The sequence below is a fragment of the Xanthomonas sp. 3793 genome (assembly GCF_024806835.1).
Classification (GTDB): Bacteria; Pseudomonadota; Gammaproteobacteria; order Xanthomonadales; family Xanthomonadaceae; genus Xanthomonas; species Xanthomonas arboricola_F.
This window is the reverse complement of record NZ_JANTYU010000002.1, coordinates 656,233-713,903: the sequence shown is the minus strand read 5'-3', so window position 1 is coordinate 713,903 and position 57,671 is coordinate 656,233. Positions and strand designations below refer to the sequence as shown.

The window sequence follows — 57,671 nt, the reverse complement described above, 5'->3', positions numbered from 1 at the left end:
GCTGCATCGCACTGGCGGCAGCGCTGGAGTGCGGCCGGCCTCAGCGCAGCCCGGTTTCGCCGCGTGCAATCACCAGGCGCTGGATTTCCGAGGTGCCTTCATAGATCTCGGTGATTTTGGCAGCGCTGGAGTGCGGCAGGCCTCAGCGCAGCCCGGTTTCGCCGCGTGCGATCACCAAGCGTTGAATCTCGGAGGTACCTTCGTAGATCTCGGTGATCTTGGCATCGCGGAGAGCGCTCCAGCGTTGCCGCACTCGCGGCAGCGCTGGAGTGCGGCCGGCCTCAGCGCAGCCCGGTTTCGCCGCGTGCAATCACCAGGCGTTGAATCTCGGAGGTACCTTCGTAGATCTCGGTGATCTTGGCATCGCGGAGAGCGCTCCAGCGTTGCCGCACTGGCGGCAGCGCTGGAGTGCGGCCGGCCTCAGCGCAGCCCGGTTTCGCCGCGCGCGATCACCAGGCGTTGAATCTCCGAGGTACCTTCGTAGATCTCGGTGATCTTGGCATCGCGGAGAGCGCTCCAGCGTTGCCGCACTGGCGGCAGCGCTGGAGTGCGGCCGGCCTCAGCGCAGCCCGGTTTCGCCGCGCGCGATCACCAGGCGTTGAATCTCCGAGGTACCTTCGTAGATCTCGGTGATCTTGGCATCGCGAAAGTAGCGCTCCAGCGGCATTTCCTTCGAATAGCCCATGCCGCCGTGGATCTGTACCGCCTGGTGGGTGATCCACATCGCCGCTTCCGATGCGGTGAGCTTGGCGACCGCCGCTTCAGTACCGAACTTCTTGCCCTGCCCCTTGAGCCAGGCCGCACGCAGCGTTAACAACAACGCCGCATCCAGCTTGCATTTCATGTCGGCGATCTTGGCCTGGGTCATCTGGAACGTGCCGATGGCAGCGCCGAAGGCCTTGCGCTCCTTGACGTAGGCAAGCGTCGCTTCATACGCGGCGCGCGCAATACCCACTGCCTGCGAGGCAATGCCGATCCGCCCAGCATCGAGCACGCTCATCGCGGTCTTGAAGCCCTCGCCTTCCACGCCCAACACCTCGTCGGCCTGTGCAACGTAATCGGCGAACTCGATCTCGCAGGTGGCCGAGGCGCGGATGCCCAGCTTGGGCTCGGTCTTGCCGCGATGAAAACCCGGCTTGTCGGTGTCGACCATGAAGGCGGTGATGCCGCGCGAGCCCTTGTCCGGCTCGGTCACCGCAAACAGCACGATGTACTTGGCCACCGGGCCGGAGGTGATCCAGCTCTTCTTGCCGTTGATGACGAAGCTGCCGTCGGCCTGCTTGACCGCGCGGCAGCGCATCGCCGATGCATCCGAGCCGGACTGCGGCTCGGTCAGCGCGAACGCGCCGATGTGCGTGCCTTCGGCGATTGCGCGCACGTACAGCTGCTTCTGCGCCTCGGTGCCGTTCTTCAGGATGCCGGTGCAGAACAGCGAGTTGTTGACCGACATGATGGTGGAGTGCGCGCCGTCGCCGGCCGCAATCTCGATCATCGCCAGCGCGTAGCTGATCGGATCCATGCCGGCACCGCCATACTCGGACGGCACCTCGATGCCCATCAGGCCGTTTTCGCCCAGCAGCTGGATATTTTCCAACGGGAACTCGCCGCTGCGGTCGAACTGCTCGGCGCTGGGGGCGATCTTTTCCTGGGCGATCCGGCGGGCCACGTCCTGGATCATCAGTTGTTCTTCGGTAAAGCTGAAATCCACGTTCGACCCCTCCCGGGTATTGGCTGAGCGGCCATTGTAGCCCCAACCATTCGCATGCGTATGTAGTTGACCCGGTACCCCGCCCGGCCGAAAATATCTCCATATCGCGATATAGAGATATTCATGGATCTGGAAGACTGGTCGGCGCGACTGAAAGTGTTTGCCGATGCCACCCGGGTACGCCTGCTGGCGCTGCTGGAACAGGAAGAGCTCACCGTGGCCGAGCTGTCGGCCATCACCCGCCTGGCCCAGCCGCGCGTGTCCACCCACCTGGCCAAGCTCAAGGAAGCCGGGCTGGTGCGCGACCGCCGCGCCGGCGTGTCGGCGTATTACCGTTTCGACGAAGTATCGCTGGATCCCGCACAGCGTGCCCTGTGGCTGGCGCTGAGCACCGGCAGCGACGACCCGCTGTTGCGCCAGGATGCCGAGCGCGTGGCCGCCGTGCTGGCCAACCGCGCCGCCGACCAGAACTGGGCCGATTCGGTGGCCGGCGACATGGAACGGCATTACTCCCCGGGGCGCACCTGGGAAGCACTGGCACGCACCGCCCTGCCCCTGCTGGAAACCGGCGACGTGCTCGACATCGCCTCCGGCGACGGCGTGCTGGCGGAACTGGTCGCCCCGCACGCCACCCGCTACATCTGCATCGACACCAGCGCACGCGTGGTTGCCGCTGCCAGCGAGCGTCTGCGCAAGCTGCGTAACGTGGAAGTACGCGAAGGCGATATGCATGCACTGCCCTTCCCCGATGCCAGCTTCGACCTGGTGGTGCTGATGCACGCGCTCACCTATGCCGCAAGACCGGCGCAAGCGGTGGCCGAATCTGCACGCGTGTTGCGCCCGGGCGGCCGCCTGCTGCTGTGCAGCCTGGCCAAGCACGAACACCGCGCGGCCGTGCATGCCTATGGCCACGTCAATCTGGGATTTGCCGCCAAGGAATTGCGCAAGTTCGTCGAGAAAGCCGGGCTGGATGTCTCCAGCCTGGAGACGGTGACGCGTGAGAAACGCCCACCGCATTTCGAGGTGATTTCGCTGATTGCGATGAAGCCGGGAATGGGGACTCTGGATTCGGGATCGATTGACGGCAAGAGCACTGCACCAAGGAGAACCGCACCATGACGCCTGCACAGCCCCTCACCCCACGTTCCTTCTCGCTGCCCTGGCTGCACCCGGAGCGCGCCGACAAACTCGACACTGCACTGCGCGAACGCATCCTCATCATCGATGGTGCGATGGGCACCATGATTCAGCGCCACGATCTGCAGGAAACCGATTACCGCGGCACGCGGTTCGCCGAAGGCTACGACAGCGCGCATGTGCACGGCCCGGGCTGCGATCACGCACACACGCCAGAAGGCCACGACCTGAAGGGCAATAACGATCTGCTGTTGCTGACCCGCCCGGAGATCATTGCCGGTATCCATCGCGCCTACCTGGATGCCGGTGCCGACCTGCTGGAAACCAACACGTTCAACGCCACCTCGGTGAGCCAGGCCGACTATCACCTCGAGCACGTGGTGTATGAATTGAACAAGGCCGGCGCGCAGGTCGCGCGCGAATGCTGCGATGCCGTCGAAGCGCTGACGCCGCACAAACCTCGCTTTGTGATCGGCGTGCTCGGCCCCACCAGCCGCACCGCCTCGATCAGTCCGGACGTCAACGACCCCGGCTACCGCAACACCAGTTTCGACGCGCTGCGCGAGACCTACCGCGAGGCCGTCGAAGGCTTGATCGATGGCGGTGCCGACACGCTGATGGTTGAGACCATCTTCGACACGCTCAATGCCAAGGCAGCGCTGTACGCGATCGAAGAGGTCTTCGAAGCGCGCGGCGGGCGCTTGCCGGTGATGGTCTCCGGCACCATTACCGATGCGTCCGGTCGCACGCTGTCTGGGCAGACAGCCGAAGCCTTCTACGCCTCGGTCGCACATGGCCGCCCACTGTCGGTGGGTTTGAACTGCGCACTGGGCGCCAAGGATCTACGCCCGCATGTGGAAACGCTGGCTCAGATTGCCGACGCCTATGTCAGCGCGCATCCGAATGCCGGCCTGCCCAATGCCTTCGGCGAGTACGACGAGACGCCGGAGGAAATGGCCGAGACCTTGCGCGAATTTGCCCAGTCCGGCTTGCTGAATCTGGTTGGCGGTTGCTGCGGCACATCGCCCGCGCATATCCGTGCGATCGCCGACGCCGTGGCCGACCTGCCGCCACGGCAAATACCCGGCGCGCAGGAGTTGGCGGCGTGATGCGTCAGGCTCACCCTCATCCGCCCTTCGGGCACCTTCTCCCGCAGGCGGGAGAAGGACAGCGCGGCGCTTGGGCTGCCACAAGGACGCGTCGTGCGCAGTCCACCGCCCATCCTCCGCTGGGGGAAGAGGGAACCCGCATTGCTCGGCTTTCCACAAAGACGCTCCGTGCGCAACGCACTGCCCTTCTCCCGCCTGCGGGAGAAGGTGGCGCGCAGCGCCGGATGAGGGCTGCATTTCATTGCGCCCCATCGTCCAGCCGTGAACAGCAACCCACCAAGACCGATCGCGCCGTCACCGTCCAGCAGAGCATCGCATGAGCACTCCCCGCTACACCCGCCTGTCCGGCCTGGAGCCGTTGGTCATCACGCCGGACCTGCTGTTCGTCAACGTCGGCGAGCGCACCAACGTCACCGGCAGCGCGCAGTTCCGCAAGCTGATCAAGGAAGAGCGCTACGAAGAGGCGGTAGAGGTGGCGCGCCAGCAGGTCGCCAACGGCGCGCAGATCCTCGACGTCAATATGGACGAGGGCCTGATCGATTCCGAAAAGGCGATGACGCGCTTTCTCAACCTGATCATGTCCGAGCCGGATATCGCACGCATCCCGGTGATGGTGGATTCGTCCAAATGGACGGTGATCGAGGCCGGCCTGAAGTGCCTGCAAGGCAAGAGCGTGGTCAACTCGATCTCGCTCAAAGAGGGCGAGGCAATTTTCATCGAACAGGCGCGCAAGGTGCTGCGTTACGGCGCCGCCGCCGTGGTGATGGCCTTCGATGAAGTGGGCCAGGCCGATACCTGCGCGCGCAAGGTGGAAATCTGCACGCGCGCCTACAAGGTGTTGACCGAGCAGGTGGGTTTTCCACCGGAAGACATCATCTTCGACCCGAATATCTTTGCCGTGGCCACCGGCATCGAGGAGCACGACAACTACGCGGTGGACTTCATCGAGGCGACGCGCCAGATCAAACGCACGCTGCCGCACTGCCATGTCTCCGGTGGCGTGTCGAATGTGTCGTTCTCGTTCCGCGGCAACGAGATGGTGCGCCAGGCGATCCATTCGGTGTTTCTGTTCCATGCGATCGAGGCTGGTATGGACATGGGCATCGTCAATGCCGGTGGCATGCCGATCTATGACGAACTGGACCCGGATCTGCGCGAGCGTGTGGAAGACGTCATCCTCAACCGGCGCAAGGACGGCACCGAGCGGCTGCTGGAAATCGCCGAACGCTACAAGGGCAGCAAGGGTGCGGCCAAGGTCGAAGACCTGGCATGGCGCGACAAGCCGGTACGCGCACGCTTGGCGCATGCGCTGGTGCATGGCATCGACGCCTACGTGGAAACCGATACCGAAGAGGCGCGCCAACAGTCCACGCGTCCGCTGGATGTGATTGAAGGCCCGCTGATGGACGGCATGAACGTGGTCGGCGACCTGTTCGGCGCCGGCAAGATGTTCCTGCCGCAGGTGGTCAAGTCCGCGCGCGTGATGAAAAAGGCCGTGGCCTATCTGCTCCCCTTTATCGAAGCGGAAAAACTGCGCACCGGCGATGTCGGCAAATCCAACGGCAAGATCATCATGGCCACCGTCAAGGGCGATGTGCACGACATCGGCAAGAACATCGTCGGCGTGGTGTTGGCATGCAACAACTTCGATGTGGTGGACCTAGGCGTGATGGTGTCTGCGCAGGTGATCCTTGACCGTGCGCGCGAAGAGAATGCAGACCTGATCGGCTTGTCCGGCCTGATCACGCCCTCGCTGGAAGAGATGTCGCATGTGGCGCGCGAAATGCAGCGGCAGGGTTTCGAGATCCCGTTGTTGATCGGCGGCGCCACCACCTCGCGCGCGCACACTGCGCTGAAGATCGACCCGCATTACACCGCGCCCACGGTCTGGGTGAAGGATGCCTCGCGTGCAGTGGGCGTTGCGCAATCGCTGATCTCGCGCGACCTGCGTCAGGCATTCGTCGCTGCCAACGATGCGGACTACGCCGAGATCCGCGCACGCCATCGCAACCGTGGCGATGCCAAACGGCTGGTATCGCTGGAAAAGGCGCGCGCACAGCGTTTCGATGGCGATTGGGTGAACTACACACCGCCCATTCCGCGGCAGCCGGGCCTGCATGTTTTCAACGATTACCCGCTGCAGGAGTTGACCCAGCTGATCGACTGGACGCCGTTCTTCCAGGCCTGGGAGCTGGCCGGAAAATTTCCCGCCATCCTCAGCGACGAGATCGTCGGCACCCAGGCCAGCGAACTGTATCGCGACGCCCGACGCATGCTGAAGCAGATCGTCGACGAAAAATGGCTCACGGCCAAGGCGGTATTTGGGCTGTGGCCAGCCAATAGCGTGGGCGATGATGTCGAGGTGATCCTCACAGATCACCGGGATTCGGCAATAGGGACTGGGGATTCGCAGCACCCCAGCCAATCCCGTATCCCGAATACCCAATCCCGGCAGCTCCTGCATTTCTTGCGCCAGCAAGTCGACAAACCCGTCGACCGCCCCGACTTCTGCCTGGCCGATTTCATCGCGCCCAAGAGCAGCGGCAAGCAGGACTGGATCGGCGCGTTTGCGGTCACTGCCGGCATCGGGATCGACCCGCATGTGGCGCGCTTCGAGGCGGCGCACGACGACTACAACGCGATCCTGCTCAAAGCGTTGGCCGATCGCCTGGCCGAAGCCCTGGCCGAGCGCCTGCACCAGCGTGTGCGCACCGAGTTCTGGGGCTACATCGACAATGAAGACCTCGACAACGAAGCATTGATTGCCGAACGCTATCGCGGCATTCGCCCGGCACCGGGCTACCCGGCATGCCCGGAACACAGCGAAAAACGCAGGCTATTCGATCTGCTCGATGCCGAACGCAATGCAGACATGTCGCTTACCGAAAGCTTTGCGATGCTGCCCACCGCGGCGGTATCCGGCTACTACTTCAGCCATCCCAAGAGCCAGTACTTCGTGGTGGGACGGCTAGGCAAGGAACAGGTCGCCGACTACGCAAAGCGCAAGGGCATCACGCTGGCACTGGCCGAGCGCTGGCTGGCATCGAACCTGGATTACGACCCGGAATAACATCGGGCCAGCATCCCCGGACGCGCCCTCCACCAACGTAGGAGCGCGGGCGCGACGGGGCTTTACCGATAACGCCCCGTCGCGCCCAGGTGCGCTCCTACGTCACGACGCGGCCGCACATCTATGGCCGCGCCATGTCACCTCCAGCATCAAGCCACTGTCCGCAATACATTCGAACGTCGTAGTCCTCCCACACGGGGCGGCACCCAAATAACACCGGGCCCCAGCATCCCCGAACGCGCCCTCCAACCAACGTAGGAGCGCACCCGGGCGCGACGGGGCTTTACCGATAACGCCCCGTCGCGCCCGGGTGCGCTCCTACGTCACGGCGCGGCCGCACATAGGCGGCTGTGCTCTGTTACCCCCCATCAAGCTGCTGGCCGCAACACGTTCAACACTTCGTAACACGCGCCCATGGTGTGGTAATCGGTCTTGCCGGCCGGGCTCTTCTCATCGCTGTACTTGCGGTTGTCCGCATCCAGAATGCGGTACCACGCACCATAGCGGTGGTCGACCATGTGCTTCCAGGAGTAATCCCACAGCTTGTCGTACCACTGCCAGTAGCGCGCATCGCCACTGCGCTGTGCCAACAAGGCCGCTGCAGCCAACGACTCGGCCTGCACCCAGAAATACTTGTCGTCGTCGCACACCTGACCATCGGGCGCGAAACCGTAATACAGCCCGCCGCGCTGCGCATCCCAGGAGCGCTCCACCGCGACATCGAACAGATGCTGCGCAGTCGGCAACAACCAGTCCGTGGGTGCATAACGATCCAGCAGCATGAGCAACTTGGCCCATTCGGTCTGGTGGCCCGGCTGGAAGCCCCAGGGCCGGAACAGATGCTTGGGGTTGTCGCGGTTAAAGTCCCAATCGATGTTCCACTGCGGGTCGTAATGCTCCCACACCAGACCATCGGCCTTGGCCGCCTGGCGCCGGGTCATGTGATCGGCCAGCTGCAGCGCGCGATCCAGGTAGCGCTGCTCGCCGCTGGCTTCGTACGCGGCGATCATCGCCTCGCACATATGCATGTTGGCGTTCTGGCCGCGATACGTGGTGAAGTTGAACTGCGCATCGGCTTCGTCGCGGTACAAACCGAATTCCGGCTCCCAGAAGTGTTTTTCCAGCAGCTGCCAGGTTTCGTCCATCCACGCACGCGCCTCGCCGATGCCGGCCTTCAGCCCACACGAATACGCCAGCAGCACGAACGCCACGCCGTAGCAGTGGTTCATGTCGTCTTCCACCACGCCATCGCGCAAGGTCCAGGCATAACCGCCGGTGGCGGCGTTGCGATGCACGTTGCGCAGATAATCCAGGCCGTGGCGCACTGCCTCCAGGTACTGCGCGTTGCCGAACTCGCGGTAGGCCATTGCGTAGTTGAAGACGAAGCGCGTGCTGCTCACCAGATGCCGGTGACCGGCATCGTAGATGCTGCCGTCATCCTTGAAATACTGGAAGAAGCCACCGGCTGGATCGATCGCGCGCGGGTGATAGAACGCCATGGTGTCGGCAATATGCTGGCGCAACACATCGGCCGAGCGGAAATCGGGGGCGGGAGATGCGGGCAACGGGCTCATGCTTGTTCCTGGATCAGAGAATGGACTTCATCGAGGCTGGGCATCGCGGCAAACGCGCCCTTGCGTGTCACTGCCAGCGCACCGACTGCGGCGGCGAAACGAATCACCTGCGTCATCGCCGCAGCATCGCCGCACAGGTGTTCAAGCGTCGTCGCACGTGCGGCCAGCTGATACAGCAGACCACCAACGAAGGCATCGCCAGCAGCGGTGCTGTCGCGCACCTGCACGGTGAACGCCGACACCTGGCCGGAATCCACCCGTGTCTGCCAATGCACCGGGCCGCCGCCATCGGTAACCAACAGCCAGCGCGCATTGCCCTGCCACAGCTTCTGCGTCACCGCGCTGGCGTCGGCGTTCAAGGTGCCGGCCAGATAGTCGAGTTCCTCGCGCGAGAGCTTGACCACATCGGCCAGCGCCAGCGCTTCCCACAGCAACGCAGCCGGGTCCACCTCCTGCGGCCACAGCATCGGACGAAGATTCAGATCCAGGCTGACGATGGCGCCGTCGGCACGTGCACGGCGCATGCCGTCGAGCGTGCACTGCGCGATCGCAGGCTCGGTCATGCTGTTGGAACACACATGCAGCACCGCGGCTTGCGTGAATCCGTCTGCGGCGAAGTGTTCTGGGCGGAACAACAGGTCCGCTGCAGGCGGGCGGTAGAAGCTGAAACTGCGCTCGCCCGCCTCGTCCAATGCGACGAAGGCAAGCGCGGTCTTGGCCTGATCGGTGCGCACGATGCCATCGGTGATCACCCCAGCCTGCTGCAGGCTCTGCAGCAGGAAGTCGCCGAACATGTCGCGGCCGAGCATGCCAACAAAATGCGCGGCGCCGCCGAGTTTTGCCACCGCCACCGCAACATTGGCCGGCGCACCACCGGCATATTGCGCAAAGGTGCGCGCGTCGTCGGTGCTGGCCTGCGGCAAGGCCAGCATGTCGATCAGGGCTTCGCCGAAACAGACCACCTGGTTCTTGGCAGCATTCATGCGCGCGCCTCCGCCAGTGCGCCACGCAGGCGCGAACCCCAGATGCCGTAGAACACGATGTACAGGTAGCACACCAGCGGCAGCACGAAGGACTCATGCAGGCCCATGTGATCTGCCAGCAAGCCCTGCAGATACGGCACGATCGCGCCGCCCACAATCGCCATGATCAAAAGGCTGGACGCACGCCCGGTCAACGGGCCAAGACGCTCGATGCCCAGGGTAAAAATGGTGGGGAACATGATCGAGTTGAACAGGCCGATCGCCACCAGCGCATACACCGCCAGCATGCCGCCACTGGCCATGGTCAGGCCCAGCAGCAAGGCATTGATACCCGCAAATACCGACAACAGCACGCGTGGCGACAGCTTGGCCAGCAAGGCCGACCCGATGAAGCGGCCGATCATGGCAAGCGTCCAGTACGCCGACACGTACTTGGTCGCCTCGCGCTCGGTGAACCCGCCGATCTCCGGCAAGGAGAAGTAATTGACCATCAGGCTGCCGATCGCGACTTCTGCGCCGACATAGAAAAAAATCGCCAGCACACCGAAGCGCACATGCGGGTGGCGCAGCGCATCCAGCAGCGAATGCTTGCTCTCTTCCTTCTGCGCGCCGCCATCGGTCAATGCCGGCAAACGGAACAGGAACACGAAGATCGCCAGCAGGAACAGCACCACACCCAGCCCGATGTAGGGGCCTTGCACGGCCTGGGCTTCCTGCACGCGATAGGCCAGTTGCTCGGCTTCCGGCAAGGCCTTGAGCTGGTCGCCGCTCATCACCGTGTTGGACAGGATCAACCAGCCACCCAGCAACGGCGCGATCGCGGTACCCAGCGAGTTGAGCGCCTGCGCCAGGGTCAGGCGGCTGGAGGCACTACGCTCCGGACCCAGCAACGCAACATATGGATTTGCCGCCACCTGCAGGATGGTGATGCCGGTGGCGAGCACGAACAGCGCGCCCAGGAATGCGCCGTACACGCGCAGTTCCGCCGCCGGCCAGAAGCCCAGCGCACCGACTGCCGCCACCGCGAGCCCGGCCACGATGCCCTGCTTGTAACCCAGGCGATTGACCAGCCAACCTGCCGGCAGCGACATCAGGAAGTACGCACCGAAGAAGGTGAACTGCACCAGCATCGCCTGCGCGAAGTTGAGCTCGAACACCGCCTTCAGATGCGGAATCAGGATGTCGTTGAGGCAGGTGAGAAAGCCCCACATGAAAAAGATCGTGGTCACCACCGACAACGCGACGCCGTTGTTGACGGGCGCCTTGTTGCCGCTTGGCACAGTGGATTGCGTGGAAAGGGAAACCATAGGAGTTGCCTGGTCAGCGGCCTGAGGCCTTGGTGGGGGAATGGACGGGGGAATCGCTTGCGGGATGGTGCGAAGAAGACAGGTGAGAGGGTGCGCACGCACTGCTCGCGCGGACTTGTAGCGCAACTGCAGCGGTCAGCCGTTGCGAGGCCAGGTCCGGGCTGCCGATGCGCTGCAGCACCAGCTGCGCAGCTTGCTGGCCGCGCGCGCGCGGATCGGCAGCCAGCGTGGTCAGTGCCGGAGTGAACAATGCCGCTTCGGCAATGTCGTCGAAGCCGGTCACCGCGAAATCGCGGCCCGGCACGCTGCCGTGCATCGCCAGTGCGGCCATCAGGCCGAGCGCAACGCTGTCGTTGTAGCAAACCGCCGCAGTCGCAGCGTGGTCGGCGTTGTCGAGCATACGCGCGCCGCACAGTGCCGCATCCTGCCGATTGGGTGCCGACTCGACGTACCGCACCGCCAGGCCCGCAGCGGACATGGCGCGCGTATAGCCGGCACGACGCTGCCGGCACGAGCTGGATTCGGCATGCCCGCCGAAAAACACGATCTGCCGATGGCCTTGTGCAATCAGATGCGTGCAGGCCAGATACGCGCCCTGCTCGTTGTCCAGCGCCAGCAGGTCCCAACCGGCGCCCTCCACCTCACGGTTGAACAACACCACGTTGCGCTGGCGGCCGAGCACCTGCGCCAGGGCCTGCGCCTGGCTGCCCTCGGCGGGCGACAGGATGATCCCGGCCGGTGTGTGTTCCATCAACGAGGTCAGCACCGCCTGCTGACGCTGCGTGGACTCGCCGGTACTGCCCAGCAGGGTGACATAGCCGGCCGCGCCCAACGCTTCGTCAACGCCAGCCGCAAACTCTGCGAAGAACGGGTTGGACAGATCGTTGATGACCAGCGCAATGCTGGATGAGGTCCGCTGGCGCAAATTGGCGGCAGCGCGGTTGTAGACGTAATGTTGCCGGTCCAGTTCGGCCTCCACGCGCGCGCGCGTGCTGGCATGCACCAGGGGGCTGCCGCGCAGCACCAGCGACACGGTCGCGCGCGAGACACCGATTGCGCCTGCGATGTCGCGCAGCGTCACCGCCCCGCGCCGCGCCAGGCGCGCGTCGCCGGCCTCCGCGGCGGCCGAGGCTTGCTTGGGACGCGTCAAGCGCCGGACTCCGCTGAATGAAACACGTGCATGCAATGGACTGGAATTGGATCGATCCAATTAAGCCTTTTCCCGCCATTCAATGCATGCGGCAGTGCAGCATGGGCATGGTGCTCTCGGTGCAGCCTGGACTACCGCCCTTGCCGGCCGGCGCCAGAGGCTTCCCCAATGTCGGCACCTCATCGAGTCGCTGCATCCGTCGGCAACAACAGGTTGCTCCAGCTTCCAGCAGACGCGGCGTGAGTTGCCGATACGCTGTCCTTGGCGCCGCACGCGAACCCCACACTCGCTTCGCCCACCTGTCTACCGACACCCAATGACGTTTCCAGCTCGATGAATCGTGGTCACGCAAGCACCGTTGGCCAGAGGCGGCACTGTTACCGGGGCATGCCCCCAATAATCAAGCAGCACCCGATGTCGCGCCTCTGCGTCGCATGCGTTCGTGCGCTGCCATTGCTCGATTACTGAAACGCGATCGACAACCCGATCCCACCCTGCCAATCAGGGCTTTCCGACGTCAGCCCACGCAGCACCGAGACATCGAGCTGCATCGCATGCGGCAGCTGCCAGGCGCCGCCAGCACCCGCCACCCGCGAATGCTCGCTGCCGGTATCCAGACCCGCTTCCACGTAACTGCTGAAATGCTCGCCCGAGAAAAACGTGTAGTTGGGCGAGAACGTCCAGGTGTGCCCGTCGTTGTCGCGTGCGTAGTTGACGTACAAGGCCAGCGCGCGCTGCTGCGACAGATCCCAGGATGCAGTCACCCCGAGCTCGCGTGAATACCCATCGCTGAAAGCGGGGCTGCCGGTCGGCACGCTATAGGTGCCAAGTGCCGCCCAATGAAAACTCTCCGATCGCGACGGCAAGGCGACCTTCAAACCGACATGGCTGTCGCCGCCACCCCGGACACGCGCGCCACCGCCGTGCTGCCAGTTGTAACTGTCGCTGCCCAGTTGCAGCTCCACCTGCTGTGACAGCCCCAGACGCAGTACAGTGTCAGCGGTATACAGCGTCGTGCGCTGACCATCTGCACGGTCGGTACTGGCATCGGGCAATCCCTGCTCCCAGGCGAACGCACCGGGCTGCAGCACCTCGGCAGCGAACGGGATGCCGGGACGATCAAAGGCTGGCGCATCTTCCGACTGCGCAGATGCGTGCGGACTCGCACCACACGCCGCAAACACTACGCCGAACGACGCGAGCAGGCGACCGGCATGCGAACGCAGTGCGTTACCCGTGGCCGATGAAGTCGATTCGCCAGCGCAGGGCTTCATGCATTTCGAGGATGTGGACATATGCAGCACCAATCGGGAAGTGAGCCACGACGCAACAGACTCGAAGACTGCGAGCGCCAATCTGTAATGGCGCGCATAGTGCGGCCCTGGCCGTGACCAGCCTGTATAGCGACTGTACTCCCGTCGCTGAACCGCAACCGGCGGCCTGCAAAGAACATCCAGACAGATGCACGGCAGCGCTCGGAATCGATAAGCAATTGCCAGTGTTCGCGCCAGTTGTCGCCCTACAAGAGGGCATCGATTGCCGACTTGATCGGCGACAGATTGTTAGGCCGACCCAGACGCAGCGTGCAGCGGGCAACTGCATTACACGAGACGATATGAAACGGGCTGCACCAGCACGATGCAAGCGCATCCAACGTTGCATGGCATGGAAAACATCGCAAACAACAAGGGCACCCAACAGGTGCCCAGGTGTCACATCATCAGTGGATCAAGGTGTTACCAGACCAGATCGTCGGGCACCTGGTATTTGGGATCGGCGTACGGGTCGTCGCCTGCCGGTGCATTCGGGTCCACCTTCAGGGCGACCGACGGCGCGAATACGGATTCGGCCTCGGCGAGCACCTCGGCGGTCACCAGCAGGTAGCGGCCGTTGAGTTGCAGCACGCCCAGCTCGCCGGCGTTGAGCGCCTTGAGCTGATCGGCGGTGACGTAGATGCGCTTGATCTTGCCGCCATACGGGAAATGCCGCGCGATGTCGGCATCGGCATGGTTCAGGCCCTTGTCCTTGAGCAGTTCTTCGAGCTTGGCCTTGGCTTCGCGACGCAGGCGTGCTTCTTCCTGCTTCAGCCGCTCGGCTTCGATGCGCTCGTCCTTTTCGCGCTGCGCACGGATCGCATAGGCCTTGGCCAGGTCGATGTCCTCGCGCGTGCGCGCCGGCCGGGGGCCGCGTCGGTCTGCATTGGGTTGTTGCGGGCGCGGCGACGCTGCCGGCTTGCCATCGTGGCGCCGGTCGGGCCGGCCATCGCTTTTACGTGCGCCGGCTGCATCGGTCGCCGCAGCGGCGTGCGGCCGCTGCGGTCCCCTGCCCTGGCCACCCGGCCTGTTGCCGCCGGGCGCGGGCTTGCCACCATTGCCATGCTGACGCGCGGCAGGCCGTGCGTCGGGTTTGCGTTCGGGCTTGGGCGCGGACTTGAAGCCCAGGCCAAGCAACTGGTCACGTAAGGTATCGCTCATGGCGGTGGCAATCTGCAATCAATAGTGCGGAGGCGGCGGTTCGTCCGCTGCATCGGCAAACAACGTGGAGCGCACCTTGCCCAGGTCCTCGAGCAGGTGGCGGATCAGTTCGGCATTGCGGGCGCCCGTCAAACGGGCGTCCGCAAGTGCTTCACTCAGTTCATTGAGCGCCTGCTCCTGAAAGGAGAGGCGCGTTTCCAGTTCCACCAACCGCGCGTCCAGTTCCTGGTCGCGCGGCGAGAGTTGCTCATGCATGCAACGAACGGCCTCGTCCGATGGCGTAGTAAGCCAGGCCTGCAGCCTCGATCTCCTGCGGGTCGTAGAGGTTGCGACCGTCGAACACGACGTCGTCCTTCAAGGCCTGCTTGATCTTGCTGAAATCCGGGCTGCGGAATTGCTTCCACTCGGTGACCACGACCAGTGCATCGGCGCCTTCCAGCGCAGCAAAGGCTTCGTCGCAGAAGGTCAGGTCGTCGCGCTCGCCGAAGATGCGCTTGGCCTCATGGGTGGCTTCCGGGTCGTAGGCGCGCACGGTGGCACCGGCCTCCCACAACTGCGCCATCAGACGACGGCTGGATGCCGCACGCATGTCGTCGGTATTGGGCTTGAACGCCAGGCCCCACACCGCGAAGGTCTTGCCGGCGATGCTGCCGCCTTCGCCACCGTAATGACGCTGCACCAGCTCGAACAGGTGACCCTTCTGCGCGTTGTTGACGCTTTCCACTGCGTTGAGCAGGGTCGGCTCCATGCCGTACTGCTCGGCAGTCTTGGCAAGCGCCTGCACGTCCTTCGGGAAGCACGAGCCGCCGTAACCGGCACCCGGGTAGATGAAGTGCCAGCCGATACGCGGGTCCGAGCCGATACCGTTACGCACGTGCTCGACGTCCGCACCGACACGCTCGGCAATATTGGCGATCTCGTTCATGAAACTGATCTTGGTCGCCAGCATCGCGTTGGCCGCGTACTTGGTGAGCTCGGCCGAGCGCACGTCCATTTCCACGATGCGATCGCGGTTGCGATTGAACGGGGCATACAGACGGCGCATGCGTGCGATCGCCGCCGGCTTCTTGGCGCCGATCACGATCCGGTCCGGACGCATGCAGTCGGCCACCGCATCGCCTTCCTTCAGGAACTCGGGGTTGGAGACGACATCGAATTCGTGGTCCACGCCACGTGCGTCCAGCTCTTCCTGGATCGCCGCGCGCACCTTGTCGGCGGTACCGACCGGCACGGTGGACTTGTTGACCACGACCGATGGGCCATCGATATGGCGACCGACAGTACGCGCAACCGCAAGCACGTACTGCAGGTCGGCACTGCCATCCTCGTCCGGCGGCGTGCCCACGGCGATGAAGGTAATTTCGCCGTGCGCAATCGCCTCGGCGGCGTCGGTGGTGAAGCGCAACCGGCCAGAGGCGTGGTTGGCTTTCACCATCGGCTCCAGGCCGGGTTCATAGATGGGAATCACCCCACGATTGAGACCATCAACTTTCGCCTGGTCGATATCCACGCAGATAACGTGATGACCTACTTCCGCCAGACAGGTACCGGTGACAAGACCAACATAGCCGGTACCAAAGATCGCAACTCGCATGGGTGGGGGTACTCCTGTGGGGGATCAGGGAAGGATACCCATCAGTTCGACATCGAACGTCAACGTTGCGTCTGGTCCGATCGGCCCCCCCTGCGTGCCGTTCGGGCCATAGGCCAAGTTGGATGGAATCCAGAAACGATATTTCGAACCGACCGGCATCAAGGCGACGCCCTCGGTCCAGCCGGGAATGACTTGATCCAGACCGAACTCGGCCGGCTGGCCGCGCTGGTACGAACTGTCGAAGACCTGCCCGCTGAGCAGCTTGCCTTCGTAGTTCACACGCACCTTGTTGGTCCGCATCGGGCGCTCGCCGCTGCCCTGGCGCAGCACCATGTACTGCAGGCCGGACGCGGTGGTGATCACGCCTTTCTCGGTCTTGTTCTTGGCAAGGAAGGCGTTGCCTTCTTCGCGATTCTTGGCACCGGCAGCGCCCTGTTTGGCAGCGGCGAACGCCTGCATGGTGGCAGCGGCTTCCTGCTGGGTCAGACGGGTGGTGCCCTTGGCGAACACGGTCCGCACCGCTTCCATCAGGATCGACAGATCGATCTCGTCCTTGATGCCGGCCAGCGACGGGCCGACCGCGCGGTCGCCGAGCATCAAGCCGACGTTTTCCTTGGACGGCGCGGCCGGCGTGGAGCCCGGCGCCATGCCCGGCACCTGCTGGCCGTTACGGGCGGCCAGCGCGGTGCGCAATGCGGTATCGGTCGCCTGAGTCTGCTCGTCGGACAACAGCGGCTTGCCACCCTTGAAGGCATTTTCGATGGCGCGTTGCATCGCGCTCAGATCGATGTCCTGGGCAATCGGCTCGAACGAGCGCGCCACGTCCATACCGATGGCGTAGCTGACGTTGTCGCGCGTGCTCTTCTCAGACGATGCATTCAAAACTGGCTTCTCCTTGGTGGCCGCTGCGGCCGGTTGCTGCGACATCGCCGGCATCGAAGCCGTCATTGCCACCATCAGTAGCGACGCCGCCGCGCCGCGCTTTCCCATCTTCATTCGATGCACTTCCCGAAAGTGAAAAGACACGCCACCGACGGCGCTGAACACGCATTGTCGCATGCGCACGCGGCGTTGCGAGAGCCGCGCTCAGCGCGACTGCGCATTGAGCTCGCGTTCGATCGCCGCCACAACGCTCGGATCGTCCGGTTTGATCTTGCTGGGGAACTGCGCCACCACGCGTCCATCGCGCCCAATCAAATACTTGTGGAAGTTCCAGCCCGGCGCCACGCCGGTGGCCTGCGTCAGGCGCTGATACAGCGGCGTCGCCTGCTTGCCCAGCACATGCACCTTCTCAAACATCGGGAACTTGACGCCATAGGTCAGCGTGCAGAATTCCTGGATCTGCTTCTCAGATCCCGGTTCCTGTCCCTGGAAATCGTTGGACGGAAAGCCCAGCACCGCAAACCCCCGGCTGGCGAAGCGCTGGTTGAGCGCTTCCAGGCCTTCGTACTGCGGGGTGAAGCCGCATTTGCTGGCGGTATTGACCACCATCACCACCTTGCCGCCGTAACTATGGTTCAGGTTGATTGGCGCCTTGCCGGCCAGCGGGCGGTACTCCAGATCCAGCAACGGCGCTCCGGCGGCCAGCGCCGAGCTGGCAAAAAAACCAGCAAATACAACGACCAATAGACGGTTGAGCAACATTGGCAGGCCCTCGAAGATAGTGCGGCACCCAGTTTTGCGCGGGGTGCCATCAGTTGGGTATGACAGGCAGTTGACTGCCTGCGTGTCGGTGTTATAGTTGAATACAACACCAGTCATCCAACGCAGGGGGAAAGCATGAACAGCACACGTGTCAGGCGACCAGTTCCGCTGTTGCTGCTCGGCAGCACCCTGTTTGCCATTGGTTGGCTGGGAGCCGCTTCCAGTCAGGTCACGGAGTCCGGCGCCGATTATGGCGTGTCGGAGGCGGTTACGGAAAACGCGACAACTCCCCCCGAGGGACGCACCCGGCCCAGCCGGCACCTGCGTGCCTCGCTGTCGATGCCCTATTTCTCCTTCGCGCAGGTTCTGCGCCCACGGAGCTGATCATGAACGACATCCAGTGGAGCGACGGCGCTCCCATCTATCGCCAACTCAAGGAACGGGTCATTGCCATGATGCTCGATGGAATCCTCAAACCTGGCGACGCCCTGCCTTCGGTGCGCCAGGTGGCGGCGGACTACCAACTCAACCCCATCACCGTCTCGCGCGCCTACCAGGAGTTGGCCGACGAGAACCTGGTGGAAAAACGCCGCGGCCTGGGCATGTTCATGACCCCGGAAGCCGCACAGAAGCTGCGCGGAAGCGAACGCGACCGCTTCTTGAATGAAGAATGGCCGGCGGTACTGGAACGCATCCAGCGCCTGGGCCTGTCCATCGACGATCTGTTGCCACAGGGGAAAACACCATGACCGCCGTCTCCACCGACCATGTCGTCGACGCGCGTGGCCTGCGTAAGGCTTACAAACATCGGCTGGCGCTGGACAACACCAGCTTCACCATCGCCCCGGGCCGCATCGTCGGATTGATCGGCCCCAACGGCGCCGGCAAGACCACCGCGCTCAAGGCCGTGCTGGGGCTGACCGACTTCGATGGCGAGTTGAAGGTGCTGGGCATGGACCCGCGCACCCAGCGCAACGCGCTGATGAACGAGGTCTGCTTCATCGCCGACGTGGCGGTGCTGCCGCGCTGGCTGCGGGTGGGCGAAGCGATCGATTTCGTTGCCGGCGTGCATCCGCGCTTCGATCGCGCCAAGTGCGAACGCTTTCTGGCCAACACCCAGCTCAACCGCAAATCGCGGGTGCGCGAATTGTCCAAGGGCATGATCGTGCAGTTGCATCTGGCGCTGGTGATGGCCATCGACGCGCGCATCCTGGTGCTGGACGAACCCACCCTGGGCCTGGACATCCTGTATCGCAAGCAGTTCTACCAGCGCCTGCTGGAGGATTACTTCGACGAGCAGAAGACCATCATCGTCACCACCCACCAGGTCGAAGAGATCGAACACATCCTCACCGATGTGATGTTCATCCGCGACGGCCGCATCGTGCTGACCGCCGACATGGAAAACGTCGCCGAGCGCTACACCGAGGTGCTGGTCAGTGCCGAGCACCTGGACGCTGCCAGAGCCATGAAACCGATCGACGAGCGCAGCCTGCCGTTCGGCAAGACCGTCATGCTGTTCGATGGCGAGCCGAAAGCGCAGCTCGCCCGTTTTGGCGAAACCCGCAATCCCGGCCTTGCCGACCTGTTCGTCGCGGTCATGAAGGGGACCTACGCATGAATGCACTCACCCACCAAGCTTCTCCCGCCCGCACGTTCGGCTGGTTGCTCAAACGCGAGTACTGGGAACACCGTGGCGGCTTCGTCTGGGCACAGGTCATCACCGGCGGCATCGCGGTGTTCTTCGCGCTGCTGGGCGCGGTGATCGGGGCGATCAGCGCACGCCGCAACATGGTCGGCGACAGCATGACGATGAACGATCTGGCCGAATACACCCGCACGCTGGGCCAGGTCGGCGATGGCCTGCTGCTCGGCGGCGTCGGTATCGCCTCGGTGGTCCTGGCGTTCGTGGTGTTCTTCTATTCGCTGGGCAGCCTGTACGACGACCGCCGCGACCGCAGCGTGCTGTTCTGGAAATCGCTGCCGGTGTCCGATGTGCAGACGGTGCTGTCCAAGGCCGCCTGGGCATTGTTGCTGGCGCCGCTGGTCGCAATCGCCATCGGCGTGCTGGTCGGCCTGGCGTTATGGCTGATCGCCATCGGCGGCGCGTTGATCGCCGGGGTGCCCAATCCATGGGGGCTGGCCACGCACTCGCATCCGTTCTCGTTGTTGTGGCTGATGCTGCGGACCGTGCCGATGGGCCTGCTGTGGTCGCTGCCGACCGTGGGCTGGCTGATGTTCTGTTCGGCCTGGGCCAGCAGCAAGCCGTTCCTGTGGGCGGTGCTGTTTCCGCTGCTGGCCTGCGTGATGTTGAGCATCCTGTCGGCGATGCCCGGCGTGTCGCTGCCGATCGGCGACATCTGGTACATCGTCGGCTATCGCGGCCTGCTCAGCGCCCTGCCCGGCACCTGGTCGCCGCTTGCCGTCAGCGGCAATCTGGACAGCAGTGCGATGAGCAACCCCAGCGACCTGGTGCAGTGGGCGTTGCAGCACACCGACAGTTCGCGGGTTTATGCCGATCCCGACATCTGGATCGGCGCCGCCATCGGCATCGCGCTGATCGCCGCTTCCATCTACCTGCGCCGCCGGCGCTCCGAAGCCTGAGGACCTCCCATGCGCCTGCCTTTGACCCTGGCCATCCTGTTCGCACTGCCTGGCGCTGCGTCTGCCGAGGAGCAATGCAAATTTTCCGAACCGCGCAGCCTGGAGCTGAAGCTGAGCGGAGTGAAGTCGGTGCTGTTCGAGGTCGCCTCCAACGATCTGCATCTGGACGCTGCGCCGGGCAACAGCGGGCGTCTTGGCGGCCGCGCCTGTGCTGCCAGGGCCGATCTGCTCAAGGGCCTGACCGTCACCCAGAAGCGCGACGGCGACAAGCTGGTGGTGACGCTGGCCGATGATCGCCCGCTGCGCATCTCCATCGGCGACAGCTACTCCTACCTGGACCTGCGCGGCAGCGTGCCGGACTCGCTCCTGGTGCAATTCGACGTCGGCTCCGGTGACGCCGAGATCAGTGGCGCTGCTGCGGTGAGTGCCGATGTCGGTTCCGGCGACATGGCCATCCGCCGCACCAAGGGCCGGGTCACCGCCAAGGTCGGTTCCGGCGATATCGAGCTGGAAGACATGGGGTCGCTGCGCGTGCTGGCGGTCGGCTCGGGCGATCTCAAGGCCACGCAGATACGTGGCGCGGCCGAGATCGGCAAGGTCGGTTCGGGTGACGTCAAGCTGCGCGGCGTTGCAGGCAACGTCAAGCTCGGCACGATCGGCTCCGGCGATGTGGACATCGACGATGTGCAAGGCGATGTCGGCGTGGAAGCGGTCAACTCCGGCGCACTGAGTGTGCACAAGGTGCACGGCGACGTCAGCGTTGCGCGCAAGGGCAGCGGCGATATCGACGTCAGCGATGTTGCCGGCAACACCCGCGTGCCGACCCAACAGTAATTGCGTCATTGACCATTTGAGGGGGAACTCCTGATGAAACTGTTGATTTCCGCGGTGTTGGCAAGCGTTCTGCTGGTCGGTTGCGGCAAGTCCGAGCCTACCGTCGACGTATCGGCCCAGGCCAACGGCGGTGGCGTGACCTTCAATGGCAAGAGCGTGACGCTCAAGCGTGACGGCCTGCCTGCAGCCACCGTCGGCGCGGACGGCGCGCTCAGCATCGATGGCAAGCCGGTCGCCTTGAACGCTGCGCAGCAGCTGGCGATGCGCAGCGTCTACACGCAGATCCAGGGCGTTGCCGCGAAGGGCATCGATATCGGCACCCAAGGCGCTGCATTCGGCGCTCATGCGGCCGGTGAAGCGCTCAAGGGCGTGCTCAGTGGCAACCCCGACCAGATCGGCGACAAGATCGAGGCCGAGGCGGAGACCTTCAAACAAAAAGCCATGCTGATCTGCGACCAGCTAGACAAGCTGCGCACTGCGCAGGACGCCGCCACTCGCGTGGTGCCGGAGTTCGGGCCATACGCCAACCTGACGCAGAAAGATATCGACGACTGCCGTAACTGATTGCGGCTGCGGCTTACACGTCACGCGTTGCGCCACTGCCGCGGACCTTGGTCGGGTGTGCACCAGGCGGGTGCACACCCAGCGGCGAGATCGGTGCCGTCGCGTTTGCCCCCCCTGCCGTATCCACCCATGATGATCGCGTCGGATCCATGCCTGTCGGCGGTGAGGCATGGGCCTTGCGTCAATTGCCAATGGCAGCGATCGACTGGTAAAGACGGAGGGATGCCTCCTGCGCAGCGTTACCTGCGCCTGCCTCGATTGACCTTCGCCAGGCATGACGGCGTGCGATGGCGTCGGAAACAAGCACCCGCATCGCGGCAGGACCTGGCCCGCTCGCCAGCATATCTCACGCATCACCCTGCGACATTTTGTCAGCCCCCAGGCATCGCGTCTGCGACGATTCGCAGACCCGCGCGGGATTACACTAACGCGCTCTCCCCGATCATCGACCCCATGAACAAGTTCGTGATGCTCTGCATGGCGTTGCTGCTGTGCACCCTTGCCGCCTGTGGCGACCAGTCGTCCCGCCGCGCCGAACGCGGCAAACCGCGCGTCGCCATCACCACGCAATCGGTGATGATCCGCCGCCCGCCGGCTGCCAATGCGGAAATCACGCCCGACGGTACGCTCAAGATCGACGACATCGCGTTGCCGCAGAAGGAACCGACCCGCGCCAAGCTGCAGTTGCTGTTCGGGCATCTGCAGATGCTGCGCCAGCAGGCAGTCAACGACGCTGGCCCGGACCCGGAGTACAAGTCGATCAAGCTGACCGCCACGCCCGAGATCCAAAAGCTCAGCGGCGAATTGCTGGACGAGATCCCGTCGCTGCAACCGTATCGCGAGAGCTTCGGCAACGTGCAGGCCGAGCGGCACTGAGTCGCCGTCCAAGGCCGCACAAAACCGTAAACTGGCGCGAGACCGTGTAGGAGCGCACTTGTGCGCGATGGGGCCTTATCGGGAAGGCTTCATCGCGCACAAGTGCGCTCCTACATGCACATGCTGTCAGTGATCAGCCACCGCCGCCGGTGCTGCCGGCCTGGATGCCACCACGCGTCAGTGCAGCAGGATCCAGCAAACGGCGCAGGTCCGCTTCGCTGAGCCCGCTGTCTTCCAGCGCCACCTCCAGCACCGGCCGCTGTTCCTTGTAGGCACGTTTGGCGATCGCGGCGGCTTTCTCGTAGCCGATGATCGGGTTGAGTGCAGTGACCAGGATCGGGTTGCGGTCCAATGCCTCGCGCACGCGGTCCTGGCGCACCTTCAAGCCGGCGATGGCGGTATCGGCCAGCAGGCGCGATACGTTGCCCAGCAAGGTGACCGAATCCAGCAGGTTGTAGGCGATCAATGGCAGCGTCACGTTCAACTGGAAGTTACCGGTCTGCCCCGCCACGGTGATCGCGGTGTGGTGGCCGATGACCTGCGCGCACGCCATCACGGTGGCTTCCGGAATTACCGGGTTGACCTTGCCCGGCATGATCGAGCTGCCCGGCTGCAGCGCCGGCAATTCGATCTCGCCCAGGCCTGCCAATGGGCCGGCGTTCATCCAGCGCAGGTCGTTGGCGATCTTGATCAACGCCACGGCCAGCGCATTGAGCTGACCGGACAACTCCACCGCATCGTCCTGTGCGGCCAGGCCTTCAAACTTGTTGTCCGCACTTTCGAACTTGACCTTGCTCAGGCCCGACAATGCCTTGGCCACCTTACCGCCGAAGCGTGGGTCGGCATTGATGCCGGTACCGATGGCGGTACCACCCAGCGGCAGACGGCGCAGCCGCTTGAGCGAATCGTCCAGCCGGTCCTGCGCCGAACTCAATTGCGCAGACCAGGCGCCGAATTCCTGCCCGAACGTCAGCGGCATCGCATCCATCAGATGCGTGCGGCCGGTCTTGACGATCTTGTCCAGCGACTTGGCGCGCTTGTCGATGGTCTTGCGCAGGTGCTTGAGCGCCGGCTGCAGGTGTTCCTGCACCGCGAGCAGTGCCGACACGCGAATCGCGGTGGGCACCACATCGTTGGAACTCTGCCCCAGATTGACGTGATCGTTGGGATGCACCGCGTCCTTGCCGGCGCGCGTGGCCAGGGTGGCGATCACCTCGTTGGCATTCATGTTGGACGAGGTGCCCGAACCGGTCTGGTACACATCGATCGGAAATTGCGCATCGTGCGTGCCGTCGGCCACCTGCAATGCCGCCTCCTGCACGGTCTTGCCGATCGACTTGGGCAGTAGCCCGAGCTCGGCATTGACACCGGCAGCGGCGGCCTTGATCAAGCCCAGCGCGCGAATGAAACCGCGCGGCATCGGCTGGCCGGACACCGGAAAATTCTGCACGGCGCGCTGGGTCTGCGCGCCCCACAAGGCGTCGGCAGGCACCTGCAATTGGCCCATGCTGTCGTGTTCGGTCCTGAAACGTTCGCTCATCTGCATTCTCCGCACATTGTTGGATTGTGGTGACGCAATGGCTGGCAGCGGGCGCACCCACGCTGGCGAGGGCCATTACGATACTCGCTGGCAGCGTTGCAACGATGTCATCGCGGCGCGTGGACTAGACTCAGCGCTGATCCATACGAGGTACCACGCCGCCATGGGCGACGACCCTGACTGTAGAAACGCACTGCCTGCGTTCTGTTTCGCTGCACACCACGCCACCACGCATATCCCTGCGTTGATGGGCTCACCCGCCGCCGCTGCACCGCGTGGAGGCGACGATGCTCGGTAATGTGCTGCTGTTGATCGTCGCGCTGCTGCTGGTGCTGTTGAACGGATTCTTCGTTGCGGCCGAATTCGCTCTGGTCAAGCTGCGGCACACGCAGGCGGTGGGGCTGGCACAGACCCATGGCTGGCGCGGGCGCTTGCTGCTGGGGGTACACGCGCATCTGGATGCGTATCTGTCGGCCTGCCAGCTTGGCATCACCCTGGCATCGCTCGGGTTGGGTTGGGTCGGCGAGCCGGCCTTCGCGCATCTGCTGCAGCCGTTGTTCGATGTGCTGGGCATGTCCGAGGACGCGGCGCAGTTCACCGCCCTGGCGATCGCCTTCAGCCTGATCTCGTTCTTGCACATCGTGCTGGGCGAGCTGGCGCCCAAGACCATGGCGATCCGTCGCCCGGAGCGCATGTCGTTGTGGACTGCCGCGCCGTTGTATGTCTTCTACTGGCTGATGTATCCGGCAATCTGGGTGCTCAATACCAGCGCCAACCGGCTGCTGCGCATGCTGGGATGGGGCGATGTGGAGCACCAGTCGCACCGTTATTCGCGCGAGGAACTCAAGCTGATCGTCGGCCGCCAGGACCCGAACGCAGCTACCGCCGATCATGGGCTGGCGCTGATGAGCCATGCGCTGGAACTGCCGGATCTGGTTGCCGGCGACCTGATGCGGCCCCGCGAGCACCTGCGCAGCCTGCGCGAAGGCATGAACCTGGAGGCGGTGCTGGCCGAGTTCAGCGAATCGCGCTACAGCCGCTACCCCTGGTTCGAGGCCGATGGCGAACAGGTGCTGGGTATCCTGCACACCAAGGATCTGCTGGTGGCGATGGCACGCGGCCAGGACCTGGACGATCTGCGCCCGCTGCTGCGCCCGGCCACCCTGCTGACCCTGGAAACCCCGATCCCCAGCGCGCTGGAGCAGTTCCGCACCGGCACCACCCATCTGGCGCTGTGCGTGGAGGACCAGGGCCGCATCCTGGGCTTCTTCACCCTGGAAGACCTGCTGGAAGTGGTGGTTGGCGAGATCGAGGACGAACATCGCCATGTGGTGCGCGACGCCCCGGTGCGCGGCCAGGACGGCTCGTTGCTGGTGGCCGGAAGCACCTCGATCTTTCGCCTGGAACGCTTGCTGGGCCAGGACCTGAGCGCCCCGGACCATGTCAATTCGGTCGGCGGGCTGATCGTGCACCGGCTGCAGCGGCTGCCCGAAGAAGGCGAGACCCTGGAGCTGGACGGCCATGCACTGACGGTGCGGCGCATGGCCGGGCACCGGATCCAGGCGATCACGGTACGGCCGATCGGCGAAGCCGGCGCCGGGGCGGCGTAGAATACGCACCCCCGCCAGCCTCCCAGTGCCCTGCCCATGTCGGATTCCGCCCTGCTCGCCCTGTCCCCGCTCGACGGCCGCTACGCTTCCAAAGTGGATGCGCTGCGCCCGATCTTCTCCGAATACGGCCTGATCAAGGCGCGGGTCAAGGTCGAGATCGAATGGCTGCTGGCCCTGGCCGCCGAGCCGGGCATCGCCGAGCTAGCGCCGTTTTCGCCCGCCGCCAGCCAGCGCCTGCGCGCACTGGCCGACGACTTCAGCGTGACCCACGCCGCACGCGTCAAGCAGATCGAGCGCACCACCAATCATGACGTCAAGGCGGTGGAGTACTTCATCAAGGAACAGCTCAAGGACGATGCCGAGCTTGGCCCGGCGCTGGAATTTGTGCACTTTGCGTGCACCAGCGAGGACATCAACAACCTCAGCTACGGCCTGATGCTGGAACAGGCGCGCCGCGAGGTACTGCTGCCCACGCTGGACGGCATCACCGCCACGCTGCGCACCCTCGCCCACACCCAGGCCGGCCAGCCGATGCTCTCGCGCACGCATGGCCAGACCGCCTCGCCCACCACGCTGGGCAAGGAAATCGCCAACGTGGTCGCGCGCCTGGAGCGCCAGCGCAAGCAGATCGCCGCGGTCGAGCTGACCGGCAAGATCAACGGCGCGGTGGGCAACTACAACGCGCACCTGGTGTCGTACCCACAGCTGGACTGGGCCGCATTCGCGCAGCGTTTCGTGGAGAGCCTGGGCCTGGTGTTCAACCCGTACACCACCCAGATCGAGCCGCACGACAACGTGGCCGAAATCGGCGACGCCAGCCGCCGCGCCAATACCATCCTGATCGACCTGTCGCGCGACATCTGGGGCTACATCTCGCTCGGCTACTTCAAGCAGAAGCTCAAGGAAGGCGAAGTCGGCTCATCGACCATGCCGCACAAGGTCAACCCGATCGACTTCGAAAATGCCGAAGGCAATTTCGGCATCGCCAACGCGCTGTTCGAACATTTTTCCGCCAAGCTGCCGATCAGCCGCTGGCAGCGCGATCTCACCGACTCCACCGTGCTGCGCGCGCTCGGTACCGCGTTCGGCCACACCCAGGTGGCGCTGGATTCGCTGGCCAAGGGCCTGGGCAAGCTGACCGTCAATCCGCAGCGCCTGGATGCCGACCTGGACGCCGCCTGGGAAGTGCTGGCCGAAGCCGTGCAGACGGTGATGCGCCGCCACGGCCTGCCCAACCCCTACGAACAATTGAAGGCATTGACGCGCGGCCACGGCATCACCGCCGCCTCGATGCAGGCCTTCGTGGAAAGCCTGCAGCTGCCCGAAGAGGACAAGCAGCGCCTGCGTACGCTCACCCCAGGCGGCTACACCGGTCTGGCAGAGCAGCTGGCGCGCGCGATCTAGGCACGGCCAACCGAACTGCTGCACAACCACCGTCCGCATGCGGGCGGTGCACGGAGTCGGCATGCGCCACTGGTCGCTTCCGGTTTTCGTGCGCGCCCTGACAGCGGCCGACAAAGCTCAAGTGCAGACGCAAGGCGGGCGGGACCGCGGCTCGGTGCGGCAGGTACCACTCGCACACTCCGGTTGCTCCACGCCATCCATCCCCCCGGCGCCTGCTCGTTACGTTTGTTTGCTGATCCAAGGCCGCTCGCTACGGCATGTCGGTCGCTCCCCGCGGATAAAACCACCGGCGCCACCGCGCCAGGCAGGCGCGGCCGTTGCTGATGTGCCATGGATCCCCGCGCCTGCGCCCCTGTTCTGAACGGGATGCGCGGCCGGATGTGCCGGCAATCCCCAGGCGTCGAGCCGGCGTCAACGACGCTTCCCGGCGTGACTGCTATGGTGCCGGCCTCATCCAAGCGAGTGTCCATCCATGCGTGCAGTTCGGAGTATCGCGTCGCTGTTTGCCCTGTCCAGCATCGTCGCACTGGGCGGCTGCGGTGCCGACGGCCCGGCGGCCCAGGCGGTATCGGCCGTCTCGTCCACAGTGACCGACCCGGCCAGCGGCGCCGATTGCGACGGAAAGGATGTGCGCCTGACCCGCGACGACAGCGAGTGGATCCTGCACGGCAACTGCGGCACGGTGACCATCACCGCCTCGCGCGGTGCGATGAATCTGGACAACGCACGCAGCATCCGCGTGGAAGGCAGCAACTTCACCGTCCTCAACAAGCAGCTTGGCGAGCTCAGCATCATCGGCCATGACAACACGCTCAATCTGACCAAGGTCGACAGCGTGGACATCCAGGGCAACAAGAACCTGGTGCTGGCGCGTGAGATCAAGCAGGTCCGTTTTTCCGGCAACGACAACACGGTCAACCCGTCCAGCAAACCCACGCTGGATGACCGCGGCAGCGGCAACAAGGTGATGTGAGGCCGCGACGGTGCGCTAGCGCAGCCTTCGCACGGCAAGGCAAGGCAAGGCAGCAAGATTGCGAATGACGCACGCATGGAGCGCCGTGCGTGCCGGGTGCTCGTCATCTTTGTCAGCCGGCACGGGCCATGAACGCGCCACCCGGGACGCCATCACGGCCCGAGCCGCAGCACTTACGGTCGCCGCGCCGCCAAAAGCGCTACGGCGCGCTTGACGGTGCCGCGTACGATCACACAAGGCAGTGTCTCGTCCGCTCAACCTTGATGCGGGCTGCATTGCGGCGTACACGTCGATGACAGCATCGCCAACTGCAGCCTGTCGGGCGGCGTCAGCGGCAACCCCGAAAGTGACGCGCCTCGCAGCGCGTGACCTGCTACCCCATGGTCCGGCCCGCCCCGCTTCCGTAGGAGCGGCCTTGGCCGCGAAGCAGCCCACGCACCTCGTCACCAGCTCCCAAGGCAGGCACACTGTTGCCGCCCGCACAGCACTATGGAACTGGGTGAGGTGACCGCCATCCGGAGCATTCTCCCGCGCCGCGCAGGCCGAACCACCACGTCCCTGAAGCATGGCCTGTCGCCAGCCCCACGTGCACGTGCAGATCCGGCGCAGGCATCGGACAATGGAGCATCTGCGCCGGCACTGCCGCGCCCCAGCATCCCATCGACATCTGCAAGGACTCCCCATGGCTGCACGCAAGGCAAACCCTCCCGTCATCGAAGTCCAGGCCCGCCCCGGGCAGCCGCTGGGCATGCCGGTGGAGCGCTTTCTGCGCACCTACTGGCACAAGCACCCGCTGCTGATCCGCAACGCCTTTGCGGATTTCGCCTCGCCGCTGCAGCCGGAAGATCTGGCTGGCCTGGCCTGCGAGGACGGCGTGCTGGCGCGCCTGATCAGCCACGACCGCGCCACCGACGACTGGAGCGTGCGTACCGGCCCGTTCCAGGAGACCGACTTCCCCGGCCTGCCCGATCGCGATTGGACGCTGTTGGTGCAGGACGTGGACAAGTGGGACGCCGACGTGCGCGCATTGCTGGACCAGTTCCGCTTCCTGCCGCGCTGGCGCATCGACGACATCATGATCAGCTTCGCCGCCACCGGTGGCTCGGTCGGCGCACATGTCGATCACTACGACGTGTTCCTGCTGCAGGGCCAGGGCCATCGCCGCTGGCAGATCGACGCCCGCACCTCGCAAGGCCGCAAGCCCACGCCGCAGGCGTTCCGCGACGACGTCGACATCAAGCTGCTGCGCGAGTTCAAGCCGACCCACGACTGGGTGCTGGGTCCGGGCGACATGCTGTACCTGCCGCCGCTGCTACCGCATCACGGCGTGGCAGAAGACGCCTGCCTGACCTTCTCGATCGGCACCCGCGCGCCCTCCTCGGCCGAGCTGATCGGCGATTACCTGGACACCCTGATCGCCGATGCCGACGAGGCCGTGCGCTACCACGACGAAGACCTCAAGGTGCCGGCCGATCCATACGAGATCGACGTCACCGCGATGAACCGCGTGGTCGAAGCGCTCAATGCGCTGCGCATGAACGACCCCGATCGGCTGGGCGACTGGTTCGGCCGCTTCATGACCACCTACCGCGCCTCCGGCGACGTGGTGCCGGCGCCCGAGCCGATCCCGCGCGAAGCGGTCGAACAGGCGCTGGAAGAAGGCGTGGTGCTGTACCGCCACCCCTGGTCGCGGCTGGCCTGGCGGCGCGCCAAGCGCGGTGCCACGCTGTTCTGCAGCGGCCTGGAATTCGCATTGTCGGCCAAGGACGCGGCGCGCCTGGCGGCGGCCGAAGAGATCGATGGAGGGCTTTACGCGCAGCTGACCGCGCGCGGCCGCGAAGTGGTCTTGGAGCTGCTGGCGCAAGGCCACTACCAGCGCGCCCATGACGACGCGCACGAAGACATCGACGACGAGCAGGCGCACGCGCTCACGGTGTCGGCCGACCACCACGACGATCAGGACGACGACGATCGCGCGGACGCAGACGAGGCCATCGATACCGAGGCCGATGTCGAAGCGGTGGCGGACGAGGCAGACACCCCGGCCGAACTCGTCGACATCAGCCAGGACTCGGATGACGACTCCGAGGCCTCGGATATTGCCGAAGACGGCAACGACGCAGAGACCCCGGAGCGCGCATGAGTCCGCACGGCCGGCCGCAGATCGTCTCGCTGGACCCGGCATCCGATGCCGCGGCCCTGCGTGCGCTGCGGCAGGCCTGCACGACCGACATCGCGGACATCGTCCACGAGACCGATTGGGATGCACTTGACCCGCTCAGCCTGCACTTGGCCGCGCGCACCGATGACGGCCACCTGGTCGCCTCGGTGCGGGTGACGCCGGATCGCCGCATCGATCGGCTCGGCCTGGTGCCGGACTGGCGGCGTCGCGGGCTGTCCGACCACCTGCTTGCCGCAGCGGTGGATGCCGCCACCCAGCGGGGCTGGCCCAGCCTGCACGCCCGCGTCACCGCAAGCGCCGAGGCGGTGTTCGCACGCCTGGGCTTCCTACCCGGGTTACTTCCGCATCCTTCGCATGGGCGCACTGCCGATGCCGGCGCTGCGCCAGGCAAGCCCGTGCATCGCCGGCTCGATGGCCCGATGGCGGTGGACGATCTCGCCGCGGCCCTGGCCGCCACCACCGGCCTGCTCAGCAGCGCACGCCGGCAGGTGCTGATCTACACCCGCGCACTGGACCCGCCGTTGTTCGACAACCCCGCCGTGCTCGATGCGCTGCGCCGCTTTGCCACCGCACGCCACGACAAGCGCGTGCAGGTGCTGGTGCAGGACACCGCCAGCGCCACTGCCAGCAGCAGCGCAATGCTGCGCCTGGCCCAGCGCCTGCCCAGCGTGTTCCGGTTCCGCGCGGTCAGCGATCCGGTCGATACCAGCTATGCGGCGGCTTACCTGGTCGGCGACGACGCCTACTACTTTCGTCCAACAGGTCATCGCTACGACGATGGCGAAACCTGGTTGTCCGGTGCGGCCCGCAGCCGCCAGCTGGAGCGCGAATTCGCGCAGATATGGGAGCGCAGCACGCTCTGGAACGAACCGCGCGCGCTCGGCATCTGACGCCGCAGCGCCCCTTGCGCGTAGGCGCCCGGCCAATTGGTCTACCTCGCCGGTCAGCTCGCAGACGCCCCCTCACAAGCGCAAGGGGGTATAATTTTTCGAGATTTGAGACCGACCGATAGGGCAACTCGCCCTGCCGCTTCCGCACAATCATCCCCACAGCAGACCCGACTTACCATCGTGGATAATCTCCTAAAGCAGTTCGCGCAGTCATCGCAGCTCGCCGGCGGCAACGCCGCCTACATCGAGGATCTGTACGAGCAGTACCTCGTCGCCCCGGACAGTGTCGATCCGAAGTGGAAGACGTACTTCGACGGCTTCAAAGGTCGCGATGCCGGTGATGTCCCGCACTCGGCGGCCATCGCCCACATCCTCAGCGCGTCCAGGCAAGCCGCCAATGCAGGGACCGGCGCAGGCGCCAGTGACGAGCGCGAGCGCAACGTCGGCCGCCTGATTACCGCCTATCGTGCGCGTGGCCACCTTGGCGCGCAGCTCGATCCGCTGGGGCTCACCCCGCCGGTCAATCCGCCCGATCTGGACCTGCCGTTCCACAGCCTGTCGCAGGCCGACATGGACAGCGAGTTCAGCACCGGCGGCGTCGGTGGCCAGCCGCGGATGAAGCTGAAGGACCTGCTGGCCCGGTTGAAGGCGACCTACGCCAGCACCATCGGCGCAGAGTTCATGCACATCCAGGAATTCGACCAGCGCCAGTGGATCTACAAGCGCCTGGAAGATGCCGGCGGCAAGATCGCCGGCGACGCGGCCAGCCGCAAGCGCACGCTGGAGCGGCTCACCGCCGCCGAAGGCCTGGAGCGCTACCTGCACACCAAGTACGTCGGCCAGAAGCGCTTCTCGCTGGAAGGCGGCGATGCGCTGATTCCGATGATGGACGCGATCATCCACCAGTCCGGCAAGGACCAGGTCAAGGACATCGTGATCGGCATGGCCCACCGCGGCCGCCTCAACGTGCTGGTCAATACGTTGGGCAAGAACCCGCGCAAGCTGTTCGACGAATTCGAAGGCAAGTTCGAGCACGCCCACGACGACCGCGCGCACACCGGCGACGTCAAGTACCACATGGGCTTCTCGGCAGATATCGCCGTGGGCGACAGCAACCAGGTGCATCTGGCGCTGGCGTTCAACCCCTCGCACCTGGAAATCGTCGACCCGGTCGTGGTCGGCAGTGTGCGGTCGCGCCAGGAGCGCTTCGGCGATGCCGAGCGCAAGACCGTGCTGCCGATCCTGATCCACGGCGATGCCGCATTCGCTGGCCAGGGCGTGGTGATGGAGCTGTTCCAGATGTCGCAGGCGCGCGGTTTCGCGGTCGGCGGCACCGTGCACATTGTCGTCAACAACCAGATCGGCTTCACCACCAGCACGCGCGACGATGCCCGTTCCACGCTGTACTGCACCGACGTGGCCAAGATGATCGGCGCGCCGGTCTTCCACGTGAACGGCGACGACCCGGATGCGGTGATCTTCGTGTCCAAGCTGGCCTATGAATTCCGCCAGCAGTTCAAGAAGGACGTGGTCATCGACCTGGTCTGCTACCGCCGTTGGGGCCATAACGAGGCCGACGAGCCGGCCGCGACCCAGCCGGTGATGTACCAGACCATCCGCAAGCACAAGACCACCCGCGAGCTGTACGCCGCCAAGCTGGAAAGCGACGGCGTGCTGAGCGCAGACGAGGCCAAGGCGCTGGTCGACGGCTACCGCAACAAGCTGGATTCGGGCGAGTACACCACCGAACTGGCCAAGCGCAAGCCGGACGAATTTGCGATCGACTGGTCCAAGTACCTGGTCGGCACCGCCGCCGATCCGGTGGACACGCGCGTCAAGCGCGATCAGCTGGATCGTCTGGCCAAGCTGATCACCACGATTCCGGAAGGCGTCGAGTTGCATGCACGCGTCGGCAAGATCTACGACGACCGCGTCAAGATGGCCGCCGGCGAGCAGGCCGGCGACTGGGGCTTTGCCGAAAACCTGGCCTATGCCACCTTGCTGGCCGAAGGCCACAAGCTGCGCCTGGTCGGCCAGGACGCCGGTCGCGGTACGTTCTTCCACCGTCACGCGATCCTGCATGACCAGAAGACCGACAGTTACCACCTGCCGCTGCGCCAGCTGGTGCAGAACCCCGAAGACGCCACCATCATCGACTCGCTGCTCAGCGAAGAAGCGGTGATGGGCTTCGAGTACGGCTACTCCACCACCGACCCGAATGCGCTGTGCATCTGGGAAGCGCAGTTCGGCGATTTCGCCAACGGCGCGCAGGTGGTGATCGACCAGTTCATCGCCGCCGGCGAAGCCAAGTGGGGCCGTATCGCGGGCCTGTCGCTGTTCCTGCCGCACGGCTATGAAGGCCAGGGCCCGGAGCACAGCTCCGCGCGTCTGGAGCGCTTCCTGCAGCTGTGCGCGCTGGAGAACATGCTGGTGTGCGTGCCGACCACCCCGGCGCAGTGCTTCCACATGATCCGCCGGCAGATGCGCATGACCACCCGCAAGCCGCTGGTGGTGATGACGCCCAAGTCGTTGCTGCGCCACAAGCTGGCGGTGTCGAGCCTGGAAGAACTGGCCGAAGGGCAGTTCCAGCATCTGATTCCCGACGCCAAGGCCGATGCAGGCAAGGTCAAGCGCGTGGTGCTGTGCTCGGGCAAGGTCTATTACGACCTGCTCGAAGACCAGACCAAGCGTGGCCAGGACGACGTCGCCATCCTGCGCGTGGAGCAGCTGTATCCGTTCCCGCGTGCGCAGCTGGCCGCCGAGCTCAAGGCCTATGCCAACGCCACCGACGTGGTGTGGTGCCAGGAAGAACCGCAGAACCAGGGTGCGTGGTATCAGATCCGCCACCATCTGAACTTCTGCCTGGCCAGCGGCCAGAGCCTGCACTACGCCGGCCGTGCCCGTTCGCCCTCGCCTGCCGCCGGCCACATGGCCGACCACATCGTCGAACAGCAGAAGCTGGTCGCCGATGCGCTCCTCAATCCGTTCAACGACCAAGTCGCTGAATAACTCCTCTTCCCCAAAGAACGAAAACCCTAGGACGCTCCCCGAATGGCCACCGAAGTCAAAGTTCCGGTACTGCCCGAATCCGTTTCCGACGCCACCATCGCCAGCTGGCACAAGAAGGCCGGTGAAGCGGTCAAGCGCGACGAGAATCTGGTCGACCTGGAAACCGACAAGGTCGTGTTGGAAGTTCCTTCGCCGGTCGACGGCGTACTGAAGGAAATCAAGTTCGAAGCCGGCAGCACGGTCACCAGCAACCAGATCCTGGCGATCATCGAAGAAGGCGCCGTTGCCGCCGCCGCTCCTGCCGAAGAGAAGAAGGCCGATGCACCGGCTCCGGCCGCTGCTGCCCCGGCCGCAGCGCCGGCCCCGGCTGCCGCCGCTGCGCCTGCCGCTGCCTCCAAGTCCGCTGCCGATGCGCTGCCTCCGGGTGCGCGTTTTGCCGCGATCACCCAGGGCGTGGACCCGGCCCAGGTCGAGGGCACCGGCCGTCGTGGCGCAGTGACCAAGGAAGACATCGTCAACTTCGCCAAGGCCGGCGGCGTGGGCAAGGCATCCGGCGCCCGCCCGGAAGAGCGCGTGGCGATGACCCGCGTGCGCAAGACCATCGCCAAGCGCCTGATGGAGTCCAAGAACTCCACCGCGATGCTGACCACCTTCAACGAAGTGAACCTGGCCAAGGTGTCGGCCGCGCGCAAGGAACTGCAGGACGAGTTCCAGAAGGCGCACGGCATCAAGCTCGGCTTCATGAGCTTCTTCGTCAAAGCCGCCGCCAACGCGCTGCAGCGCTTCCCGCTGGTCAACGCCTCGATCGACGGCGACGACATCATCTATCACGGCTACAGCGACATCTCGATCGCCGTGTCCACCGACAAGGGCCTGGTCACGCCGGTGCTGCGTAACGTCGAGCGCCAGTCGTTCGCCGACGTCGAGCAGGGTATCGCCGACTACGCCGCCAAGGCACGCGCCGGCAAGCTGGGCCTGGACGATCTGCAGGGCGGCACCTTCACCATCACCAACGGCGGCACCTTCGGCTCGCTGCTGTCCACCCCGATCATCAACCCGCCGCAGAGCGCCATCCTGGGCATGCACGCGATCAAGGAACGTCCGATCGCCGAAAACGGCCAGGTCGTGATCGCGCCGATGATGTATCTGGCGCTGTCCTACGACCATCGCATCATCGACGGCAAGGATTCGGTGCAGTTCCTGGTCGACATCAAGAATCAGCTGGAAAACCCGGGCCGGATGTTGTTTGGTCTGTGATGAAAGCCGGGATTGGGGAGTCGGGATTGGGGATTAGCGAGAGCTGCCCCTTCCTGAGCATCCCCGCCTTTGCGAATCCCCAATCCCCAATCCCCAATCTCGTGAGCGAAGAATGAGCGAACAAGAACAATTCGACGTCGTCGTCATCGGTGCCGGTCCGGCCGGTTATCACGCGGCGATTCGCGCGGCCCAGCTGGGCATGAAGGTCGCCTGCATCGACGCCGCACTCGGCAAGGACGGCAAGCCCGCACTGGGCGGCACTTGCCTGCGCGTGGGCTGCATTCCGTCCAAGGCGCTGCTGGATTCCTCGCGCCAGTTCTGGAACATGGGCCACCTGTTCGGCGACCACGGCATCAGCTTCAACGACGCCAAGATGGACGTGCCCACCATGATCGGCCGCAAGGACAAGATCGTGAAGCAGTTCACTGGCGGCATCGCGATGCTGTTCAAGGCCAACAAGATCACCCCGTATTACGGCTTCGGCCAGCTGCTGCCGGGCAACGTCGTCAAGGTCGCCCAGCACGAAGGCGGCGAGATCGAGCTCAAGGGCACCAACGTGATCCTGGCGGCCGGCTCGGAATCGATCGAGTTGCCGTTTGCCAAGTTCGATGGCGACACCATCGTCGACAACGTCGGCGGCCTGGACTTCACCGCCGTGCCCAAGCGCCTGGCGGTGATCGGCGCCGGCGTGATCGGCCTGGAACTGGGCAGCGTGTGGAAGCGCCTGGGCGCCGAGGTCACCATCCTCGAAGCGTTGCCGGACTTCCTGGCCCTGGCCGATGCCGAAGTGGCCAAGACCGCGCTGAAGGAATTCAAGAAGCAGGGCCTGGACATCAAACTGGGCGCCAAGGTCAGCAAGACCGAGATCACCGGTAGCGGTGATGCCAAGCAGGTGGTGCTCAGCTACACCGACAGCGCCGGCGAGCAGACCCTGACCGTGGACAAGCTGCTGGTGGCCGTGGGCCGCAAGGCTGCGACCAAGAACCTGCTGGCTGACGGCACCGGCGTCAAGGTGACCGACCGCGGTCAGATCGAAGTCGATGGCCATTGCCATACCGGCGTCGACGGCGTGTGGGCCATCGGCGACTGCGTGCGCGGCCCGATGCTGGCGCACAAGGGCTTCGAGGAAGGCATCGCGGTGGCCGAGCTGATCGCCGGCCTGCCCGGTCACGTCAACTTCGACACCATTCCGTGGGTCATCTACACCGAGCCGGAGATTGCCTGGGTCGGCAAGACCGAGCAGCAGCTCAAGGCCGAGGGCGTTGCCTACAAGGCCGGCAGCTTCCCGTTCGCGGCGATCGGCCGTGCGGTAGCCATGGGCGAGCCGGCCGGCTTCGTCAAGGTGATCGCCGATGCCGAAACCGACCGCGTGCTGGGCATGCACCTGGTCGGCGTGGGTGTCTCCGAGCTGGTGCACGAAGGCGTGCTGACGATGGAGTTCAACGGCTCGGCCGATGACCTGGCACGTATCTGCCACGCGCATCCGACCCTGTCCGAAGCGATCCACGACGCCGCGATGGCGGTGAGCAAGCGCGCGATTCATAAGGCTAACTGACCGGGATTGGTGGATTCGGGATTGGGGATTCGCAAGTGCGGCTCCCGGTCCCGGCCCTCTCCGGCAATGACATGGCGCCGGGTGAAAACCCGGCGTTCTGTTTTTCAAGCCCGGCAAGAACTCAAACAATCAGCGCGGCTTGCTGCCGACGGCACCACCTGCCACAGCGCAGTGCCGCCTCGCTTTTACCAATCCCCAATCCCAACTCCCGAATCCCATGAAAAGCATCTGCGTCTACTGCGGCTCCAATGCCGGCAACAAACCCGTCTACGTCGAGCGCGCCATGGCGCTGGGCGATCGCATCGCCAAGCAGGGCCTGCGCCTGGTCTATGGCGGCGGCAATGTCGGCTTGATGGGGACGGTGGCCAACGCGGTGCTGGCCGCCGGTGGTGAAGTCACCGGGGTGATTCCGCAGCAGCTGGCCGATTGGGAAGTGGCGCATCGCGGGCTGACCACGCTGGAAATCGTCGGCTCGATGCATGAGCGCAAGATGCGCATGTTCGAGCTGTCCGATGCCTTCGTCGCCCTGCCCGGCGGCTTCGGCACCATGGAAGAGATCTTCGAGATGCTGACCTGGCGCCAGCTGGGCATCGGCAACAAGCCGTGCGCCTTCCTGGATATCGCAGGGTTCTATGCACCGCTGATCGGCATGATCGATCGGATGGTGGAAGAGCGGTTCCTGCATCCGGATCAACGCGCCGACCTGTGGTACGGCGACGACATGGCGCAGATGCTGGAGTGGATGCAGCACTACACGCCTGCCCAGGCGTCCAAGTGGATCGACGAGAAGCGCCGTTCCACGCTGGTGTAATCAGGATTTGCCGGCCTTGCGCGGACTTGGACGCGCCGCTTCCTGCTGGCGCGCGCATACCCGCCAGGCGCGATGTCATTAGCCAACGTCCGACGCACGGCAACGGTGCATCGCCAAGACGCACCTCGTCCCGAATGCCCCGGTCTGCGAGCTTGCAACGGCAGTCACGCTGACTGCCGCAACCGGCATCGCTGCCTCGCATAGAATGGCGGCGATGCTCGATACCCTCGCCGCTGACGCGCACCATAGCCTGGACATCAAGCACAGTCGCTTTCTGGCCCATGCTGCTGCACTCGATTCTTCCGCGCAGGCGCTGGAGATCGTGCAGCGCGTGTCGGTGCCCGACGCCACGCATAACTGCTGGGCCTACCGGTTCGGGCAGGAGTACCGTTCCAGCGACGATGGCGAGCCCAGCGGCACTGCCGGCCGGCCGATTCTGGCCGCCATCGATGGCCAAGGCTTCGATCGCGTGGTGGTGGTGGTGACGCGCTGGTATGGCGGGATCAAGCTTGGTGCCGGCGGGCTGGTGCGCGCTTACGGCGGTACCGCTGCCGAATGCCTGCGCCTGGCCACGCGGCGACCGCTGGTCGCGTTGACCCTGCTCGACCTGCAATGCCAGTTCGACGATCTGGGCCTGGTGCACGCGGCGCTTGCCGCATTCCATGTCGACAAGCTGGACGAACACTTCCACGCCCAAGGCGCAGCGTTGCGCGTGCAACTGCCTGCCGATCAGCTTGCCGGCTTGAAAAGCCGTCTGTGCGACGCCACTCGCAATCGTGTCCATCTCTCAATACCGGAAGCCGCATGAATCAGCCAGCCGCCGCCAGGCCCAACCCATTGCGGAAGCTTGGCAGCCTGCGCACCTTGTGGCCCTTCGTGCAACGTCAGCGAGGCCTGTTCGCCGCCTGGCTGATCGCACTTGCGGTGTCTTCGGCAGCCACGTTGAGCCTGCCGGCCGCGGTCAAGCGCATGATCGATCACGGCTTCTCCGGCGGCACGCAGATCAACCAGGCCTTTGCGCTGTTGTTTGTGGTGGCGGTGGTGCTGGCCCTGGCGACCGCAGCGCGCTTTTACTTCGTGGCCTTGCTGGGCGAAAAGGTCGTCGCCGATCTGCGCGGCCGCCTGTATGCGCACCTGATCGGGCTGGATGCCGGCTTTCATGATCGCAGCCGCAGCGGCGAGCTGGTGTCGCGACTGTCGGCCGACAGCGAACTGCTGCGCGGGCTGATCGGCACCACCATGTCGGTGGCGTTGCGTAGCTCGGTGACAGTGATCGGCAGCATGGTGATGTTGTTCGTCACCAGCCCGCGCCTGGCCGGATTCACGATGATCGGCATTCCGCTGGCGGTGCTTCCGATCGTGCTGGGTGCGCGCCGGTTGCAAAAGATTTCGCGCGCCAGCCAGGACCGCGTGGCCGATGCCAATACGCTGGCGGCCGAAACGCTTGGTGCGGTACGCACCGTGCAGGCGCATGCGCGCGAGCGTTACGAAAGCCAGCGTTTCAGCCAGGCCTTGTTTGCGGCGATCGATACCGCGCGGCTGCGGATCCGCACCCAGGCCGGCGTGACCGCCATCGCGATCATGCTGATCTTCGGTGCCATCGTGGGCGTGCTGTGGCTGGGCGCACACGACGTGGTGTCCGGGCGCATGACACCCGGCACGCTGGGCCAGTTCGTGCTGTATGCGCTGATCGGCGGCGGTTCGGTGGGCGCACTGGCCGAGGTGTGGAACGAGTTGCAGCGCGCCGCAGGCGGCATGGGCCGGGTTGGCGAACTGCTCGACGAAGAATCGGCGATCGTTGCACCGGCCAACCCGACGCCGTTGCCGCAGCCGTTACGCGGAGCGATCCATTTCGACCAGGTGGCATTCCATTATCCGCAGCGCCCCGACGCACCGGCGCTGGACGGCTTCGACCTGCACGTCAGCCCGGGCGAGACCGTTGCCCTGGTCGGCCCGTCCGGCGCCGGCAAGAGCACGGTGCTGGCGATGCTGCTGCGCTTCCACGACCCGGCCAGCGGCAGCGTCCGCATCGACGAGGTGGACCTGCGCCAGACCGACCCGGTGCGCCTGCGCGAGAACATCGCGCTGGTCCCGCAGCAACCCACCCTGTTCGCCGCCAGCGCCGCCGACAACATCCGCTATGGCCGCCTGCAGGCCAGCGATGCCGAGGTGGAAGCGGCAGCGGCAGCGGCAGAGGCGGACGGGTTCATTCGCGCCCTGCCCCAAGGCTACGCCAGCGAACTGGGCGAGCGCGGGACGCGCCTGTCCGGCGGCCAGCAGCAGCGCGTGGCGATCGCACGTGCATTGCTCAAGGACGCGCCGATCCTGCTGCTGGACGAAGCCACCAGCGCATTGGACGCGCAGAGCGAGCGCGCCGTGCAGCAGGCACTGGACCGGCTGATGCAGGGGCGCACCACCCTGGTCATCGCGCACCGCCTGGCAACCGTGCTCAAGGCCGACCGCATCGTGGTGATGGATGCCGGCCGCATCGTGGCGCAGGGCACGCATGCGCAGTTGATCGCCGAAGGTGGACTGTATGCCGAGCTGGCGCGGCTGCAATTCATCGATCAATGACCGCTGGTTGATGCCCGCTGCGGGCCACGCGCCCGCGCACCGGCCTGGCCGGCAGTGCGACTCCGAGCGACCCGACGGACCGATGCGACCATGCCCCGCCCCAAGACCACCCTTCGCCAACTGAGCTACTTCGTCGCACTTGCCGACACCGGCAGTTTCACCCGTGCCGCCGAACAGATGGGCGTGTCGCAGCCCTCGTTGTCGCAGCAGATCCGCGCACTGGAAAGCATCATCGGCGCACCGCTGTTCGAGCGCGGCGTGCCGGCCATCCTGACCCCGCTCGGGCGCGACCTGCTCGATCGCGCGCGCAGCATCCTGCTCGACGTGACCGATCTGGAAGACGTGCGCACCACGGCGGCCGACACGTTGATCGGCACCATCCGGCTCGGGGTCTCGCCCACGCTGGGCGCCTACCTGATGCCCAGCCTGGTCGCACGATTGCACCGCGAGCACCCGGCGCTGCGCGTGCACGTGCGCGAGGGCCTGCCGACCGTCCTGGCCAGCGACCTGGCCAACGGCGTGCATGACCTGATCCTGGCGCAATTGCCGGTGGCCGGACGCAGCCTGCATAGCGAGCGGCTGTTCCGCGAACCCCTGCACGTGACCATGGCCGCCGATCACCCGCTGCGCGCCAAACGCTACGTCACCCCTGCCGACTTGCGCGGTGCCAACCTGCTCACCTTGATGCCGGAGTACCGATTGGCCGAACAGGTCGCCGCCATCGCGATGGATGTCGGCGCCCATGTGCTGCGCGATTACGAAGGAACCAGTCTGGATGCGATCCGGCAGATGGCCGGCATGGGCATGGGGTTGGCGCTGTTGCCGGACCTGTACGTGCGCCAGGAAATCCGCGAAGGCGACGATGTGGTGGTCCGCCCGATCAAGGGCGGCCGCTATTACCGCGAGATCGGGCTGCTGTGGCGGCAAGGTGCAGGGCGTGCGCCGGCGTTCGGTTTGATCGCCGATTTGCTGCGTGCGGCAGCCGCATAGGAAAATCCTATACAACGGATAAGCGCTCCGGCCTTGTCCTATAGCGGCAACTCGTCAATGCTTCACTGAACTCATCAATGGAAGTTCAATGGCGTCACAGCGGATCGGATGGCGGGAAGCGGTGGGCTGGCTGGCGGAAATCGTCGGGCCGGACATGCCGTATGTGCGTCTCGCCCTGGTGTACGGCGTGGCGATCAGCCTGCTGTCGCTGGCCACGCCCATTTCGGTGCAGCTGCTGATCAACAGCGTTGCCAACACCGCGCTGCCCACGCCGCTGTGGACGTTGTCGGGCCTGCTGCTGGGGCTGCTGCTGCTGGTAGCGTGCCTGAGCGCGATGCGGGTGTGGATGATGGCGCTGTTCGAACGCCGCCTGTTTGCGCGCGTGGTGGCCGAGATCACGGTGCGCGCAGTGCATGCGCAGAACCCCTTCTTCGCCGACCAGAACCGCGGCGATGTGTTCAACCGCTACTTCGATCTGGTGGTGGTGCAAAAAGCCGTGCCCAGCCTGGCGATCGGCGCCTTCACCATCGTGCTGCAGTCGGCGGTCGGCCTGGTCGTCACCAGCTTCTACCACCCGTTCTTCCTCGGGTTCAACGCCTTGCTGCTGCTGATCATCTTCGCGATCTGGATGATCTGGTCGCGCGGTTCGATCCGCACTGCGGTCGAGCTCAGCCACGCCAAGCACAATGCCGCGCACTGGCTGGAAAGCGTCGGCGGTTCCAACGGTTTCTACAAATCCAGCCGCCATCTCAACTTTGCGATGGATCGCTCCGAGGCGGTCACTGCGGCCTATGTCGACCGGCACCGGCGCCATTTCCGCTACAGCTTCACCCAGACGGTGGCGTTCCTGCTGCTGTACGCGGTTGCCAGCGCGGCGCTGCTGGCATTGGGCGGCAGCCTGATCCTGCGCGGCGAGCTGTCGATTGGGCAGTTGGTGGCGGCCGAGCTGATCCTGAGCGCAGTGTTCTATGGCATCGCGCAGCTCGGCGCCTATCTGGACACGTTCTACGACCTGGTTGCCAGCGCGGAAGAATTGTCGCTGCTGTATGCCATTCCGCAGGAACGCGCCGTGGCGGCGGCCGGCAAGATCCCCGGCAACAGCGCGGTGCGGCTGGATGGCGTGGTGATCGAAGGCGCGCGTTTCGATTTCACCCTGGAAGCGGGCGAGCACCTGGTGACGCTGGCCGATGGCGGCGCCGAACGGCTGCTGGCGATGGTGCTCAAGCGCCATGTGGTGCCGGATCGTGGCCTGGTCATGGTGGGTGGCGCGGACCTGGCCACCTTCGACATGTACCTGCTGCGCTCGGAAGTCACCGTGCTCGATCGACCGACCATTGTCGAGGTGACCATCCGCGAGTATCTGGCCATGGCCTCGCCGGACGTGAGCTCCGAAGCGATGCTGGAAGCCATCGACACGGTGGGGCTGCGCGCGCGCATCGCCGCGCTGCCGCAGGGCCTGGACACGCGTCTTGCCGCGTCCGGCTTCCCGCTGTGGATCGGCGAAGTGATGGCATTGAAGCTGGCCAACGCCTTGCTGGTGCGCCCGCGCGTGCTGATGTTGTCGCAGCTCTACGACCTGCTCCCGGCAGAACGCCTGACCCGCGTGCTAGGCCGCCTGAAGGAGGCCGGCACCACCGTGCTGCTATGCACCGGCAGGCCGGAAGACATCGAACTGGATGGCTGGTTCCGCCTGGAGCCAGAGCGCCAGCAGCGCTACGCCACCCGCGCCGAACTGATCGCATCCACCCAGGAGGCCGACAATGCAGCACGCCCCTGATCGGATCGCGCACTTCCCCACGCTGGCCTCGATGCGGCCACCGAGCATCGCCAGGGTGCTGGCGTGGATGCTGTTGATCGGCGTCGCCATCGCCGGCGCGATCCTGGCATTCGCACCGTGGGTGCAGACCGCCAGCGGCAAGGGCCAGGTGGTCTCGCTCGATCCGGGCGATCGCCAGCAGCAGGTCACCGCCTTTGTGCCTGGCCGTGTCGAACGTTGGTATGTACACGACGGCCAGCACGTCTCCAAGGGCGACCCGATCGCGCGCGTCGGCGACCTGGACCCGGATCTGCTCACCCGGCTTGCCAGCGAGCGCGCGCAGGTCGCGGCGGAAATCACCGCCATTCAGCAATCGCGCGCGGTCGCCAGCATCGACGTGGAACGCAGCCGGCAATTGCTCGCCGAAGGACTGGCCGGCCGCCGCGATTACGAGCTGACCCAGATCAAGGTGGCCGAGGCCGACGCCAAGCTGGCCGAATCGCGCGCCAAGTTGACCCGCATCGACATCCAGTTGAACCGTCAGTCCGCGCAGCTGGTGCGCGCGCCGCGCGATGGCCGCGTGCAGCAGCTCAACGCCGCCAGCGGCAGCGCCATGGTCTCGCCCGGCACGGTGCTGGCGGTGATCGCGCCCGAGCGCGTGGAGCGTGCAGTGGAGCTGTATATCGATGGCCGCGACGTCCCGCTAATTCGCCCCGGCCGACCGGTGCGGCTGGAGTTCGAAGGCTGGCCGGCGATCCAGTTCAGCGGCTGGCCGTCGGTGGCGCACGGCATGTTCGATGGCCGCGTGCGCGCAATCGACCCCAATGCCGCGCCGGATGGGCTGTTCCGCATCCTGGTCGAGCCGCAGCCGGGAAAACCGGCCTGGCCGGCGCAGGAATTCGCCCGCCAGGGCGGCAAGGTGCGCGGCTGGGTGCTGGGCGAGACGGTGCGGGTGGGCTACGAACTGTGGCGCCAGCTCAACAACTTCCCGTTGGAATTCGGCCGACGCCCCTCTGCCGCCACGCAGGACGATGGCAAGGCCAAGCCCGCCGCAGACAAGTCCGAAGACGACACGACGGGCAAGAAATGATGCGGCATCTGCTGGTCCTGCTGATCGCACTCTGCCCCGGTGCGGCCTTCGCCCAGGCCGCGCCGCTGACCCTGGACGAAGTGCTGCACTCCTCGGCCCGCTCTGCGCCGCAGATCGTCGAAGCGCTGGCAAAAGTCCGCCAGGCCGAAGGCAAAGGCATATCGGCCGACGGTGCGTTCGATACCGTGTTCGACATCGAAGGCCGCTCGCGCGAGGCCGGCTACTACGACGGCAGCACCATCGAAAGCGGCGTCAAGCGACCGTTCGAGAACAACGGCGGCTATTACTACGGCGGCTACCGCTCCTCGCGTGGTGCGTTCCCGGTCTACGAAGACAAGTCGTATACCGACCGCGGCGGCGAAGTGAAGGTCGGTGCCTTGTACGCGCTGCTGCGCGACCGCGTGGTGGACGAGCGCCGTACCCGGCGCAACGTCGCCAGCGCCGACATCAATGTGGCGCAGTACGAAGCGGAGATGGTGGCGATCGGCGTGCAGCGGCGCGCCGTGGACGCCTACCAGAGCTGGGTGGCGGCCGGCCTGAAGCTGCGTGCGTACAACGACCTGCTGGCATTGGCAGAGCGGCGCCGCAATGCGATTTCGCGGCAGGTGACGCTTGGCGCGCGCCCGACCATTCTGCTGACCGAAAACGACCAGAACCTGGTGCGCCGGCGCGCACTGGTGGTGCGCTCCGAACAGGACTTCGCCAATGCGGCCAATGCCTTGTCGCTGTATCTGCGCGACGACGCCGGCATGCCGCTGATCGTCTCGAGCGAGCGCCTGCCGCCCGATACCTCCGCGCTGGAAGGTCTGGCCGGTGCCAGCAAGATCACCGCGCCGGTGGAGCGGCCCGATTACCGCGCCGTGCTGACCCGCATCGACCAGGCCACTGCGCGGCTGATGCTGGCGCAGAACGATCTGAAGCCACGGCTGGATGTGAGTTTCGAAGTCAGCAAGGATCTGGGCCCCCCCGGCGTGGGCGGGCCGAACCGCTCGCCGACCGATGCGATCATCGGCTTTCGTTTCAGCGTGCCGCTGGAGAACCGCTCCGCCAAAGGCCGCGTTGCCGAAGCGCGCGCCGAGATCGAAGCACTGGATCAGCGCAGCCGCTTCCTGCGCGACCAGATCTCGGTGGAGGTGGAGTCGATCGTCATCTCGCTCAACGCAGCAGAGCGACTGGCCAAGATGGCCGATGAAGAACGCGGCCTCGCCGACCGCCTGGCGGCCGCCGAACGGCGGCGCTTCGAACTGGGCTCCGGCGATTTCTTCCTGGTCAATCAACGCGAAGAAACCGCCAACGACGCGCGCGTGCGCTTGATCGACGCGCAGGCGCGGATTGCGTCGGCACGCGCAGAGCTGGCAGCAGCCACCGCGGACCGCGATGCATTGCAGTTGAGTCGTTGATGGGTCGAGCCTGTGCTGGTCCACGTCTGCACGCGTGGATCCTGCGCTGCGGCGCATGCAGTGCCTGATAGGGTTTACGCTGCATCCATCACGATACCGCCGGGCGCCCTGTACAAACCTGCATCGCCTCGGCCGGCACCGGACTGCAGGCATCGCCGCTGCCTCGCTTGCAAGCAGCCGCGACCTTGCACCCTAATGCGCTGGGACCGGGCAAAGACAGCTCCGAATCGACGCCGCATGGCGAGCGCGCCATTCCAGCTCCCCCCCTCATCCCACGACGACATCTGAATAACATCGGCGTGCGCATCCTCGGTGTGCCAGCCGACTGCTGGCGGTGCGGGCCAGTGGTCCGCACGGCAAGCTTGGAATCCCTCGGAGGTGCATATGTCTTTTCGGCAATTTCCCGCGATCGGCGCAGATGGCGAGCCGTACGTCATCATCGAATTCCGCGACGAACAGTCAACTGGCCCGGGCGCGCATCCAGCGCCACGTTACGAGCTCCCCGATGGCCGTCACCTGCAACGGCAAGGCCAGCGGTTCATCACCGACGGCGGCGAGCTGCAACTTTCCACGCCCTGAGCACTGGCTGGTCAATTTTTGACCAAGCAGAACACAGCCCTTGCCCCGCAAGGGCTGCAACCGGTTATCCACATGCTTGTGCAACTTTCATCCACACCCCGTGTGGATGAAATCCGCATTTGTCGGCTTCAGGCAACGAGGAACCGATTCCGTCGACGCCAGGGGGCTCTACTGGGTGGGCAACGCCTCCATGCAAGGCGTTCTATGGCCGCTGCACAGCCTGAAAGACGGCGGCGAGTACCCACTATTTCCATGGAGGCATGAGGCTCGAAGCGAGCATCGAAATGCAGCTATTTGAATAAATTTTCAGGCATCGGCAACGACGAGGCAGTCACTTCCCTCGAACACACGCTCTAGCGCTTCACGTAACGCCAAATGCCTGGACGCTTCCAATTGGAATGAGATGGTGAGAGCTTCCATGCCACCGAGCACCCCCGCTGCATCTGGAGCAAACGTGATAACGGCACGGTTCGACCGCAGCGAAAACCTGGAGATGCCACCGTAACAAGCGTATTGCTGGCCAGACCACTCAACGTAATAAGTGTCCATACCATGCTCCACGTCCTGCCCATCGAGATCCAAGCCGCGCTGAAGTACGAGGTAGACCTCGGCATCGGCTTCACGATCAGCGAATCCCACTAACAGGAACCCACCGTCAGTATTTGCCGTGGTGACGATGTTTGCTTGAAATGCGAATGCAGTCATTTTGATGCTAGCGCCCGAAGTAATTCGACCCGATGAGGGTCCGGCCATGATGCAATATCAGTTGCGCCCGCCACTGCACATTCCATTGAGACCTATGTGTACACCAACGCTGATGGCGGCCGCACCGCGGAGCGGCTGGCTTGATCAATTACTCAGCCTCTAATCGACGTTGATAGCGCACAATCAGCCAGTAGCCAAATAAGGCAAATGATAGACCGAGCACCGGTGTCAGAAGGATAGCCATGCTCAGACCCGCATAGCCGCCAGCATCACATGGCTCGCCAGGAGCAGGCTGGCAGGAATAGCTGACACTCACATAAAATGCTCGCCATGACGACGCTAGCCACAGCGCCAGCTGCAAAGCTCCCTAGAACCATCAAAATTTTCAAGAAAATTTGCATGGCGTCGTGTCTGGATTCATCCGTCTAGTAAAACGGCATCGGCTTGAGTGAATAGTAAGATGACTGTACTGCAGAACCGTAACAACCTGCTTTTAAGTCCAGAAACCCATCGCAACCTCATCGCCAGGCGTACGCAATCAATGACCAACGCCACCGACCTTGTCTGTCCCGACACCGTTGCCGCCCAGACGAGCAAAAGCCACAGATAATCCCGTACACCGCACTTGCCATGTCGCAAGGCGGACTGAACAACGCACCGAGCAACGCTCACACAAAGACAAGGCACCGAATCCGGCCGGCAAACCAGGCGGTTGCCGAAGATGCATTCACCAAGCGCAAGGCGCTTCGGCGTGACAGGCACACCGCAGGCACAACTAGCGTCTTGAAGCTATGGACCGCCGCAGGGCATCCCTCGGGCAATCACTGTCCCCGCTCAGGAAGATCCAGCACGCGCCCGATCCCACGCGCATCGATCTCGCTCGCCGCATCTGCCAATGACTGAAAATCGCTACCCTCTTCGAACCCGATACGAAAATGCAGCTCACCCGCCGGTGTGCGCGAGGAATGGATCGACGACAGGTTTACCGCGTGCCGCTCGAAGACATGCAACAGCGTGCGCAGCGAACCGGGCTGGTCTTCGGGCAGATACACGCTCAAGGTCAGCGGCTCGGTGAGGTCGGCCAGCAGGTAGCCCACGCGCTCGTAGGTGTAGTTGCCTGCAGCCAGCGCAGTGTGTTGCAAAGCGTGCACGTTCGCGTCCAGGAACTGGCTGCGGAACTGCGCGCGTGCCGCATCGTCGCCTTGCGCCACCAGTGCGCGTAACTGCTGCAGCTGCGACAGCAGGCGGTCGAGCATTTCGCCGACGTACGGGTTACCGAACTGGATGTCTTCGTAGATCGATGGATTGAGCGAGAGGATTCGCGCGATCACCGCCGTGTCCAGCTCGAACGACGCAGAGCGATACGGCATCAACGCCTGCAAGTGGCCCAACAGCGGTGCGTAGTCGCGCAAGGTGCCAGCCTGCGCAAGATGGGTGGCATGCACCATTGCCTGTACCAAGGCCATTACCCGGTCGTGGTGCTCGGGCGTGGCATACACGCACTCTGCCTGGAGTGCTGCGTACAAGGTCTGCACCCACGCCGACCAGTGCTGCAGGCGCGCTTCGCAGACCACCATCACCCGCCCCTTCAAGGTCGGCGATTTGGGCGGCGCGGTCATCGGATGCAGGCCGACGACGTCTGCTTGCGACGCCAGCATCGCAGCGACCGGCGCCTGCTTGATCGAGGTGACATCCATCCACAACTGCGACGCGGCACGCGGGCCGGCAAGCTCCACATAGCGCTGGATCAACGTCGCGGTGTGGCGAATCGGTGCAGAAAAAATCAGCACATCCGCACGCTGCGCCAGGGTGGCCTCGTCCATATCGCCGTCGCCGGCCGGATCGAAGCCGATCACCTGCAGCCCCATGCGCGTGCGCAGGAACTGCGCCAGCCAGCGTCCGTAGGCGCCGGCAATGCCGACGATGCCGACCACCGGCCGCGCACTCATGCCAGACGCTCGACGGCAAAGCGCGGCAGTGCCGCAAGCGCGGCCGGCGCGGCGGCCAGCACGTCGAACTCCTCGTAGCCTGCGGCCAGGGTTGCCTCCAGCGCCCCGTGTACGCCGGTTAGCGCGTGTCCCACCGCCTGCTCGAACGGCATATCGCGCAGCAAAAAGCCGATCAGCAGCGCCATCAGCACATCGCCGGTGCCGGCCACGTCGACCGGCAGATGCGGGCTGGCCCAGCGATAAACCGCATCCGTGCTGACCGCCAGGGTCACCAACTCGCCTGTCGCGCCGGCAACGCTGTGCGCAAGCACCCATTGTGGGCCGCGGGCGAGCAGGACACGCGCCGCGGCGATGGCGTCGTCCTGCTCCAGGCTGGGCAGACCGGTCAGGCGTCCCAGCTCGAACGCATTGGGCGTGACCAGCCAGGCATGCGGCAGCAACCGTTCGGCGAACACGCGCTCCAGCCCCGGCTCGACGTAGGGGCCGGTATGCGTATCGCCGATCACCGGATCCAGGCAGTAGCGCAGCTGCGGGGCCTGCGGCAAGGTCTGTTCAAGCCAGTCGGCGAATGCTTCGCCATTGGCCAGGCTGCCGAAATAGCCGGAGACCAGCATGCGCGCCCGCTGCGGCAGGCCGCGCTCGGTGGCACCGAGCAGCAGGTCGGCCAGCCAGTCGGCCGGCAGGATACGGCCGCGCAAGGTCGCATAGAACGGCGCGTTACTGAGCAAGGTGGTTGGCACTTCAGCCACACGCAGTCCAAGCGCACGCAGTGGCGGCACGGCGGCGCTGTTGCCGGCATGGCCGTAGACCAGTTGCGACTGCACCGAGATCACATCGATCGGCGAGGGACCCTCCGGGCGCTGGCGGCGACCGTGGACGAGATGGCTATCTGTTGCATCGCTCATGGGAGACGCCGTCGTGAAAGGAGAGCTCCATTATCTGCCGCAATGCGTGAGCGCGTGGAGTGTGGAGCCGCGCAATGTTCGGTGCGACGCGCTTGACTGGATGCGATCCGGAAGGGCGCCGACATTGGAGCCGGGCGGTGACGCACACGCCAGAGCCGAACGCGTCAGCGCTGCGCAATATCTGCATGTTGTGCAGATGTTCCGGTCTGACCAGGCGCGATGGTGCTGACCGGGCGAGTATCGACGTGGCATCGCGATGGTGTCAGCGGCGCAGGTGCAGTCCGCGGCGTGGCGTATCGATTCGATCGAGCGGCGCGTGACAACATGAAGCGCGGGCCTGCACGGAGCGCAGAACGAGGCGTTGTCATTAGGATAGTTGTAGTGCTGCCCGGCTGAACCAGAGCGAGCGACCAGGCTATCGATGCAGGGCGGCTTTAACAGTCGGCATGCCGTACCCTCATCCGCCCTTCGGGCACCTTCTCCCGAGGGGAGAAGGATGTCGTTCTTCTGGCACCTTCTCCCGAGGGGAAGGATGTCGTTCTTCTGGCACCTTCTCCCGAGCGAGAAGGATGTCGTTCTTCTGGCATTTCTTGCGAGCGAGCTTCTTGTAGTTTTCTTGCGAACGCGCGCCTGGCACTTCTGCCGAGCGAGAAGGATGTCGTTCGTGTGGCACGTTCCACGAAGGGAGAACGATGTCGCTGCCCAATCGCTTTGCAGCGAGCGAAGCGAGGCCGTCTTTCACTCACTCGCCTTGCCCGACGTCATGCCTGCTCCCGGCAGGAGCAGGCGTGGCGTTGGGCAGCGTCGCCCACTGCCATGACGTCGTTTACGACGTCATGCGATCCCAGAAACCCTTGACGCCATCGATGAAGGTGGCCGACTTGGGCGAATGCTTGCGCGCATCCTCACCGGTGAAGGTTGCCTCGAACTGCTGCAGCAACTCGCGCTGATCAGCGGTCAGGTTCACCGGCGTCTCGACCACCACACGGCAGTACAGATCGCCTTCGCTGCGGCTGCGCACCGAGCGCACGCCCTTGCCGCGCAACCGGAACAGCTTGCCGGTCTGGGTCTCGGCCGGAATGCGAATTTCCGCCTCCCCGCCCAGGGTGGCCACGCGCACGGTGTCGCCGAGCGCGGCCTGCGAAATGCGGATCGGCACTTCGCAATGCAGGTCGTCGCCGTCGCGCTGGAAGATCGCATGCTCGCGCACGCGCACTTCCACATACAGATCGCCTGGCGGCGTGCCGGCCGGACCGGCTTCGCCTTCGCCTGCCAGACGGATACGGTCGCCGGTATCCACGCCAGCGGGCACCTTGATCGACAGCACCTTGTCTTCTTCCACGCGACCGGCGCCATGGCAGGTCTTGCACGGGTTCTGGATCAGCGTGCCGCGTCCATCGCAGTGCGGGCAGCTCTGCTGCATGGCAAAGATGCCGCGCTGGATGCGCACCTGGCCGCGTCCATGACAGGTGCCGCAGGTCTCGACCTTGCCGTCTTCCGAACCGCTGCCGTGGCAGGGCTCGCACTCGATCAGGGTCGGGATCTCGATGCGTCGCTCGATGCCGGCGACGGCTTCTTCCAGATCCAGCTCCAGTACGTAACCGACGTCGGCACCACGTCGCGCAGCGCGCGGACCGGCGGCGCCACCGCCGAAAATATTGCCGAAGATATCGCCAAAGATATCTCCCATGTCCGGGCCACCCGGCCCACCGCCACCACCGCCCATGCCGTGTTCGAACGCAGCGTGGCCATGCGCATCGTAGGCGCGGCGCTTGTTGCCGTCCGACAACACCTCATAGGCTTCCTTGCACTCCTTGAACATCGCCTCGGCAGCAGCGTCGCCTGGATTGCGGTCCGGGTGGTGCTTCATCGCACAGCGCCGATACGCCTTCTTCAGCTCCTCGTCGCTGGCGCCACGGGCAACGCCCAGCACTTCGTAGTAATCGCGTTTGCTCATAAGCGGGGATTTGGAATTCGTGATTTGAGATTCGTTGAAACGCAAAAGCGGACAGCGTGTGCTGATCCGCCTTGGCGACGCGACGCGTAAAGGATATCGGGATGGGGACTGGCACGTTTATCGACTGCCAATCCCCACTCCCGACTCCCAAATCACGGCTTACTTCTTGTCGTCCTTGACCTCGGTGAACTCGGCGTCCACCACGTCATCGGCGGCCTTGGAGGCCTGCGCGTTGCCGCTGGCCGCATCGGCGTTGCCGCCCTGCTCTGCCGCGGCGGCCGCTGCGTACAGCGACTGGCCGGCTTCTTCCAGGGTCTTGCTGCGCGCTTCGATCTGCGCCTTGTCGTCGCCCTTCATGGCCTTTTCCAGATCCGACAATGCCGCTTCCACCTTGCCGATCACATCGCCACCGACCTTGCTGCCATGCTCGGTGATCGCGGTGCGGGTGGCGTGGATCAGGCCATCGGCCTGGTTACGGGCCTGTACCAGTTCCTGGAACTTCTTGTCTTCCTCGCGGTTGGCTTCCGCGTCCGCGACCATGCGCTGGATCTCTTCGTCCGACAGGCCCGAACCGGCCTTGATCTCGACCTTCTGTTCCTTGTTGGTCTTCTTGTCCTTGGCCGACACGTGCAGGATGCCGTTGGCGTCGATGTCGAAGGACACTTCCACCTGCGGCATGCCGCGCGGGGCCGGCTCGATGCCGGACAGGTCGAACTTGGCCAGCGACTTGTTGAAGCGGGCCTGCTCGCGCTCGCCCTGCAGCACGTGCACGGTCACGGCCGACTGGTTGTCCTCGGCGGTGGAGAAGGTCTGCGAGGCCTTGGTCGGGATGGTGGTGTTCTTTTCGATGATCTTGGTGAACACGCCGCCCATGGTTTCGATACCCAGCGACAGCGGGGTTACGTCCAGCAGCAGCACGTCCTTGACGTCGCCGGCCAGCACGCCGCCCTGGATCGCAGCGCCCACGGCCACCGCTTCATCCGGGTTGACGTCCTTGCGCGGCTCCTTGCCGAAGAAATCGGCAACCGCCTGCTGCACCTTCGGCATGCGGGTCTGACCGCCGACCAGGATCACTTCGTTGATGTCGCTGGCGCGCAGGCCGGCATCGTTCAACGCGGTGCGGCACGGCTCGATCGACTTCTTGACCAGGTCTTCCACCAGCGCTTCGAGCTTGGCACGGGTCACCTTGATGTTGAGGTGCTTCGGGCCCGAGGCATCGGCGGTGACGTACGGCAGGTTCACTTCGGTCTGCTGGCTGGTAGACAGCTCGATCTTGGCGCGCTCTGCGGCATCCTTCAGGCGCTGCAGTGCCAACGGGTCCTTGCGCAGATCGATGCCCTGATCCTTGTTGAACTCGTCGACCAGGTACTCGATGACGCGGTTGTCGAAGTCTTCCCCGCCCAGGAAGGTGTCGCCATTGGTGGCCAGCACTTCGAACTGCTTCTCGCCATCGACTTCAGCGATTTCGATGATCGACACGTCGAAGGTGCCGCCGCCCAGGTCGTACACGGCGATCTTGCGGTCGCCACCGTTCTTGTCCAGGCCATAGGCCAGGGCTGCGGCGGTCGGCTCGTTGATGATGCGCTTGACGTCCAGACCGGCGATGCGGCCGGCGTCCTTGGTGGCCTGACGCTGGCTGTCGTTGAAGTAGGCCGGCACCGTGATCACGGCCTCGGTGACCTTCTCGCCCAGGAAATCCTCGGCGGTCTTCTTCATCTTTTCCAGCACGCGCGCGGAGATTTCCTGCGGCGCCATGCGCTTGGCATCGCTGGTCTGAACCCAGGCGTCGCCGTTGTCGTGCGCCAGGATGCCGTACGGCACGTGCGAGATGTCCTTCTGCACTTCGGCGTCGGTGAACTTGCGGCCGATCAGGCGCTTCACTGCGTAGAAGGTGTTCTTCGGGTTGGTCACTGCCTGGCGCTTGGCCGAGGCACCGACCAGCACTTCGCCGTCCTTGGTGTAGGCGACGATCGAAGGCGTGGTGCGATCGCCCTCGGAATTTTCGATGACGCGGGCCTTGCCGCCGTCCATGATCGACACGCACGAGTTCGTGGTGCCGAGGTCAATACCAATGATCTTGCCCATGGATACGCTCCTGATGAGTCTTTAGCTGTGTCCGGCGACGCCGGGTCTGGCTGAGATGTGGGGGTGGCGCGCAGGTGTTCAAGCCATCTGTGCGCATCTGTGTTCCAACCGCGCGCCCGGCAGTTCAGCCGGGCGCCGGCAATCAGTCGTGCTTGGCCACGACCACCAGGGCCGGGCGCAGCAGGCGCTCGTTGAGCAGGTAGCCCTTCTGGAACACCTGCACCACATGGCCCGGCGCAATGCCCTCGGCCTCGCCCTGGCTGATCGCCTGGTGCTGGTCGGGGTTGAACGGCTGGCCGACCGGGTCGAGCAGGGTCAGGCCGTTGTCGGCGGCGACCTTGAGCAATTGCTTGTAGGTCATGTCCAGGCCATCGCGCAGCGGGCTGGGTTGGCTGCCGGCCGCGGTGAGCCCGGCATCCAGGCTGTCGAACACCGGCAGCAGCTCGCCCAGCAGCTTCTCGTTGGCGAACTTACGAGCGTTTTCGACGTCGCGCGCGATGCGCTTGCGCTGGTTTTCCAGATCGGCCCGCTCGCGCAGGGCATCGGCCTTGACCAGCGCGATCTCGCTGCGCAGCGACTCGATCTCGGCCTTGAGCGGATCGGTCTCGGGTGGGTTCTGGGACAGGTCTTCGGAGTCGAATTCGGGGTGGTCTTGGTTCATGTGCAGTTCCCGGGCAAGCGGAACGCCCGCCCCAACGTCACCCCGTATGTGGGCGCGTGCGCGCGTTTCAAGCAAAACGATCGCATCGATCGCTGCCGCTTATCGCCTGTCGGGCGGCTCCATCGCCGCGCCCAGCACCTGGGCGGCGGTCTGCACCAGTGGGATCACCCGGTCGTAGGCCATACGTTTGGGCCCGATCACGCCCAGCACGCCCAGCACCTGGCCATTGGCGGCATACGGCGCGGTGACCAACGAGACATCGTCCAGCGACACCATGCCGGTTTCCTCGCCGATGAAGATGCGCACGCCCGGCGCCTGGATGGTGCGTTCGAGCAATTGCAGGATTTCGCGCTTGCTGGCGAAGGCCTCGAACAGCTCGCGCAGCCGGTCCAGGTCCGACAGGTCCTGCACGCCCATCAGCCGGGTCTGCCCGGCCATCACCATGTCGTCGGCATCGGCCGGCACCAGCGCCTCGCTGGCCAGGTCCACGCTGTGCGCCAGCAGCTGCTCCATCTCGTTCTTGGCCATCCGCAGTTCGCGCAGCAGGCTGGCGCGGATGTCCGACAGCGCGCGCCCGGCGAACTGTGCATTGAGATAATTGGCCACCCGCTCCAGCTCGGCCGGCTCGTAGGCGCGGCGCGGCTCGATCACCCGGTTCTGCACTTCGTTGTCGGCAAACACCAGGATCGCCAGCACCCGGCGCGCGTCCAGAGGCACGAAATCGATATGCCGGAACGCAAACTGCGCGCGCCGCGGCGCGCTCACCACACCCACGAAGTGGCTCATCGCCGACAGCATCTGCGAGGCGCTGCCCAGCAGCGACTGGGTGCCATTGCCGCTGGCCAGCTCCGCGCGCAGGCGCCGCACTTCTTCTTCGCCCGGCGGCTGCATCTGCACCAGGCTGTCGACGAACACCCGGTAGCCGTGCGCGGTAGGCACCCGCCCGGCCGAGGTATGCGGGGAACTGAGCAGCCCCACGTCCTCCAGGTCGGCCAGGATGTTGCGGATGGTGGCCGGGCTTACATCCAGCCCGGCATGCTGGGCCAGGGTTTTCGAGCCCACCGGCTCGCCGTCGCGGATGTAGCGCGCGATCAAGGTGCGCAGCAGCTGGCGGGCGCGGGGGTCGAGCATTGGGGACTGGGACGCGCGCATGGGATCATCCGGTGAGACTGGGCATAGATAATGTCTGGCACCGGGGATGGCAAGCGTCCGACTCCCTGCCCGCGCCTTCCTGCCCTAAGCTTCCCCAACGCATTCACACCCGACCCCCATGCTCAGACACCTCTCAATCAAGGATTTCGCCGTTGTCCGCGCCACCGAGCTCGAATTCGGCCCGGGCATGACCGTGGTGTCGGGCGAAACCGGCGCCGGCAAGTCGCTGATGGTGGACGCGCTGGGCTTTCTGTCCGGCCTGCGCGCCGACAGCGGTGTGGTGCGCCATGGCGCCGACCGCGCAGAACTGTCGGCCGAATTCCAGTTGCCGGCCGAGCACCCCGGCCTGGCCTGGCTGGCCGACAACGAGCTCGATGACGAGTCCCAATGCCAGCTGCGCCGCATCATCCGTGCCGACGGCGGCTCGCGCGCCTGGATCAACGGCCGCCCGGTGACCTCCTCGCAGCTGGCCGAGCTGGCATCAAGGCTAGTGGAAATCCACGGCCAGCATGAGCACCAGGCCCTGATGGCCCGCAACAGCCAGCTCGCCCTGCTCGACGCCTACGCCCGCAACAGCGCCCAGCGCGAGCAGGTGCGCCAGGCCAGCCAGCGCTGGCAGGCGCTGCTGGACGAGCGCGACGCGCTGTCCGCGCAGGGTGACGTCTCCGACCGCATCGGCTTTCTCGAGCATCAACTGGGCGAACTGGAACGCGAGGACCTGGACCCGGCAGCGATCGCCGCGCTGGACGTCAATCACCGGCGCCAGGCGCACGCCACCGCACTGATCGGCGCCTGCGACAGCGTGGCCCAGCAGCTCAACGGCGACGATGGCGCCTGCGCGCTGGGCCTGCTGCAGGACAGCCGCCACGACCTGGCCCGCGTCGCCGAACACGAACCACGCCTGGGCGAGGTGGACGCACTGCTGGACAGCGCCGTGATCCAGATCGAAGAGGCGCTGGCGCTGCTCGACCGCGTGCGCGACGACCTGGACGCCGACCCGGCCCAGTTCGAGGCGATGGAGCGCCGTCTCGGCCGCCTGCACGACCTGGCCCGCAAGCACCGCGTCACCCCGGACGAACTGGCCGCCCATCGCGACCGCATGAGCCAGGAAGTGGAGAGCCTGCGCGGCGCCGACGAGCGCCTGCAGCAGCTGGACAAGCATATCGAGTCCGCCACCGGCGTCTGGCGCAGCGCGGCCGGGGTGCTCAGCGACAGTCGCAAGACCGCCGCCGAGGCCTTGTCCACCGCCACCACCACGCTGATCGGCGAGCTGGGCATGGGCGGCGGGCAATTCCTGATCCAGCTGCAGCCGCAGGACACGTTGCGCCCCGACCCCAATGGCGCCGAGCGGGTGGAATTTTTGGTCGCCGCCAACGCCGGGCAGCCGCCGCGCCCCTTGCGCAAGGTCGCCTCCGGCGGCGAGCTGTCGCGGATTTCGCTGGCGATCGAAGTGGCTGCGCTCGGCCTGGACAGCGTGCCGACCATGGTCTTCGACGAAGTGGATTCGGGCATCGGCGGCGCGGTGGCCGACATCGTCGGGCAGAAGCTGCGCGCGCTGGGCGAGGAACGCCAGGTGTTGTGCGTGACCCACCTGCCACAGGTCGCGGCCAAGGGCCATGCGCACTACCGGGTCAGCAAGGCACCGGTGGACGGCATGACCCAGAGCGCGGTCGAACTGCTCGGCCCGCAGGCACGCCAGGAAGAACTGGCGCGGATGCTCGGCGGCGTGGAAGTCAGCAAGGAAGCCCGCGCGGCGGCGCGCAAGTTGCTGCAGAGCGCCTGAGCGCAGCGAGCAGCTCGCAAATTCAAAGGACCCGTTCCCTCCCCGCTGACGAAGCTCCCTTCCTGGCTGACAAGGCTCCCCTCCCCCGTCTGCGGGGGGGAAGGTGCCCGAAGGGCGAATGGGGGCAGCATCGCTGCGACGCGACCACCACAGGCGCGACAAGCGCAAACGGTGCTGCCCCTCATCCGGCGCTGCGCGCCACCTTCTCCCGCCAGCGGGAGAAGCG

Annotated in this window: 48 protein-coding genes, 1 other RNA gene and 1 pseudogene; 28 read left to right on the top strand and 22 right to left on the bottom strand. The window is 65.1% G+C overall.

Annotation, left to right across the window (positions count from 1 at the left end):
* Positions 1–142 precede the first annotated feature (142 nt).
* Genes FHY18_RS09365 through FHY18_RS09350 form a run of 4 tightly spaced genes read right to left on the bottom strand, consistent with a single transcriptional unit; the run spans position 143 to position 1,708 of the window.
* Positions 143–253, bottom strand: a complete 111-nt coding sequence (locus tag FHY18_RS09365; RefSeq protein ID WP_033481355.1) for an acyl-CoA dehydrogenase family protein — start codon at positions 251–253, stop codon at positions 143–145.
* Between the two features lie 28 nt (positions 254–281).
* Positions 282–392, bottom strand: coding sequence for an acyl-CoA dehydrogenase family protein (locus FHY18_RS09360; protein WP_033481355.1), 111 nt, complete (start codon positions 390–392; stop codon positions 282–284).
* Positions 393–420: 28 nt separating this feature from the next.
* Positions 421–531: an acyl-CoA dehydrogenase family protein gene (locus tag FHY18_RS09355; RefSeq protein WP_033481355.1), complete on the bottom strand. Its 111-nt coding sequence runs from the start codon at positions 529–531 to the stop codon at positions 421–423.
* A 28-nt stretch (positions 532–559) separates the two neighbouring features.
* Positions 560–1,708 (bottom strand): acyl-CoA dehydrogenase family protein, encoded by a 1,149-nt coding sequence (locus FHY18_RS09350; protein ID WP_259153652.1) that lies wholly within the window; start codon positions 1,706–1,708, stop codon positions 560–562.
* Between the two features lie 123 nt (positions 1,709–1,831).
* Here FHY18_RS09350 and FHY18_RS09345 point away from each other — a divergent pair, with 123 nt between their 5' ends.
* From FHY18_RS09345 to metH, 3 genes are all read left to right on the top strand, one after another.
* Complete coding sequence (locus FHY18_RS09345; RefSeq protein WP_259153651.1) at positions 1,832–2,827, top strand: metalloregulator ArsR/SmtB family transcription factor; 996 nt, start codon at positions 1,832–1,834, stop codon at positions 2,825–2,827.
* Entirely contained in the window at positions 2,824–3,954 is a 1,131-nt protein-coding gene (locus tag FHY18_RS09340; protein ID WP_259153650.1) for a homocysteine S-methyltransferase family protein, read from the top strand. The genes FHY18_RS09345 and FHY18_RS09340 overlap by 4 nt, the downstream gene beginning before the upstream one ends.
* 316 nt (positions 3,955–4,270) lie before the next feature.
* Positions 4,271–7,024: a methionine synthase gene (gene metH / locus FHY18_RS09335; RefSeq protein ID WP_259153649.1), complete on the top strand. Its 2,754-nt coding sequence runs from the start codon at positions 4,271–4,273 to the stop codon at positions 7,022–7,024.
* A 368-nt stretch (positions 7,025–7,392) separates the two neighbouring features.
* On the opposite strand, the gene FHY18_RS09330 is transcribed toward metH, so the two are convergent.
* From FHY18_RS09330 to FHY18_RS09285, 10 genes and pseudogenes are all read right to left on the bottom strand, one after another.
* The gene (locus FHY18_RS09330) at positions 7,393–8,598 is read right to left on the bottom strand and encodes an AGE family epimerase/isomerase (RefSeq protein ID WP_259153648.1); all 1,206 of its coding nucleotides are present in this window, start codon (positions 8,596–8,598) and stop codon (positions 7,393–7,395) included.
* A complete protein-coding gene (locus FHY18_RS09325) occupies positions 8,595–9,581 on the bottom strand; it encodes a carbohydrate kinase (RefSeq protein ID WP_259153647.1) in 987 nt (328 codons plus the stop codon). The genes FHY18_RS09330 and FHY18_RS09325 overlap by 4 nt, the downstream gene beginning before the upstream one ends.
* Positions 9,578–10,888, bottom strand: coding sequence for an L-fucose:H+ symporter permease (fucP, locus tag FHY18_RS09320; protein WP_259153646.1), 1,311 nt, complete (start codon positions 10,886–10,888; stop codon positions 9,578–9,580). The genes FHY18_RS09325 and fucP overlap by 4 nt, the downstream gene beginning before the upstream one ends.
* 13 nt (positions 10,889–10,901) lie before the next feature.
* Positions 10,902–11,984 (bottom strand): annotated as a pseudogene (locus FHY18_RS09315) (LacI family DNA-binding transcriptional regulator); the annotation flags it as partial.
* 515 nt (positions 11,985–12,499) lie between these two features.
* Positions 12,500–13,222, bottom strand: coding sequence for a transporter (locus FHY18_RS09310; protein ID WP_259154001.1), 723 nt, complete (start codon positions 13,220–13,222; stop codon positions 12,500–12,502).
* Positions 13,223–13,774: 552 nt separating this feature from the next.
* Complete coding sequence (locus tag FHY18_RS09305; protein ID WP_326521202.1) at positions 13,775–14,512, bottom strand: DUF2058 family protein; 738 nt, start codon at positions 14,510–14,512, stop codon at positions 13,775–13,777.
* Between the two features lie 18 nt (positions 14,513–14,530).
* Positions 14,531–14,767: a SlyX family protein gene (locus FHY18_RS09300; protein WP_024939344.1), complete on the bottom strand. Its 237-nt coding sequence runs from the start codon at positions 14,765–14,767 to the stop codon at positions 14,531–14,533.
* A complete protein-coding gene (locus FHY18_RS09295; RefSeq protein ID WP_046964976.1) occupies positions 14,760–16,106 on the bottom strand; it encodes a UDP-glucose/GDP-mannose dehydrogenase family protein in 1,347 nt (448 codons plus the stop codon). Before FHY18_RS09295 ends, FHY18_RS09300 begins: the two co-directional genes overlap by 8 nt.
* Positions 16,107–16,130: 24 nt before the next feature.
* Positions 16,131–17,102 carry an FKBP-type peptidyl-prolyl cis-trans isomerase gene (locus tag FHY18_RS09290; RefSeq protein WP_259153641.1) on the bottom strand — a complete coding sequence of 324 codons (972 nt, stop codon included), beginning with the start codon at positions 17,100–17,102 and terminating at the stop codon, positions 16,131–16,133.
* 90 nt (positions 17,103–17,192) lie between these two features.
* Positions 17,193–17,750: a glutathione peroxidase gene (locus tag FHY18_RS09285; protein WP_259153640.1), complete on the bottom strand. Its 558-nt coding sequence runs from the start codon at positions 17,748–17,750 to the stop codon at positions 17,193–17,195.
* Positions 17,751–17,885: 135 nt separating this feature from the next.
* On the opposite strand from FHY18_RS09285, the gene FHY18_RS09280 reads away from it, so the two are divergent.
* The 7 genes from FHY18_RS09280 to FHY18_RS09250 all read left to right on the top strand — a co-directional run bounded on the left by FHY18_RS09280 (position 17,886) and on the right by FHY18_RS09250 (position 22,628).
* Positions 17,886–18,134, top strand: a complete 249-nt coding sequence (locus FHY18_RS09280; protein ID WP_259153637.1) for a hypothetical protein — start codon at positions 17,886–17,888, stop codon at positions 18,132–18,134.
* 2 nt (positions 18,135–18,136) lie between these two features.
* Complete coding sequence (locus FHY18_RS09275) at positions 18,137–18,499, top strand: GntR family transcriptional regulator (protein WP_005988451.1); 363 nt, start codon at positions 18,137–18,139, stop codon at positions 18,497–18,499.
* Positions 18,496–19,371 (top strand): ABC transporter ATP-binding protein, encoded by an 876-nt coding sequence (locus FHY18_RS09270; protein WP_259153632.1) that lies wholly within the window; start codon positions 18,496–18,498, stop codon positions 19,369–19,371. Before FHY18_RS09275 ends, FHY18_RS09270 begins: the two co-directional genes overlap by 4 nt.
* Positions 19,368–20,354: an ABC transporter permease gene (locus FHY18_RS09265; protein ID WP_259153630.1), complete on the top strand. Its 987-nt coding sequence runs from the start codon at positions 19,368–19,370 to the stop codon at positions 20,352–20,354. The genes FHY18_RS09270 and FHY18_RS09265 overlap by 4 nt, the downstream gene beginning before the upstream one ends.
* Positions 20,355–20,363: 9 nt before the next feature.
* Complete coding sequence (locus FHY18_RS09260) at positions 20,364–21,188, top strand: DUF4097 domain-containing protein (RefSeq protein ID WP_259153628.1); 825 nt, start codon at positions 20,364–20,366, stop codon at positions 21,186–21,188.
* Between the two features lie 33 nt (positions 21,189–21,221).
* Complete coding sequence (locus FHY18_RS09255; protein WP_259153626.1) at positions 21,222–21,752, top strand: YggN family protein; 531 nt, start codon at positions 21,222–21,224, stop codon at positions 21,750–21,752.
* A gap of 453 nt (positions 21,753–22,205) precedes the next feature.
* Positions 22,206–22,628 (top strand): hypothetical protein, encoded by a 423-nt coding sequence (locus FHY18_RS09250; protein WP_259153623.1) that lies wholly within the window; start codon positions 22,206–22,208, stop codon positions 22,626–22,628.
* 133 nt (positions 22,629–22,761) lie between these two features.
* Here the strand turns inward: FHY18_RS09250 and FHY18_RS09245 are convergent, their stop codons facing one another.
* Positions 22,762–24,168, bottom strand: coding sequence for a class II fumarate hydratase (locus FHY18_RS09245; RefSeq protein WP_259153618.1), 1,407 nt, complete (start codon positions 24,166–24,168; stop codon positions 22,762–22,764).
* A gap of 287 nt (positions 24,169–24,455) precedes the next feature.
* On the opposite strand from FHY18_RS09245, the gene FHY18_RS09240 reads away from it, so the two are divergent.
* From FHY18_RS09240 to FHY18_RS09160, 17 genes are all read left to right on the top strand, one after another.
* Positions 24,456–25,778, top strand: a complete 1,323-nt coding sequence (locus FHY18_RS09240) for a hemolysin family protein (RefSeq protein ID WP_259153615.1) — start codon at positions 24,456–24,458, stop codon at positions 25,776–25,778.
* A gap of 36 nt (positions 25,779–25,814) precedes the next feature.
* On the top strand, positions 25,815–27,182 hold the full coding sequence (purB, locus tag FHY18_RS09235) for an adenylosuccinate lyase (RefSeq protein ID WP_259153614.1): 1,368 nt from the start codon (positions 25,815–25,817) through the stop codon (positions 27,180–27,182).
* Between the two features lie 161 nt (positions 27,183–27,343).
* Positions 27,344–27,416: non-coding RNA, sX9 sRNA (locus FHY18_RS09230), on the top strand.
* A gap of 238 nt (positions 27,417–27,654) precedes the next feature.
* Complete coding sequence (locus tag FHY18_RS09225; RefSeq protein WP_259153611.1) at positions 27,655–28,155, top strand: DUF3060 domain-containing protein; 501 nt, start codon at positions 27,655–27,657, stop codon at positions 28,153–28,155.
* Positions 28,156–28,837: 682 nt separating this feature from the next.
* Positions 28,838–30,298, top strand: coding sequence for a cupin domain-containing protein (locus tag FHY18_RS09220; protein ID WP_259153609.1), 1,461 nt, complete (start codon positions 28,838–28,840; stop codon positions 30,296–30,298).
* On the top strand, positions 30,295–31,227 hold the full coding sequence (locus FHY18_RS09215) for a GNAT family N-acetyltransferase (protein WP_259153608.1): 933 nt from the start codon (positions 30,295–30,297) through the stop codon (positions 31,225–31,227). The genes FHY18_RS09220 and FHY18_RS09215 overlap by 4 nt, the downstream gene beginning before the upstream one ends.
* Positions 31,228–31,332: 105 nt before the next feature.
* Entirely contained in the window at positions 31,333–34,236 is a 2,904-nt protein-coding gene (locus tag FHY18_RS09210; RefSeq protein WP_259153603.1) for a 2-oxoglutarate dehydrogenase E1 component, read from the top strand.
* A 42-nt stretch (positions 34,237–34,278) separates the two neighbouring features.
* Positions 34,279–35,493: a dihydrolipoyllysine-residue succinyltransferase gene (gene sucB / locus FHY18_RS09205; protein WP_259153599.1), complete on the top strand. Its 1,215-nt coding sequence runs from the start codon at positions 34,279–34,281 to the stop codon at positions 35,491–35,493.
* A gap of 112 nt (positions 35,494–35,605) precedes the next feature.
* On the top strand, positions 35,606–37,048 hold the full coding sequence (lpdA, locus tag FHY18_RS09200; RefSeq protein WP_259153597.1) for a dihydrolipoyl dehydrogenase: 1,443 nt from the start codon (positions 35,606–35,608) through the stop codon (positions 37,046–37,048).
* A gap of 217 nt (positions 37,049–37,265) precedes the next feature.
* Positions 37,266–37,859 carry a TIGR00730 family Rossman fold protein gene (locus tag FHY18_RS09195; RefSeq protein WP_046964993.1) on the top strand — a complete coding sequence of 198 codons (594 nt, stop codon included), beginning with the start codon at positions 37,266–37,268 and terminating at the stop codon, positions 37,857–37,859.
* A gap of 205 nt (positions 37,860–38,064) precedes the next feature.
* The gene (locus FHY18_RS09190) at positions 38,065–38,667 is read left to right on the top strand and encodes a YigZ family protein (RefSeq protein ID WP_259153595.1); all 603 of its coding nucleotides are present in this window, start codon (positions 38,065–38,067) and stop codon (positions 38,665–38,667) included.
* A complete protein-coding gene (locus tag FHY18_RS09185) occupies positions 38,664–40,433 on the top strand; it encodes an ABC transporter transmembrane domain-containing protein (protein ID WP_259153593.1) in 1,770 nt (589 codons plus the stop codon). Before FHY18_RS09190 ends, FHY18_RS09185 begins: the two co-directional genes overlap by 4 nt.
* A gap of 90 nt (positions 40,434–40,523) precedes the next feature.
* Complete coding sequence (locus FHY18_RS09180; protein ID WP_259153592.1) at positions 40,524–41,423, top strand: hydrogen peroxide-inducible genes activator; 900 nt, start codon at positions 40,524–40,526, stop codon at positions 41,421–41,423.
* Positions 41,424–41,511: 88 nt separating this feature from the next.
* Positions 41,512–43,200, top strand: coding sequence for an ABC transporter ATP-binding protein (locus FHY18_RS09175; protein ID WP_259153590.1), 1,689 nt, complete (start codon positions 41,512–41,514; stop codon positions 43,198–43,200).
* The gene (locus tag FHY18_RS09170) at positions 43,184–44,269 is read left to right on the top strand and encodes an HlyD family efflux transporter periplasmic adaptor subunit (protein ID WP_259153589.1); all 1,086 of its coding nucleotides are present in this window, start codon (positions 43,184–43,186) and stop codon (positions 44,267–44,269) included. Before FHY18_RS09175 ends, FHY18_RS09170 begins: the two co-directional genes overlap by 17 nt.
* Complete coding sequence (locus FHY18_RS09165) at positions 44,266–45,669, top strand: TolC family protein (RefSeq protein WP_259153587.1); 1,404 nt, start codon at positions 44,266–44,268, stop codon at positions 45,667–45,669. The genes FHY18_RS09170 and FHY18_RS09165 overlap by 4 nt, the downstream gene beginning before the upstream one ends.
* Before the next feature lie 384 nt (positions 45,670–46,053).
* Complete coding sequence (locus FHY18_RS09160; RefSeq protein WP_046965000.1) at positions 46,054–46,248, top strand: hypothetical protein; 195 nt, start codon at positions 46,054–46,056, stop codon at positions 46,246–46,248.
* A 306-nt stretch (positions 46,249–46,554) separates the two neighbouring features.
* On the opposite strand, the gene FHY18_RS09155 is transcribed toward FHY18_RS09160, so the two are convergent.
* From FHY18_RS09155 to hrcA, 7 genes are all read right to left on the bottom strand, one after another.
* The gene (locus FHY18_RS09155; RefSeq protein WP_259153586.1) at positions 46,555–46,953 is read right to left on the bottom strand and encodes an Imm10 family immunity protein; all 399 of its coding nucleotides are present in this window, start codon (positions 46,951–46,953) and stop codon (positions 46,555–46,557) included.
* An 821-nt stretch (positions 46,954–47,774) separates the two neighbouring features.
* Positions 47,775–48,902, bottom strand: a complete 1,128-nt coding sequence (locus FHY18_RS09150) for a prephenate dehydrogenase (RefSeq protein WP_259153585.1) — start codon at positions 48,900–48,902, stop codon at positions 47,775–47,777.
* Positions 48,899–49,807, bottom strand: a complete 909-nt coding sequence (gene pdxY, locus FHY18_RS09145; RefSeq protein WP_259153581.1) for a pyridoxal kinase — start codon at positions 49,805–49,807, stop codon at positions 48,899–48,901. The genes FHY18_RS09150 and pdxY overlap by 4 nt, the downstream gene beginning before the upstream one ends.
* An 826-nt stretch (positions 49,808–50,633) precedes the next feature.
* Entirely contained in the window at positions 50,634–51,764 is a 1,131-nt protein-coding gene (dnaJ, locus tag FHY18_RS09140; protein WP_259153580.1) for a molecular chaperone DnaJ, read from the bottom strand.
* A gap of 159 nt (positions 51,765–51,923) precedes the next feature.
* Positions 51,924–53,849 (bottom strand): molecular chaperone DnaK, encoded by a 1,926-nt coding sequence (dnaK, locus tag FHY18_RS09135; RefSeq protein WP_259153577.1) that lies wholly within the window; start codon positions 53,847–53,849, stop codon positions 51,924–51,926.
* A 142-nt stretch (positions 53,850–53,991) separates the two neighbouring features.
* Entirely contained in the window at positions 53,992–54,510 is a 519-nt protein-coding gene (gene grpE / locus FHY18_RS09130) for a nucleotide exchange factor GrpE (RefSeq protein ID WP_046963475.1), read from the bottom strand.
* A 99-nt stretch (positions 54,511–54,609) separates the two neighbouring features.
* On the bottom strand, positions 54,610–55,641 hold the full coding sequence (gene hrcA / locus FHY18_RS09125) for a heat-inducible transcriptional repressor HrcA (protein ID WP_259154000.1): 1,032 nt from the start codon (positions 55,639–55,641) through the stop codon (positions 54,610–54,612).
* A 139-nt stretch (positions 55,642–55,780) separates the two neighbouring features.
* Here hrcA and recN point away from each other — a divergent pair, with 139 nt between their 5' ends.
* Complete coding sequence (recN, locus tag FHY18_RS09120) at positions 55,781–57,445, top strand: DNA repair protein RecN (RefSeq protein WP_259153576.1); 1,665 nt, start codon at positions 55,781–55,783, stop codon at positions 57,443–57,445.
* Positions 57,446–57,671 lie beyond the last annotated feature (226 nt).

Excerpts from the sequence above, each read along its gene's own strand:
- purB (WP_259153614.1), top strand. The coding sequence starts at position 25,815 with ATGTCGGATTCCGCCCTGCTCGCCCTGTCCCCGCTCGACGGCCGCTAC.
- FHY18_RS09270 (WP_259153632.1), top strand. The coding sequence starts at position 18,496 with ATGACCGCCGTCTCCACCGACCATGTCGTCGACGCGCGTGGCCTGCGT.
- sucB (WP_259153599.1), top strand. The coding sequence starts at position 34,279 with ATGGCCACCGAAGTCAAAGTTCCGGTACTGCCCGAATCCGTTTCCGAC.
- recN (WP_259153576.1), top strand. The coding sequence starts at position 55,781 with ATGCTCAGACACCTCTCAATCAAGGATTTCGCCGTTGTCCGCGCCACC.
- FHY18_RS09260 (WP_259153628.1), top strand. The coding sequence starts at position 20,364 with ATGCGCCTGCCTTTGACCCTGGCCATCCTGTTCGCACTGCCTGGCGCT.
- FHY18_RS09155 (WP_259153586.1), bottom strand. The coding sequence starts at position 46,953 with ATGACTGCATTCGCATTTCAAGCAAACATCGTCACCACGGCAAATACT.
- FHY18_RS09150 (WP_259153585.1), bottom strand. The coding sequence starts at position 48,902 with ATGAGTGCGCGGCCGGTGGTCGGCATCGTCGGCATTGCCGGCGCCTAC.
- FHY18_RS09165 (WP_259153587.1), top strand. The coding sequence starts at position 44,266 with ATGATGCGGCATCTGCTGGTCCTGCTGATCGCACTCTGCCCCGGTGCG.
- dnaK (WP_259153577.1), bottom strand. The coding sequence starts at position 53,849 with ATGGGCAAGATCATTGGTATTGACCTCGGCACCACGAACTCGTGCGTG.
- FHY18_RS09265 (WP_259153630.1), top strand. The coding sequence starts at position 19,368 with ATGAATGCACTCACCCACCAAGCTTCTCCCGCCCGCACGTTCGGCTGG.
- FHY18_RS09275 (WP_005988451.1), top strand. The coding sequence starts at position 18,137 with ATGAACGACATCCAGTGGAGCGACGGCGCTCCCATCTATCGCCAACTC.
- FHY18_RS09330 (WP_259153648.1), bottom strand. The coding sequence starts at position 8,598 with ATGAGCCCGTTGCCCGCATCTCCCGCCCCCGATTTCCGCTCGGCCGAT.
- FHY18_RS09305 (WP_326521202.1), bottom strand. The coding sequence starts at position 14,512 with ATGAGCGATACCTTACGTGACCAGTTGCTTGGCCTGGGCTTCAAGTCC.
- FHY18_RS09215 (WP_259153608.1), top strand. The coding sequence starts at position 30,295 with ATGAGTCCGCACGGCCGGCCGCAGATCGTCTCGCTGGACCCGGCATCC.
- lpdA (WP_259153597.1), top strand. The coding sequence starts at position 35,606 with ATGAGCGAACAAGAACAATTCGACGTCGTCGTCATCGGTGCCGGTCCG.
- FHY18_RS09250 (WP_259153623.1), top strand. The coding sequence starts at position 22,206 with ATGAACAAGTTCGTGATGCTCTGCATGGCGTTGCTGCTGTGCACCCTT.
- FHY18_RS09240 (WP_259153615.1), top strand. The coding sequence starts at position 24,456 with ATGCTCGGTAATGTGCTGCTGTTGATCGTCGCGCTGCTGCTGGTGCTG.
- grpE (WP_046963475.1), bottom strand. The coding sequence starts at position 54,510 with ATGAACCAAGACCACCCCGAATTCGACTCCGAAGACCTGTCCCAGAAC.
- FHY18_RS09345 (WP_259153651.1), top strand. The coding sequence starts at position 1,832 with ATGGATCTGGAAGACTGGTCGGCGCGACTGAAAGTGTTTGCCGATGCC.
- FHY18_RS09280 (WP_259153637.1), top strand. The coding sequence starts at position 17,886 with ATGAACAGCACACGTGTCAGGCGACCAGTTCCGCTGTTGCTGCTCGGC.
- FHY18_RS09220 (WP_259153609.1), top strand. The coding sequence starts at position 28,838 with ATGGCTGCACGCAAGGCAAACCCTCCCGTCATCGAAGTCCAGGCCCGC.
- FHY18_RS09175 (WP_259153590.1), top strand. The coding sequence starts at position 41,512 with ATGGCGTCACAGCGGATCGGATGGCGGGAAGCGGTGGGCTGGCTGGCG.
- FHY18_RS09325 (WP_259153647.1), bottom strand. The coding sequence starts at position 9,581 with ATGAATGCTGCCAAGAACCAGGTGGTCTGTTTCGGCGAAGCCCTGATC.
- FHY18_RS09190 (WP_259153595.1), top strand. The coding sequence starts at position 38,065 with ATGGCGGCGATGCTCGATACCCTCGCCGCTGACGCGCACCATAGCCTG.
- FHY18_RS09245 (WP_259153618.1), bottom strand. The coding sequence starts at position 24,168 with ATGAGCGAACGTTTCAGGACCGAACACGACAGCATGGGCCAATTGCAG.
- dnaJ (WP_259153580.1), bottom strand. The coding sequence starts at position 51,764 with ATGAGCAAACGCGATTACTACGAAGTGCTGGGCGTTGCCCGTGGCGCC.
- fucP (WP_259153646.1), bottom strand. The coding sequence starts at position 10,888 with ATGGTTTCCCTTTCCACGCAATCCACTGTGCCAAGCGGCAACAAGGCG.
- metH (WP_259153649.1), top strand. The coding sequence starts at position 4,271 with ATGAGCACTCCCCGCTACACCCGCCTGTCCGGCCTGGAGCCGTTGGTC.
- FHY18_RS09340 (WP_259153650.1), top strand. The coding sequence starts at position 2,824 with ATGACGCCTGCACAGCCCCTCACCCCACGTTCCTTCTCGCTGCCCTGG.
- FHY18_RS09255 (WP_259153626.1), top strand. The coding sequence starts at position 21,222 with ATGAAACTGTTGATTTCCGCGGTGTTGGCAAGCGTTCTGCTGGTCGGT.
- FHY18_RS09195 (WP_046964993.1), top strand. The coding sequence starts at position 37,266 with ATGAAAAGCATCTGCGTCTACTGCGGCTCCAATGCCGGCAACAAACCC.
- hrcA (WP_259154000.1), bottom strand. The coding sequence starts at position 55,641 with ATGCTCGACCCCCGCGCCCGCCAGCTGCTGCGCACCTTGATCGCGCGC.
- FHY18_RS09300 (WP_024939344.1), bottom strand. The coding sequence starts at position 14,767 with ATGCATGAGCAACTCTCGCCGCGCGACCAGGAACTGGACGCGCGGTTG.
- FHY18_RS09285 (WP_259153640.1), bottom strand. The coding sequence starts at position 17,750 with ATGTTGCTCAACCGTCTATTGGTCGTTGTATTTGCTGGTTTTTTTGCC.
- FHY18_RS09160 (WP_046965000.1), top strand. The coding sequence starts at position 46,054 with ATGTCTTTTCGGCAATTTCCCGCGATCGGCGCAGATGGCGAGCCGTAC.
- FHY18_RS09295 (WP_046964976.1), bottom strand. The coding sequence starts at position 16,106 with ATGCGAGTTGCGATCTTTGGTACCGGCTATGTTGGTCTTGTCACCGGT.
- FHY18_RS09185 (WP_259153593.1), top strand. The coding sequence starts at position 38,664 with ATGAATCAGCCAGCCGCCGCCAGGCCCAACCCATTGCGGAAGCTTGGC.
- FHY18_RS09170 (WP_259153589.1), top strand. The coding sequence starts at position 43,184 with ATGCAGCACGCCCCTGATCGGATCGCGCACTTCCCCACGCTGGCCTCG.
- FHY18_RS09225 (WP_259153611.1), top strand. The coding sequence starts at position 27,655 with ATGCGTGCAGTTCGGAGTATCGCGTCGCTGTTTGCCCTGTCCAGCATC.
- pdxY (WP_259153581.1), bottom strand. The coding sequence starts at position 49,807 with ATGAGCGATGCAACAGATAGCCATCTCGTCCACGGTCGCCGCCAGCGC.
- FHY18_RS09290 (WP_259153641.1), bottom strand. The coding sequence starts at position 17,102 with ATGAAGATGGGAAAGCGCGGCGCGGCGGCGTCGCTACTGATGGTGGCA.
- FHY18_RS09180 (WP_259153592.1), top strand. The coding sequence starts at position 40,524 with ATGCCCCGCCCCAAGACCACCCTTCGCCAACTGAGCTACTTCGTCGCA.